Origin of the sequence: Chromobacterium haemolyticum DSM 19808 (genome assembly GCF_000711885.1) — a bacterium.
In the GTDB taxonomy this organism is placed as follows: domain Bacteria; phylum Pseudomonadota; class Gammaproteobacteria; order Burkholderiales; family Chromobacteriaceae; genus Chromobacterium; species Chromobacterium haemolyticum.
The window spans coordinates 1-55877 of sequence record NZ_JONK01000011.1; the positions used below are offsets into that span (position 1 = coordinate 1).

53 protein-coding genes are annotated in these 55877 nt (G+C 63.9%); 32 read left to right on the forward strand and 21 right to left on the reverse strand.

The window, feature by feature from the left end; all coding sequences use genetic code 11:
* Positions 1-87: 87 nt before the first annotated feature.
* From BR71_RS08015 to BR71_RS08030, 4 genes are all read right to left on the reverse strand, one after another.
* The gene (locus tag BR71_RS08015) at positions 88-399 is read right to left on the reverse strand and encodes an AzlD domain-containing protein (protein WP_043635445.1); all 312 of its coding nucleotides are present in this window, start codon (positions 397-399) and stop codon (positions 88-90) included.
* Positions 396-1100 (reverse strand): AzlC family ABC transporter permease, encoded by a 705-nt coding sequence (locus tag BR71_RS08020; protein ID WP_019103919.1) that lies wholly within the window; start codon positions 1098-1100, stop codon positions 396-398. Before BR71_RS08020 ends, BR71_RS08015 begins: the two co-directional genes overlap by 4 nt.
* A 156-nt stretch (positions 1101-1256) precedes the next feature.
* Positions 1257-2090: an AraC family transcriptional regulator gene (locus BR71_RS08025; protein WP_043635448.1), complete on the reverse strand. Its 834-nt coding sequence runs from the start codon at positions 2088-2090 to the stop codon at positions 1257-1259.
* Positions 2091-2111: 21 nt separating this feature from the next.
* Positions 2112-2756, reverse strand: coding sequence for a MarC family NAAT transporter (locus BR71_RS08030; RefSeq protein ID WP_043592391.1), 645 nt, complete (start codon positions 2754-2756; stop codon positions 2112-2114).
* Positions 2757-2944: 188 nt separating this feature from the next.
* Here BR71_RS08030 and BR71_RS08035 point away from each other — a divergent pair, with 188 nt between their 5' ends.
* From BR71_RS08035 to dinB, 3 genes are all read left to right on the forward strand, one after another.
* Entirely contained in the window at positions 2945-3418 is a 474-nt protein-coding gene (locus BR71_RS08035) for a copper chaperone PCu(A)C (protein WP_043592390.1), read from the forward strand.
* A gap of 325 nt (positions 3419-3743) precedes the next feature.
* Complete coding sequence (locus BR71_RS08040; protein WP_043635691.1) at positions 3744-4049, forward strand: Rdx family protein; 306 nt, start codon at positions 3744-3746, stop codon at positions 4047-4049.
* Between the two features lie 13 nt (positions 4050-4062).
* Complete coding sequence (dinB, locus tag BR71_RS08045; RefSeq protein WP_081862601.1) at positions 4063-5220, forward strand: DNA polymerase IV; 1158 nt, start codon at positions 4063-4065, stop codon at positions 5218-5220.
* Between the two features lie 22 nt (positions 5221-5242).
* On the opposite strand, the gene BR71_RS08050 is transcribed toward dinB, so the two are convergent.
* From BR71_RS08050 to BR71_RS08075, 6 genes are all read right to left on the reverse strand, one after another.
* Positions 5243-7978, reverse strand: a complete 2736-nt coding sequence (locus BR71_RS08050; RefSeq protein ID WP_043635451.1) for a M16 family metallopeptidase — start codon at positions 7976-7978, stop codon at positions 5243-5245.
* Positions 7979-8167: 189 nt separating this feature from the next.
* The gene (rodA, locus tag BR71_RS08055) at positions 8168-9262 is read right to left on the reverse strand and encodes a rod shape-determining protein RodA (RefSeq protein ID WP_043635455.1); all 1095 of its coding nucleotides are present in this window, start codon (positions 9260-9262) and stop codon (positions 8168-8170) included.
* Positions 9243-11183 carry a penicillin-binding protein 2 gene (gene mrdA, locus BR71_RS08060; protein ID WP_043635458.1) on the reverse strand — a complete coding sequence of 647 codons (1941 nt, stop codon included), beginning with the start codon at positions 11181-11183 and terminating at the stop codon, positions 9243-9245. Before mrdA ends, rodA begins: the two co-directional genes overlap by 20 nt.
* A gap of 15 nt (positions 11184-11198) precedes the next feature.
* The gene (gene mreD, locus BR71_RS08065; RefSeq protein ID WP_019101651.1) at positions 11199-11702 is read right to left on the reverse strand and encodes a rod shape-determining protein MreD; all 504 of its coding nucleotides are present in this window, start codon (positions 11700-11702) and stop codon (positions 11199-11201) included.
* Between the two features lie 6 nt (positions 11703-11708).
* Positions 11709-12614, reverse strand: a complete 906-nt coding sequence (gene mreC / locus BR71_RS08070) for a rod shape-determining protein MreC (RefSeq protein WP_043635462.1) — start codon at positions 12612-12614, stop codon at positions 11709-11711.
* 139 nt (positions 12615-12753) lie between these two features.
* Positions 12754-13797, reverse strand: a complete 1044-nt coding sequence (locus tag BR71_RS08075) for a rod shape-determining protein (RefSeq protein WP_043592385.1) — start codon at positions 13795-13797, stop codon at positions 12754-12756.
* A 366-nt stretch (positions 13798-14163) separates the two neighbouring features.
* Here BR71_RS08075 and gatC point away from each other — a divergent pair, with 366 nt between their 5' ends.
* The 21 genes from gatC (at position 14164) to moaC (ending at position 36715) form a co-directional block, all read left to right on the forward strand.
* Entirely contained in the window at positions 14164-14451 is a 288-nt protein-coding gene (gatC, locus tag BR71_RS08080; RefSeq protein WP_043592439.1) for an Asp-tRNA(Asn)/Glu-tRNA(Gln) amidotransferase subunit GatC, read from the forward strand.
* Positions 14452-14563: 112 nt separating this feature from the next.
* The gene (gatA, locus tag BR71_RS08085; RefSeq protein ID WP_043635466.1) at positions 14564-16015 is read left to right on the forward strand and encodes an Asp-tRNA(Asn)/Glu-tRNA(Gln) amidotransferase subunit GatA; all 1452 of its coding nucleotides are present in this window, start codon (positions 14564-14566) and stop codon (positions 16013-16015) included.
* Positions 16016-16181: 166 nt separating this feature from the next.
* On the forward strand, positions 16182-17609 hold the full coding sequence (gene gatB / locus BR71_RS08090; RefSeq protein WP_043635469.1) for an Asp-tRNA(Asn)/Glu-tRNA(Gln) amidotransferase subunit GatB: 1428 nt from the start codon (positions 16182-16184) through the stop codon (positions 17607-17609).
* A gap of 375 nt (positions 17610-17984) precedes the next feature.
* Positions 17985-18431: a division/cell wall cluster transcriptional repressor MraZ gene (mraZ, locus tag BR71_RS08095; RefSeq protein WP_043635472.1), complete on the forward strand. Its 447-nt coding sequence runs from the start codon at positions 17985-17987 to the stop codon at positions 18429-18431.
* A complete protein-coding gene (rsmH, locus tag BR71_RS08100) occupies positions 18428-19390 on the forward strand; it encodes a 16S rRNA (cytosine(1402)-N(4))-methyltransferase RsmH (protein WP_043635475.1) in 963 nt (320 codons plus the stop codon). The genes mraZ and rsmH overlap by 4 nt, the downstream gene beginning before the upstream one ends.
* Positions 19387-19659 carry a cell division protein FtsL gene (gene ftsL / locus BR71_RS08105; protein WP_019102080.1) on the forward strand — a complete coding sequence of 91 codons (273 nt, stop codon included), beginning with the start codon at positions 19387-19389 and terminating at the stop codon, positions 19657-19659. The genes rsmH and ftsL overlap by 4 nt, the downstream gene beginning before the upstream one ends.
* On the forward strand, positions 19659-21407 hold the full coding sequence (locus BR71_RS08110) for a peptidoglycan D,D-transpeptidase FtsI family protein (protein WP_043635478.1): 1749 nt from the start codon (positions 19659-19661) through the stop codon (positions 21405-21407). Before ftsL ends, BR71_RS08110 begins: the two co-directional genes overlap by 1 nt.
* 7 nt (positions 21408-21414) lie before the next feature.
* Entirely contained in the window at positions 21415-22896 is a 1482-nt protein-coding gene (locus BR71_RS08115) for a UDP-N-acetylmuramoyl-L-alanyl-D-glutamate--2,6-diaminopimelate ligase (protein WP_043635481.1), read from the forward strand.
* Complete coding sequence (locus BR71_RS08120; protein WP_043635485.1) at positions 22893-24254, forward strand: UDP-N-acetylmuramoyl-tripeptide--D-alanyl-D-alanine ligase; 1362 nt, start codon at positions 22893-22895, stop codon at positions 24252-24254. Before BR71_RS08115 ends, BR71_RS08120 begins: the two co-directional genes overlap by 4 nt.
* A 1-nt stretch (position 24255) precedes the next feature.
* Positions 24256-25341 (forward strand): phospho-N-acetylmuramoyl-pentapeptide-transferase, encoded by a 1086-nt coding sequence (gene mraY, locus BR71_RS08125; RefSeq protein ID WP_043635488.1) that lies wholly within the window; start codon positions 24256-24258, stop codon positions 25339-25341.
* Positions 25342-25349: 8 nt separating this feature from the next.
* Positions 25350-26729 (forward strand): UDP-N-acetylmuramoyl-L-alanine--D-glutamate ligase, encoded by a 1380-nt coding sequence (gene murD / locus BR71_RS08130; RefSeq protein WP_043635490.1) that lies wholly within the window; start codon positions 25350-25352, stop codon positions 26727-26729.
* Positions 26726-27883, forward strand: coding sequence for a putative lipid II flippase FtsW (ftsW, locus tag BR71_RS08135; protein ID WP_052370435.1), 1158 nt, complete (start codon positions 26726-26728; stop codon positions 27881-27883). Before murD ends, ftsW begins: the two co-directional genes overlap by 4 nt.
* Before the next feature lie 134 nt (positions 27884-28017).
* Positions 28018-29100, forward strand: a complete 1083-nt coding sequence (gene murG, locus BR71_RS08140; protein ID WP_043635493.1) for an undecaprenyldiphospho-muramoylpentapeptide beta-N-acetylglucosaminyltransferase — start codon at positions 28018-28020, stop codon at positions 29098-29100.
* Positions 29101-29137: 37 nt separating this feature from the next.
* Complete coding sequence (gene murC, locus BR71_RS08145; RefSeq protein ID WP_043635495.1) at positions 29138-30529, forward strand: UDP-N-acetylmuramate--L-alanine ligase; 1392 nt, start codon at positions 29138-29140, stop codon at positions 30527-30529.
* Between the two features lie 23 nt (positions 30530-30552).
* Complete coding sequence (locus tag BR71_RS08150; RefSeq protein ID WP_043592438.1) at positions 30553-31464, forward strand: D-alanine--D-alanine ligase; 912 nt, start codon at positions 30553-30555, stop codon at positions 31462-31464.
* On the forward strand, positions 31454-32179 hold the full coding sequence (locus BR71_RS08155) for a cell division protein FtsQ/DivIB (protein WP_019102324.1): 726 nt from the start codon (positions 31454-31456) through the stop codon (positions 32177-32179). Before BR71_RS08150 ends, BR71_RS08155 begins: the two co-directional genes overlap by 11 nt.
* A gap of 19 nt (positions 32180-32198) precedes the next feature.
* Complete coding sequence (gene ftsA, locus BR71_RS08160; RefSeq protein WP_043592377.1) at positions 32199-33437, forward strand: cell division protein FtsA; 1239 nt, start codon at positions 32199-32201, stop codon at positions 33435-33437.
* Positions 33438-33669: 232 nt separating this feature from the next.
* Positions 33670-34860 carry a cell division protein FtsZ gene (ftsZ, locus tag BR71_RS08170; RefSeq protein WP_039755403.1) on the forward strand — a complete coding sequence of 397 codons (1191 nt, stop codon included), beginning with the start codon at positions 33670-33672 and terminating at the stop codon, positions 34858-34860.
* A gap of 111 nt (positions 34861-34971) precedes the next feature.
* Positions 34972-35883, forward strand: coding sequence for a UDP-3-O-acyl-N-acetylglucosamine deacetylase (gene lpxC / locus BR71_RS08175; RefSeq protein WP_043635701.1), 912 nt, complete (start codon positions 34972-34974; stop codon positions 35881-35883).
* Positions 35884-35885: 2 nt separating this feature from the next.
* Positions 35886-36068, forward strand: a complete 183-nt coding sequence (locus BR71_RS08180; protein ID WP_019102328.1) for a hypothetical protein — start codon at positions 35886-35888, stop codon at positions 36066-36068.
* A 167-nt stretch (positions 36069-36235) separates the two neighbouring features.
* On the forward strand, positions 36236-36715 hold the full coding sequence (moaC, locus tag BR71_RS08185) for a cyclic pyranopterin monophosphate synthase MoaC (RefSeq protein WP_043635503.1): 480 nt from the start codon (positions 36236-36238) through the stop codon (positions 36713-36715).
* A gap of 34 nt (positions 36716-36749) precedes the next feature.
* Here the strand turns inward: moaC and panS are convergent, their stop codons facing one another.
* Positions 36750-37691, reverse strand: a complete 942-nt coding sequence (panS, locus tag BR71_RS08190; protein WP_043635507.1) for a ketopantoate/pantoate/pantothenate transporter PanS — start codon at positions 37689-37691, stop codon at positions 36750-36752.
* A 171-nt stretch (positions 37692-37862) separates the two neighbouring features.
* On the opposite strand from panS, the gene dsdA reads away from it, so the two are divergent.
* The 4 genes from dsdA (at position 37863) to BR71_RS08210 (ending at position 43038) form a co-directional block, all read left to right on the forward strand.
* Complete coding sequence (dsdA, locus tag BR71_RS08195) at positions 37863-39221, forward strand: D-serine ammonia-lyase (protein ID WP_043635704.1); 1359 nt, start codon at positions 37863-37865, stop codon at positions 39219-39221.
* Positions 39222-39235: 14 nt separating this feature from the next.
* Positions 39236-40162 carry a DNA-binding transcriptional regulator DsdC gene (gene dsdC / locus BR71_RS08200; RefSeq protein WP_043635707.1) on the forward strand — a complete coding sequence of 309 codons (927 nt, stop codon included), beginning with the start codon at positions 39236-39238 and terminating at the stop codon, positions 40160-40162.
* 101 nt (positions 40163-40263) lie between these two features.
* The gene (locus BR71_RS08205) at positions 40264-40962 is read left to right on the forward strand and encodes a glutathione S-transferase family protein (RefSeq protein WP_043635511.1); all 699 of its coding nucleotides are present in this window, start codon (positions 40264-40266) and stop codon (positions 40960-40962) included.
* A gap of 51 nt (positions 40963-41013) precedes the next feature.
* The gene (locus BR71_RS08210; RefSeq protein ID WP_043635514.1) at positions 41014-43038 is read left to right on the forward strand and encodes a M13 family metallopeptidase; all 2025 of its coding nucleotides are present in this window, start codon (positions 41014-41016) and stop codon (positions 43036-43038) included.
* Positions 43039-43188: 150 nt separating this feature from the next.
* Here BR71_RS08210 and BR71_RS08215 read toward each other — a convergent pair whose 3' ends face one another.
* Positions 43189-43965 carry an AraC family transcriptional regulator gene (locus BR71_RS08215; RefSeq protein ID WP_043635517.1) on the reverse strand — a complete coding sequence of 259 codons (777 nt, stop codon included), beginning with the start codon at positions 43963-43965 and terminating at the stop codon, positions 43189-43191.
* A 94-nt stretch (positions 43966-44059) separates the two neighbouring features.
* Here BR71_RS08215 and BR71_RS08220 point away from each other — a divergent pair, with 94 nt between their 5' ends.
* Entirely contained in the window at positions 44060-45232 is a 1173-nt protein-coding gene (locus BR71_RS08220; RefSeq protein WP_043635520.1) for an MFS transporter, read from the forward strand.
* A 68-nt stretch (positions 45233-45300) separates the two neighbouring features.
* A complete protein-coding gene (locus BR71_RS08225) occupies positions 45301-45681 on the forward strand; it encodes a cupin domain-containing protein (protein ID WP_043635710.1) in 381 nt (126 codons plus the stop codon).
* A 68-nt stretch (positions 45682-45749) separates the two neighbouring features.
* Here the strand turns inward: BR71_RS08225 and BR71_RS08230 are convergent, their stop codons facing one another.
* The gene (locus tag BR71_RS08230; RefSeq protein WP_043635523.1) at positions 45750-46286 is read right to left on the reverse strand and encodes a YfaZ family outer membrane protein; all 537 of its coding nucleotides are present in this window, start codon (positions 46284-46286) and stop codon (positions 45750-45752) included.
* A gap of 92 nt (positions 46287-46378) precedes the next feature.
* A complete protein-coding gene (locus BR71_RS08235; protein ID WP_043635526.1) occupies positions 46379-47020 on the reverse strand; it encodes a YceH family protein in 642 nt (213 codons plus the stop codon).
* Between the two features lie 172 nt (positions 47021-47192).
* On the opposite strand from BR71_RS08235, the gene BR71_RS08240 reads away from it, so the two are divergent.
* The gene (locus tag BR71_RS08240) at positions 47193-47939 is read left to right on the forward strand and encodes a TlyA family RNA methyltransferase (protein WP_043635529.1); all 747 of its coding nucleotides are present in this window, start codon (positions 47193-47195) and stop codon (positions 47937-47939) included.
* A 59-nt stretch (positions 47940-47998) separates the two neighbouring features.
* Here the strand turns inward: BR71_RS08240 and BR71_RS08245 are convergent, their stop codons facing one another.
* A complete protein-coding gene (locus BR71_RS08245; RefSeq protein WP_043635530.1) occupies positions 47999-48475 on the reverse strand; it encodes a universal stress protein in 477 nt (158 codons plus the stop codon).
* A gap of 168 nt (positions 48476-48643) precedes the next feature.
* On the opposite strand from BR71_RS08245, the gene BR71_RS08250 reads away from it, so the two are divergent.
* Positions 48644-48964 carry a hypothetical protein gene (locus BR71_RS08250; RefSeq protein ID WP_043635531.1) on the forward strand — a complete coding sequence of 107 codons (321 nt, stop codon included), beginning with the start codon at positions 48644-48646 and terminating at the stop codon, positions 48962-48964.
* 68 nt (positions 48965-49032) lie between these two features.
* Here the strand turns inward: BR71_RS08250 and BR71_RS08255 are convergent, their stop codons facing one another.
* From BR71_RS08255 to BR71_RS08280, 6 genes are all read right to left on the reverse strand, one after another.
* Entirely contained in the window at positions 49033-50382 is a 1350-nt protein-coding gene (locus tag BR71_RS08255) for a glutamine synthetase family protein (protein WP_043635533.1), read from the reverse strand.
* 394 nt (positions 50383-50776) lie between these two features.
* On the reverse strand, positions 50777-52384 hold the full coding sequence (locus BR71_RS08260; RefSeq protein WP_043635538.1) for a methyl-accepting chemotaxis protein: 1608 nt from the start codon (positions 52382-52384) through the stop codon (positions 50777-50779).
* Between the two features lie 186 nt (positions 52385-52570).
* On the reverse strand, positions 52571-53962 hold the full coding sequence (locus BR71_RS08265; protein ID WP_043635542.1) for a DUF2252 domain-containing protein: 1392 nt from the start codon (positions 53960-53962) through the stop codon (positions 52571-52573).
* Positions 53963-54254: 292 nt separating this feature from the next.
* On the reverse strand, positions 54255-54638 hold the full coding sequence (locus BR71_RS08270) for a hypothetical protein (RefSeq protein WP_043635546.1): 384 nt from the start codon (positions 54636-54638) through the stop codon (positions 54255-54257).
* Between the two features lie 149 nt (positions 54639-54787).
* Positions 54788-55210, reverse strand: coding sequence for a DUF2214 family protein (locus BR71_RS22840; protein ID WP_052370437.1), 423 nt, complete (start codon positions 55208-55210; stop codon positions 54788-54790).
* Between the two features lie 95 nt (positions 55211-55305).
* Positions 55306-55782, reverse strand: coding sequence for a WbuC family cupin fold metalloprotein (locus BR71_RS08280; protein ID WP_043635549.1), 477 nt, complete (start codon positions 55780-55782; stop codon positions 55306-55308).
* Positions 55783-55877 lie beyond the last annotated feature (95 nt).

The following is a 55877-nucleotide window of genomic DNA, read 5'->3' on the forward strand; positions in this document are numbered from 1 at the left end:
GGCAAACTTTTCTCGACTAATGTCGCTTGGGTAGGATTTTCTCTTCACCAGCCCATTATCGCTCACAAAAAGATCGTAAACAGGTTCTTAGAGCCAGCGCAGCAAGCCATAGACTATGAAGCTGACCACAATGGCGAGCAGAGTCTTGCCGTTTTTCCACGCCACCGCGACGGCAACCAAGGTGCCGATCAGGTAGGCGTTGCCCAGCGACAGGTCGATGCGTCCGGCGGGAGCCAGGGCCATCGGCACCACCAGCGCCGACAGCACCGCCGCCGGGACATAGTGCAGCGCGCGGTTCAGCCAGTCCGGGAAAGCCAGCCGCTGACCGAACACCAGGAAGCTGGCGCGGATCATCAAGGTGGCCGCCAGCATGCCGAGTATCATCCACCAATGATTCATGCCGCCTCCTTGCGCTTGCCTTCCAGCAAGAATCCGGCGCCGACGCCCAGCAGCGCCGCCAGCATCAGATCCAGTTTGTAGGGGAGGCCGCGCGCCAACAGCGCGGTCAGGCCGGCTACCGTCGCGGCCGCCAGCGTGGGCCGTTTTTTCAATTGCGGCGCGACGATGGCGGCGAAGGTCGCCACCATGGCGAAGTCCAGCCCCAGTTGCGCCAACCCCGGCACTGAACGTCCCAGCAGCACGCCGGCCAGCGTCCATGCCTGCCAGTTGCCGTACATCGCCAGCGAAGAGCCCAGCCAATACCACTGGCCGCCGGCCGCGCCCTGGGTGCGGAAGCGGTGCTCGACCACGGCGAAGGTTTCGTCTGTGAGCCAGAACGCCAGCGGCCAGCGCCAGGCCAGCGGCCATTGCCGCGCGTAAGGCAGCAGGGTGGCGCTGTACAGCGCGTGGCGAAGATTGACCACGAAAGTGGTCAGCCACAGTACCGGCAGCGCGGCGCCGGCCGCCACCAGGCTGACGGCGATGAATTGCGAGGAGCCGGCGAAAACCAGCAGGGACATGGCTTGGGTCGTCAGCGGGCTGAGGCCGGCGGCGATGGCCAGGGTGCCGAAGATCACGCCGAAGGGCGCGGCGCCTATCAGCATGGGTAGGCTGTCGCGCGCGCCTTGCAATGCCCAGGCGACGGGGGTGGAGCTCGTCATCGGAACGGGTCCTTGCGGAAACGAAGTCTATTCATCATGCCGCCGAAACCAGTCGTCGTCTTGAACGATTTTGCAGGATGGGTTTGCGCTGTGGCCTGGCGCTTGCGCACTAGCGCGAGATGGGGCGCTGCGGTGGAGAAAAGCGTGGACAGACGTTCAGCGGCGCAGACCCAGCGCGCGTTGATAAGCCGCCGGCGCCAGCCCCACGGTGTGGCGGAAGGAGCGGGTGAGATGAGCCTGGTCGGCGAAGCCCAGGCTGAGCGCCACCGCGCCGGGCGTCTGGCCCTGAGCCAATAGCTGGCGCGCGCGGTTGACGCGCAACTGATTGCGCCAGGCCACCGGCGGCAGGCCGAAGTGCTCGCGGAACTGGCGGCATAGTTGCCAAGGCGAGAGCTGGGCCGCTTCCGCCAGCGCTTGCAGAGACAGGTTCTCGTTGATGGCGTCGGCCAGCATTTGCCGCGCCAGCTCCACCGCGCGCGGAGCGGCCGCGTGCATCTGGCCGCGCACCTGCATATGGCGTTGCAGCACCGCGCCGAATACCCGCTGCAAGGCGGATTCGCGCAACAGCCGGTCTTGGCTGCCGCGCAGTAGCCGGTGCAACTGGTCCAGGCCGACGGCCAGCGTAGCGTCCAGCACCACGGTGTCGCGAAAATAAGGCCGGGCGTGGGCGTCGCCGCTGATGTCGGCGGCCAGCCGCTGGAGGAAGTCCGCTGATGGATAGAAGCCGCGGTAGGCCCAGCCGCGCGCATCGGCGGTTTCACCGGTATGCACTTCGCCGGGATTGATCAGCACCAGCGCGCCGACGCCGGCGCGGTGGGTGCCGCCGCGGTGGCGGTAAGACTGTGCGCCCAGGGTTAATGCGTTGACTACGTATTCTTCATGGAAATGGGGCGGAAACACGCGCTGGGCGTAGCTGGCGTCCAGGCATTCCAACTGGCCGATATCGTCGGCGCGGAAGAAGTCGGAACGGTCGGACGCCTGATAAGACATGGCAGGGCGTCGCGGCCGGCCTCAGGAACCGGCCATGAAGGTGCGGATGCCGGAGCCGACGAATTGCACGCCAATGCAGATCAGCAAGAAACCCATCAGCCGCGTCATCACCTCGCGGCCGCCCCGGCCTAGGCGCTGGGCGATCAACTGCGAGGATTGCAGCGTCAACCACATGCCGAAGCAAGTGCCGCCGATGGCGGCGAAGGTCATCGCGAAGGCCAGCGCCTTGGCTGGCAGAGTCGTCAGTTCGGCAATCTCCGTGGAAATGCCGATGACCACGGCAATGGTGCCGGGCCCGCTGATGCCGGGCATGGCCAGCGGGAAGAAAGCGTAGTCCTCGCGCTCGCCGGTCTTGGGCGCGTTGCCCGGATCCTGCGACAGGAACAGCATGCGGTAGCCAAGCACGGCGACGACGAAGCCGCCGGAAATGCGCAGCGCGCCGTAGGAAATGCCGAAAGCGGACATGATCACGTTGCCGGCCAGCAGGCTGACCACCATGATGGCCGCCGCGAACACGCAGGCGCGGCGCGCCTGGTTGTCGCGCGCAGAGTCCGTCATTTCGCGGGTCAGGGTGATGAACAGCGGAATTTTGGATAGCGGGTTAGTGATGGTGATCAGGCTGAGTAGCCCGCCGAACAGGAATTGGAGCGACAACGTCTTGAGCATGGCACTACGCTGATGAAGCGAACATTACAATGGATGGACGCAGTCTGCCTGAGGCCGCGGGCCGGTGACAAGGGAAATTCTGCTAGGAGCCCCGCGGCGGGCGCGCGGCATGACATTGGCTGTGGCATTATGCCGCACGGCTGCTGTGGGCGGCTGTGCTAGAGTGCGGAAAACCCAAGGAGTTGATTATGCGAAAGACATTGAGCGCCCTGCTGGGCCTGTGCCTGCTGAGCGCCGGAGCGATGGCGCACGAATTCAAGCTGGGCGATATCAAGATCGGCCATCCGTGGAGCCGGGCAATGCCGGAAAGCAGCCCCACCGGCGGTGTTTATCTGTCGTTGAACAATCAGGGCAAGACCGCCGACAAGCTGCTGTCGGCCAGCACGCCGCGCGCGGCCAAGGCCGAATTGCACACCCATCTCAACGACAAGGGCGTGATGCGCATGCGCGAAGTGGCCGGCGGCGTGGCTGTGGCCGCGGGCCAGGAAGTCAAATTCGCGCCCGGCAGCTATCACGTGATGTTGATGGGGCTGAAGCAGCCGCTGCGCGTGGGCGACCGTTTCCCGCTGACCTTACGGTTCGAGAAGGCGGGCAGCGTAACCGTTGAAGTGGTGGTGGAAGACGGCGTCGCGGCGGCCGCCCCGGCAGAACACGCGCATTGATTCGCTAGGCGCGATCGTTTGCTACCGGTAACGTTGCGCCGAAGTTACATCGTGCAGCGCAGCAATCGGCGCGGGCTGGAGTAAATGCTTTACCCCGAGCCGGCGACTGGGCAGACTTGGCCTCGGGAATGTGTTGCGAACAAGACGTCATTGCCACTGCCGGCGCCCTGAACAAGGTCAAAACGCCAAGTCTGCACAAAGAGAGAAACGATGGAGGAGCGGGCGCTTGCGCCCGCACACAACAAAATCCAGGGACGCCGGCAGTTCCTTTCCCCTTCCATGATGTATGCTGTCAGCCATCTTGTTGCCGACTGCTTTTTCCCGCATGACTTCCTCTATTTCCCCCGCCAAAACTCCGCGCCTGAGCATTGAGTACTGCACCGGATGCCGCTGGCTGCTGCGCGCCGCCTGGATGGCGCAGGAGCTGCTGACCACCTTCGAGAAGGAATTGGCTGAAGTGGCCTTGCGGCCCGGCAGCGGCGGCGTGTTCCGCGTGGAGCTGGACGGAGAGCTGTTGTGGGACCGCAAGGCCGACGGTGGCTTCCCCGACATCAAGCTGCTGAAGCAGCGGGTGCGCGACCGGGTGGCGCCGCAGCGTTCGCTGGGTCATAGCGACGGCGCCGTTTCCTGATTCGGCTATCGCCATGAGCGAGCCGCTGCGCAAGATCATCCACGTCGATTGCGATTGTTTCTACGCCGCGATCGAGATGCGCGACGATCCCGCCTTGCGTCCCTTGCCGCTGGCGGTGGGCGGCCGGCCGGAAAGCCGCGGCGTCATCGCCACCTGCAATTACATCGCGCGACGCTACGGCGTGCGCTCGGCGATGTCGTCCGCGCGCGCGCTGCGCTTGTGTCCCGATTTGTTGATCTTGCCGCCTGACATGGCGCGCTATCGCGAGGCCAGCCAGAAGATCATGCGCATCTACGAGCGTTACACGCCCTTGATCGAGCCCTTGTCGCTGGACGAGGCCTATCTGGATGTGACTGGACAGCCGCACGAGCAGGGCAGCGCCACGCGAATGGCGGAGGCGATCCGCCGTCAGATTCGCGAGGAGGTGGGCATCACCGCCTCGGCCGGCATCGCGCCTAATAAATTCCTGGCCAAGGTGGCCAGTGATTGGAACAAGCCGGACGGGCAATTCCTGATCCGGCCTCAAGATGTGGCCGGCTTCGTCGCCGCCTTGCCGGTGGAGAAGATACACGGCGTGGGCCGGGTCACCGCGCAGCGGCTGAACGAATTGGGCATCCGGCGTTGCGGCGACATGCTGGCCTGGGAGCTGGCCGATCTGCTGCGCCACTTCGGCCGTTTCGGCGAGCGCCTCTACGAGCTGGCGCGTGGAGTGGATCCGCGGCCGGTGTCCACTGACCGCAGCCGCAAATCGATCAGTGTTGAGGAGACCTACGCGGTGGACCTGCCCGACGCCGCCGCCTGTCTGTCCAAGCTGCCGGAACTGATAGACCGGCTGAGCGCGCGCATCGCGCGCAGCGGCAACCCCGCGTTCAAAGGCTTGTCGGTCAAGCTCAAGTTCGACGATTTCAGCCAGACCACGGTGGAGCACGCCGGCGGACAGTTGTCGCCGGCGCGTTTTGGAGAATTGTTGCGGGTGGGGTTCGAGCGGGGCCGGCGGCCGGTGCGCTTGGTGGGCGTCGGCGTCAAGCTGGCGGACGAGCACGACCTGCCGCGTCAGTTGCGCCTGTTCGGCCGCGACGGCCGTCCGCTGCCGGACCAGCCGGCGGACGCTGTCGCGGGCGAGGCGGAGCCGCCTATGATAGACGCCGACCAGCCCCCGCAGAACAGATGAGGCCAGCCGGCGCAAGGCTGGATCAGGGGCGCTTGAAGTCGCCGGCGTAGACCTGGAGCAGTTGGGCCGGGTTGATGTGTTTGCGCAGCGCGGCGTTGACCTGCTCCACCGTCAGCGCGGCGATGGCGGTATCCACCTTGGCGTTGAACTCCATGCCGCGGCCGATTTGCAACTGGCCGTCCAGCGCGCCGCTCAGTGCGCCGTCCTGAGCGCGGGCGATTTCCCTTTCCTGTTGCAGCGCCTTCTTGGCGTCGGCCAGCTCGGTGGCGTTGACGCCGTCGCGGATGAAGCGCGTCAACTCCTCCGTCACCCCCTGTTTCAATTTTTCCAGATTCTGCGGCGCGTAAATGGCCACCAGGCTCAGGCTGGCCACCGGTTCGAAGCTGCCTGCCTTGAACTGGCTGCCGGCGTAGTAGCTGATGCCGTCCTTTTGGCGCAGGCGATCCAGCAGCCGTGATTTGACGCCGCCGCCCAGGATCTTGTTGGCGACCAGCATTGCCGGGTAGTCGGCGTCGCTGTCCCGCATCGCCAACGGCGCGGTGGCCAGGTAGAAGGCGTTGGCTTTGTCCTTGGCCTGCAGTTGTTGTTGGCCCGGCTTGGCCGGCGGCAGCAAGCTGGGCGCGCGGCTGTACGTCACGGGGCTATTCCAGCCGCCGAACAGCTTTTGCAGCTGGCTTTGCGCGGCTTTGGCGTCGAAGTCGCCGACGAGGGCGAAGCGGGCGTGGTTGGCGCCGTAGAACTGGCGGTGGAAGCGCTTGAGATCGTCCAGCTTGGCGGTTTTCAATTCGGCTGCGGCCTCGTCCAGCGTCGGACGGTAGCGCAGATCGCCCTTGCGATAGATGTTGAGCGCCTGGCCAACAGCCTGGGTGGCCATGGCCTGCGGCTCGTTGCGTTGGGCGTCGATGGCGGTCAGCCCCTCCTTGCGCAGCAGTTCGAATTCCCGTTCCGGGAAACTGGGCTGTTTTAGCAGGTCGGCGATCAGGTCCAGCAAGGCCGGCAGATACGTGCGGGTGGTTTCAAAGTCCACGTTCACCTCCTGACCGGAGCCGGAGATGCTGAGCTTGGCTTTCAATTGGTCCAGGCGATTGCTGATTTCTGCGCGGCTGAGCTTGCCGCTGCCGCGTTCCAGCATGTCGGCTGCGAGGCTGGGCACGGCGCCGAGTCCGAACAGGCTTTTCTCGTCGCCGAAGGCGAGGCTGAAGCTGCCGTTAACGGTTTCTCCGCGGGTTTTCTTGGCCAGCAAGGCCAGTTTGGCGCCGTTGGCGAGCGTCGTTTTCACGGTGCGGGCGTCGATGTTGGCTGGGCTGGGATCGAAGGCCTCGCCCTGGCTGATTGCTGCGCGGCCCTTGTAGCCGTCCACCAGCTTGGCCACGTCCGGCGTGGCCGGGATCACGCTGCGGTCCGGTTTGGCGGTGGGCACGAACTGGCCGTAGGTGCGGTTGGACGGCTTGAAGTAGTTCTCCGCGGCCCGTTCCACGTCTTTGGCGCTTAGCGCCTCGATGCGGTCGCGGGTCAGGAAGAATAGCCGCCAATCTCCCTTGGCGATAGCCTCGGACATTTCCACCGCCAGCTGCTGCGGGTCGTTAAGGGTCTTGTCGATATCGTTGAGCAGGCTGGCCTTGGCGCGCTTGAGTTCGGCTTCGGTCACCGGCTTGTTCTTGAAGCCCTCGATGGCGGCGAGCATGGCCTGGCGCGTATCGGCCAGTTTCTGGCCCTTGTTCAACTCTGCCCAAAAAATGATGTAGCCGGGTTCTGCCAGCGCGAACGGCCAGGCCTCGACGCCGACGGCTTTCTTGCCGCCCACCAGCGCCTGGTACAGCCGGCCGTTGGGGGTGCTGGCCAGGATGTCGGCCAGGACGAGGATGGCCGCCGCGTCCGGGTGGCTGCCGGCGGAGATCGGGTACAGCACCGCGGCCAGTTGGGTGTCGCCGACGCGCTCCACCGTCAGCTCACGCGCGCCGTCGCGCTGCGGTTCCTCGGTCCAGGTTGGCGTCAGTTGGCGCTGCGGCTTGGCGATCTTGCCGAATGTCTGCCGGACGACGTCCAGCGTCGCCGCCGGGTCGAACTTGCCGCTGATCATCAGTACCGCATTGTCCGGCTGATAGTACTTGCGGTAGAAGGCCTGCAGATTGTCGATGCGGACTTTCTCCACGTCCGAGCGCGCGCCTATGGTGTTGTGGCCGTAGTTGTGCCAGTCGTAGCTGACCGCGGTCATCTGCTTCCACAGCACGCGGCGGGGATTATTCTCCCCCATCTCCATTTCATTGCGCACCACCGAGAACTCGGTGTCCAGATCGCTTCTGGCGATCTTGCTGTTGACCATGCGGTCTGCTTCCATCTCCAGCGCCCAGCGAAGGTTGTCGTCGTTGGCTGGGAAGGTTTCGTAGTAGTTGGTGCGATCCAGGAAGGTGGTGCCGTTGAACTGCATGCCGCGCTTGCCCAGTTCCTGCATCAGGTTGCCGCTGGTGGGCGTGCCCTTGAACAGCATGTGCTCCAGCAAATGGGCCATGCCGGTTTCGCCGTAGCTTTCGTGGCGGCTGCCCACCAGATAGGTGATGTTGACGGTGGTGGTGGGCTTGGAGGCGTCCGGGGCCAGCAGGACCCGCAGGCCGTTGGGCAACCGGTATTCGGTGATGCCTTCCACGCTGGTGTAGGCTTGCAGCTGGCTTTGGCTGGCGGAGACGGGTTCGGCGGCGATGGCCGGCAGGGCGTGGCCCAGGGACAGGGCGAGCAGCAGGCTCAGGGTCTTGATGCGCATGCGTTGGCGTTTCCTCTGCGTAGATGAGGGCGGCGGCGCGCGGCGGCGCCGGAATTCTATAGGCTTGCGATTTTGCTTGCTTTCGTCAAGCCGGAAGCATTTCTGGCATGACGTCAGTCGCGTGCAGACAGAATAGGCCGGCGCGGCGGGGAATTGGTTCCCGCCGCGGGGTTTGGAAAGAGAAGGTTCTCAGCGTTTCAGATTGCTGATGCTCATCAGCATGCCCATGCCGACGAACAGGGTGACGGTGGCGGTGCCGCCGTAGGACATGAAGGGCAGCGGCACGCCCACCACGGGCAGGATGCCGGACACCATGCCCATGTTGACGAAGGCATAGACGAAGAAGGACATCGTGATGGAGCCGGCCATCAGCCGGCCGTACAGCGTTTGCGCGCTGGCGGTGATCATCATCGCGCGGCTGAGCACCAGCAGATAGAGCACCAGCAGAAGCACATTGCCGGCCAGGCCGAACTCCTCCGAGTACACGGCGAAGATGAAGTCCGTGGTCCGCTCCGGGATGTAATCGAGGTGGGTCTGAGTGCCGTTGAGCCAGCCCTTGCCCCAGGGGCCGCCGGAGCCGATGGCGATCATGGACTGGATGATGTGGTAGCCGTCGCCCAAGGGGTCGGTGGTGGGGTCTATCATAGTCAGCACCCGGCGTCGCTGGTAGTCGTGCAGTAGGTTCCAGACGATGGGCAGGCTGGCGGCGCCCAGGCCGATGCCGGCGAAGATCACTTTCCACGGCAGGCCGGCGAAGAACAGCACGAACAGGCCGGCGGCGGCGATCAGCAGCGTGGTGCCCAGATCCGGCTGCTTCAGCACCAGTGCGCTGGGCACGGCCATCAGCAAGGCGGCCACTAGGTAGTGCCACCAGCGCATTGATAGTTCGTATTTCTGGAAGAACCAGGCCAGCATCATCGGCAACGCGATCTTCATGATTTCGGACGGCTGGATGCGGGTAATGCCCAGTTCCAGCCAGCGGGTGGAGCCGTTGACGGTGACGCCCTTGAAGTGGACGGCCAGCAGCAGCAGCACGCCCAGCCCGTAGATGGGCGGCGCGAAGTTCATGATGCTTTGCGGCCGCATGCGGGCGATGATCCACATGATGATCAGCGACAGGCTGGTGTAGATCAGTTTGTTGTCTATCTTGTCGAAGGACTGGTTGTTGGCCGAGTACAGCAGCACCATGCTGACCACGAAGATCATGCCCAGGAACAGCATCAGCCAGCCGTCCAGCGGTTCTTGGATCTGTTGCCAGACGCGTTTAATTAGAGAGGTCTGCATTGTCGTTGGCGGTGTCGGTGGGCATGGTCTTCAGCGTGCCTTCGATGTCTTTCGGCACCTTGCCCAGCAAGTAGTAATCGAACAGCGCGCGCACGATGGGCGCGGCGGCGGCGGCGCCGAAGCCGGCGTTCTCCACGATCACCGCCACGGCGATGCGGGGCTTGTCCACCGGGGCGAAGGCGATGAACCAACTGTGGTCGCGGTATTGCTCGGCCAGGGCGGAGGCGTTGTACTTGGCGCCCTGCTTGATTTGCACGACTTGGGCGGTGCCGGTCTTGCCCGCCATCGAGTACTGCAGGCCCACGCCCAGCCGCGCGCCGGTGCCGCGCGTCATCACGCCTTCCATGCCGCGCTTCACGTATTCGAAGTTTTCCGGTTTGAACGGAACCTGGCGGGTGGGCATCGGTTCAATGATGCGCGCTTTGCCGCTGCGGGTATCCACCACCTGCTGCACCAAGTGCGGTTTGAACACTTGGCCGTCGTTGGCCATGATGGCGGTGGCGTTGGCCATTTGCAGCGGAGTGTAGGCGTTGAAACCCTGTCCAATGCCGATGCTGACCACATCGGCCGGATACCAGCGGCGGAATTCTTCCTTGTAGCGGGCAAAGCGGCGCGCTTTCCATTCCTTGGACGGCAGCACGCCGATGGACTCGCCGTCCAGGTCGATGCCGCTCTTGCTGCCCAGGCCGAACTGCGCCAGTGCCGGGTGGATCTTGTCTATGCCCATGTCCCAGGCCAGCTTGTAAAAGAAGGTGTCGCTGGAGACTTCGATCGCGCGCTGCAGATTGATCATGCCGTTGCCGGCTTTCTTGCTGTCGCGGAACTGGTGGCTGGAGCCGGGCAGGGTGAAATAGCCCGGCGCGGGACGGATGTCGCGCATGCCGATGGCGTGGTTTTCCAGCGCGGCCATCGCCATGAAGGGCTTGAAGGTGGAACCGGGCGGGTAGGTGCCGCGCAGCGCGCGGTTGATCATCGGTTTCTGCCAGTCGTTGTTCAGGTTGGTCCAAGTCTGGGTGTCGATGCCGTCGATGAATAGATTGGGATCGAAGCCCGGCTTGGACAGGAAGGCGAGCACGCCGCCGGTGGACGGCTCTATCGCCACCAGCGCGCCGCGGCGGTTGCCGAAGAGCTTGTCCGCCATCTCCTGCAGCCGAATATCCAGCGCTAGTTTCAGGGTGTTGCCGTTGACCGGCGGCGTGCGCCGCAGCGAACGCACCGCGCGTCCTCCGGAATCGGTTTCCACTTCCTCGAAGCCGACCTTGCCGTGCAGATCGTCCTCGTACACCGCCTCCAGGCCCGTCTTGCCAATGTAATTGGAGCCTTTGTAATTGGCGGTTTTTTCTTCTTCTTCCAACCTTTCCTTGTCGCGCTGGTTGATGCGGCCGATATAACCGAGCACATGGCTGGTCATTTCTTTGAACGGATAGTCGCGGAACAGCCGCGCCTTGACTTCCACGCCAGGGAAGCGCCAGGCCTGGGCGGCGACCCGAGCGGCTTCTTCTTCGCTGAGTTTGGTTTTCAGCGGGATGGATTCGAAGTTTTTGCTTTCAATCAGCAGGCGTTTGAACTGGCGCTCGTCACGCGGGGTGATCTCCACCAGCTTGCGCAGCTCGGCCTCGGTGGCGGCCAGGTCCGGGATCTTGCTGGGCGTCAGCTCCAGCGTGTAGGCGGAGTAGTTCTGCGCCAGCACCACGCCGTTGCGGTCCAGAATCAGGCCGCGGTTGGGCAGGATGGGCACCAGCGAAATGCGGTTGTTCTGAGCCAGCGTGGAAAAGTGTTCGTGCTGCAGCACTTGCAGCCAGATGAAACGCGTGAGCAATACCAGAAACATCAGCACGATCAACGCGTAAGCGACGATCAAGCGCAGCTGGAACTGGCTGTCTTCGGCCTGCGGGTTCTTGAAACGGGTGGGTTGAGGCATGGACGGTCCGCGGCGCTACACCGCGTTGTGGCGGTAGGGCATCAGCATCAGCTTGGTCAGCAACGGCCATAGCAGGGCGCCGATCAAGGGCGGCAGGAAGTAACCCCAGCCGACGAAGGCGGAGCCGGTGAGCATGCGCACCACCACCATGATGATCTGGTTGGTCAGCAACAGGCCCAGCACCACCAGCGTTTGCTGGCCCAGGTTGAACATCACCACCTGGCGCTGGCGCGCGAGCGCCAGGTAAGCGGTGATTGAATAGGCCAGCGCGTGTTGGCCGAACAGGCCGGCGGTGGAAATGTCGGCCACCAGGCCCAGCAAGAATGCGGTGCCGATATTGACCCGGCGCGGCTGGTTGATCACCCAGTACAGGATCAGCATGCCGATGAAGTCCGGCAGCCAGCGCGTGCTGCCGTGCGGCAGCGGGATCAGTTCGATCAGGACGGCGAAGATGAAGGTGAACAGGATGAAGCGGCGCTTCACCGGTTTGAGCAGTTCCTTGGGGCGCTCGAACGTCATCGGGGCTTACTCCTCGGCGGCGGCTTTCTTGCCGCCCCTGCTCTTTTTGACGATGGGGGCCGGTTCCGGCGGGCGCGGGGGCGCCTGCTTTTCGCCCAGCACCAGCATGTAGCGGGTTTGCTGCACGCCGGCCAGGGGCGAGGTGGCGATGCGTGCGAAGGTGGCGCCTTGGTTTCGCTCCACCCGGGTCACGCGGGCCACCGGGATGCCGGCGGGATAAACGCCGTCCACGCCGGAGGTGACGATGTGATCGCCGTCCTTGATGTCGGCGCTTTGCGGCAGATAGCGGATTTCCACGCCGCCGCCGTAGCCGTACAGGATGGCGCGCTGGCCGGTGCGGGCCACCATGACCGGTACCATCTGGTTCTTGTCTATGACCAGAGTGACTTCCGCGGTCAGCGGCTGCACCCGGGTGACTTGGCCTAGCAGGCCGGTGGCGTCCACGACCGGCTGGCCGGCCTTCAGGTTGGCGTCGCTGCCTTTGTCGATGATGATTTTGTAGGAAAACGGATCGCGGCCGGTATACAGCGTTTCGGCCATCTGCGCCTGTTGGTGATAGCTGGACTTGATGCCGTTGAGCTTGCGCACTTCGTCCAGTTCCCGTTGCAGGGTTTGCAGCCGCGACAGTTGCGCCGACATTTCCAGCTGGCGCACGCGCAAGGCGGTGTTTTCCTGTTTCAGTTCAGTTTGGGAGCTGAGAAAGTCGCTGACGTGGCGCATCGCCTGCGCGGGCATGTTCACCGCGCGCTGTACGGGGTAGAGCGCCAGCGAAGTGGCTTCGCGCGCCTGTTCCATCAGGCCGAAATAGCTGTCGCCGACCAGGAGCGCCACCGAGGCGGCCACGGCCATGGCCAAGCGCGCGCCGGGCGGCGGCCCGGAGCGAAAAAAGCTGGGGGTGTTGGCAAAGTCCATCGGCTCAGACCTCGCCCCTTGACACGGGGCGCTGTGCTTCAAAAACGGGCGCGCTTGCCGCGCGCCCGCCATCATCGCTTGCGTTACGAGCGACCGCCGCCGCAGGAGCCGGGCTCAGGCGGGCGTCGGCCGTTCCGGTTTAAGGGACGTTGGTGAAAATAGTGCCAATCTTGTCCATTTTCTCCAGCGCCTTGCCGGAGCCGCGCACCACGCAGGTCAGCGGTTCTTCGGCCACGAACACCGGCAGGCCGGTTTCTTCGGCCAGCAGGCGGTCGATGTCTTTCAGCAGCGCGCCGCCGCCGGTCAGCACCATGCCCTTGTCGGCGATGTCGGCGCCCAGTTCCGGCGGAGTTTGTTCCAGCGCGATCTTCACCGCGGACACGATCTGATTCAGCGGCTCGGTCAGCGCTTCCAGGATTTCGTTGGACGACACGGTGAAGGCGCGCGGAATGCCTTCGGCCAGGTTGCGGCCCTTGACTTCCATTTCGCGGACTTCGGCGCCTGGGAAGGCGGAGCCGATGGTCTTCTTGATTTCCTCGGCGGTGGTTTCGCCGATCAGCATGCCGTAGTTGCGGCGGATGTAGTTGATGATGGCTTCGTCGAACTTGTCGCCGCCCACGCGGACGGAGTTGGAATACACCACGCCGCCCAGCGAGATCACGCCGACCTCGGTGGTGCCGCCGCCGATGTCCACCACCATGGAGCCGGTGGGTTCCTCAACCGGCAGGCCGGCGCCGATGGCGGCCGCCATCGGCTCTTCGATCAGTTCCACGCGGCGCGCGCCGGCGGCCAGCGCCGAGTCGCGGATCGCCTTGCGCTCCACCTGGGTGGAGCCGCAGGGCACGCAGATCACGATGCGGGGGCTGGCGGCGAAGAAGCGGTTGGGGTTCACCTTCTTGATGAACTGCTTGAGCATCTGTTCGGTGACGGTGAAGTCGGCGATCACGCCGTCCTTCATCGGGCGGATCGCCTGGATGCTGCCCGGGGTGCGGCCCAGCATGCGCTTGGCTTCCAGGCCCACGGCCAGGATGGATTTCTTGTTGGTGGGCGCGTCGCTGTGAATGGCGACAACAGAGGGCTCGTCCAGCACGATGCCTTTGGCGCGCATGTAGATGAGGGTGTTGGCTGTGCCAAGGTCAATGGCGAGGTCGTTGGAGAAGTATCCGGTCAGCGAACGAAACATTGGGCGATCCTGGTCAGTTTTCGTCATGTGGCGGACGCGCCGTCGCGTCCGCGTTTAATCTGTTGTTTGTTGTCTACTCGTACGACCCGAGTCTACCCGCCGCGTGGCAAAACGACGCTTGGCGCCCACTGGGCGACACCGGCTAAGCGGCTTCGCCCGGCTGGCCTTGCGCATCGTTTTCCGACGCTGTGTCGGGTTGATGAGGCCTGCACGATCCGGCCCCGGCGCGGCGGCTTGCCGCCTGTCGGCCGCGCGGTGAAAGCGCTGCCGAAATAACGCCGTGGCGTGATGTCGATCTTGGGAGAATCAAGCGGGCTATGATACCCTATAACGCTTGAAATATTAAAGGTTTTGAACGAGGACACCATGTCGCTGACGCATCAGGATGTCGCACGAATTGCCAAGCTTGCCCGCATCAATGTCAATGAAGCGGAAATTGCCGCGACAAGCAAGCAACTCAATAATATTTTTGGCCTGATCGAACAGATGCAAGCGGTGAACACCGACGGCATCGAGCCGATGGCCCATCCGCAGGATGTCTCTTTGCGTTTGCGCGAAGATATCGTTACCGAAACCAATCAGCGCGAAGCTTTCCAGGCCGTGGCCCCGCAAGTGGAAAAGGGCTTGTTCCTGGTTCCCAAGGTCATCGAGTGATGCTCTGATTGCCTGCGCCGGTTTAGGTTCCCTCCCGCGCGGGAGGCCGGCGCCGGTCGCTGTCTGAAAGGACGGCGGCGCCATTCCCGGATAGCTAAAGATTCCATTTGAAATGACACAGTCTACTTTAAAGCAACTGTCGCGGCAGCTGGCGGCCAAGGAAGTCTCCAGCGTTGAGCTGGCCACCCAATATCTGGATCGGATCGAGGTGCTGAACCCGGCGCTCAACGCGCTGGTCACCGTCGACCGGGCCAAGACCCTGGCCGAGGCCGCGGCCGCCGACGCGCGCATCGCCGCCGGCGACGCCCATGCGCTGACCGGCGTGCCCATCATCCACAAAGATCTGTTCTGTCAGCAGGGCTGGAGAACCAGCTGCGGCTCCAAGATGCTGGACAACTTCGTGTCGCCGTACAGCGCTCACGTGGTTGAGCAATGTCAGGCCGCCGGCCTGGTGACGCTGGGGCGCGCCAATATGGACGAGTTCGCGATGGGTTCGTCCAACGAGAACTCCTTCTACGGCGCCGTGAAAAATCCCTGGGACCAGAAGGCGGTGCCGGGCGGCAGTTCCGGCGGTTCCGCCGCCGCCGTGGCCGCACGGCTGACGCCGGTGGCCACCGCCACCGACACCGGCGGCTCCATCCGCCAGCCGGCTTCCCATTGCGGCGTTACCGGCATCAAGCCGACTTACGGCGTGGTGTCCCGATACGGCATGGTGGCCTACGCCTCCTCGCTGGACCAGGGCGGCCCGATCGCGCAGACCGCCGAGGACTGCGCGTTGATGTTGAATGTGATGGCCGGCTTCGACCAACGCGACTCCACCAGCCTGGAGCGCGCCCGCGAAGACTACGCCCGCGATCTGAATCAGCCGCTGGCCGGCCTCAAAGTGGGCCTGCCGCGCGAATACTTCGCCGCCGGCCTTAGCGCCGACGTGGCGCGCGCCGTGGACGAGGTGGTGGCGGTGTTGAAGAAGCAGGGCGCGCAGGTGGTGGAAATCAGCCTGCCCAATACCGAGCTGTCCATTCCGGCCTACTACGTGATCGCGCCGGCCGAGGCGTCCACCAATTTGTCGCGCTACGACGGCGTGCGCTACGGCCATCGCGCCGCAGAGTACAAGGACCTGGTGGACATGTACGAGAAGACCCGCGCCGAAGGGTTCGGCAGCGAGGTCAAGCGCCGCATCCTGGTGGGCAGCTATGTGCTGTCGCACGGCTATTACGACGCCTATTACCTCAAGGCCCAGAAGATCCGCCGTCTGATCGCCAACGATTTCAAGGCCGCCTTCGAGCAGTGCGACGTGATCCTGGGGCCGGTGGCGCCGACCGTGGCCTTCGACATCGGCGCGATGAACGACGATCCGGTGCAGATGTATCTGTCCGACATCTACACGCTGTCGGTGAACCTGGCCGGTCTGCCGGGCATGAGCGTGCCAGCCGGCTTCAGCGCCAATGGCCGTCCTATCGGCTTGCAGATCATCGGCAATTACTTCGGCGAAGCCAAGATGTTGAATGTCGCGCATCAGTTCCAGTTGGCCACCGATTGGCATAGCCGCGCGCCGGTGCTGTGAAGCCGGCCGCTGCGCAATGCGAATTCGACATTGGGCGCGCTTGCCGTACTTAAATGCACTGCCTGCGCGCGCCTTGTCTTCAAGCGCCGCTCGCAGGCCGGCTAAGTTTACGTTTACGAGGGCGGCGTTTTAGCTCCGTCCTGGCATCAAAAAGGATTTTCCGACCATGAAATGGGAAGTCGTCATCGGTATCGAGGTGCATGTGCAGCTCAATACCGTCTCCAAGATTTTCTCCGGCTCCAGCACCGCCTTCGGCGCCGAGCCGAACACTCAGGCCTCCGCGGTGGAACTGGCCTTCCCCGGCGTGTTGCCGGTGCTGAACAAGGCCGCGGTGGACAAGGCCATACGCCTGGGCTTGGCGCTGAACGCCAAGATCAACCAGAAAAACGTGTTCGCGCGCAAGAACTACTTCTATCCGGACCTCCCCAAGGGCTACCAGATCAGCCAGATGGACCTGCCTATTGTCGAGCACGGCCAGCTGAAAATCCTGGTGGGCGAGCAAGAGAAGGTGATAGGCGTGACTCGCGCCCATATGGAAGAGGACGCTGGCAAGAGCCTGCACGAAGACTTCCATGGCCTGTCCGGCATCGACCTCAACCGCGCCGGCACGCCGCTGCTGGAAGTGGTGTCCGAACCGGACATGCGCTCGGTGGACGAGGCGTTGGCCTATGTCAAGGCGCTGTACGCGCTGGTGACCTGGCTGGGCATCTGCGACGGCAATATGCAGGAAGGCAGCTTCCGCATGGACGTCAACGTGTCGGTGCGCCCGGAGGGGCAGAAGGAATTCGGCACCCGCCGCGAGATCAAGAACCTCAACTCCTTCCGCTTCCTGGAGCAGGCCGCCAAGTACGAGATCCAGTGGCAGATTGACACCCTGGAAGACGGCGGCAAGGTGCAGCAGGCCACCGTGCTATTCGATCCGGACACCGGCGAAACCCGGATGATGCGCAGCAAGGAAGACGCGCACGATTACCGCTACTTCCCGGACCCGGACCTGCTGCCGGTGCGCATTTCCGACGAGCAGATCGCCCGCATCCGCGGCGAGATGCCGGAGCTGCCGGCGGCGATGCAAGTCCGTCTGGCCGAGGCTTACGGCGTGTCCGCCTACGACGCGGCGCTGCTGACTTCCAGCCTGGCCCTGGCTCAGTACTTCGAAGCCGCGGCCAAGGCCTCCGGTCAGGGCAAGCTGGCCGCCAACTGGATCAATGGCGAGATCGCCGCGCGGCTGAACCGCGACGGCAAGGAGATCGCCGATTGCCCGATTTCGGCCGAGCGTCTGTCCGGCCTGATCGCGCGCATCGCCGACAACACCTTGTCCAGCAAGCTGGCCAAGCAGGTGTTCGATGCCTTGTGGGACAGCGAACTCTCCGCCGACGACATCATCGAGCGCGACGGCCTGAAGCAGGTGTCCGACGTCGGCGCCATCGAGAAGATGGTGGAAGAAGCGATCGCCGCCAATCCCAAGGCGGTGGAAGAATTCCGCGCCGGCAAGGAAAAGGCGCTCAACGCCTTGGCCGGTCAGGTGATGAAGGCTTCCAAGGGCAAGGCCAATCCGGCCCAGGTGCAGGATATTCTGCGACAGAAGCTGGCCTAATCCGGCGGAACTCCGGGACGGCGGCGCCGAATGTGGCGCCGCCGTCCTGTTTTTGTGTTGCGGCGCGGAAAGTGGTCTTGCATTGGACTGTCCTTGGAAATATTCCCAGGCTCGAGGTGTGGTGTTTCGGGAATAGTTCGAGTGTTAACAGCTCACTTTGACTGATGTTTTTAAGCCTCTGATTTGACAAGGAATCCGCTTTTTGCGCTGTCCGCTAAGTCATTGTCTCAAAAGGTGAATTAGAACTTCTCGATGTTGACCGTGGGGAAGTTCTTTCTTATAGTGGCGGAAAGTGGGGCGAAGTGGGTGAAAGTGGGGCATTTGTCCCAGGGGGCGACGGCCCCTTAGGTTTATTCGGTCAGCGGGCTCGAAATCATGATTGGTGGCGTCAGCATCTTGTCTCTCGATAGCAAGGGGCGTTTGGCTATTCCGGCTAAACACCGCGAGACACTGCTGTCCGCTTTCGGGCACAAACTGATCGTCACCCTTGAATCCCAAGACCACTTGCTGATCTACCCCGAACCCAACTGGCGTCCGGTCGAAGCCCGCCTGTTAGCCCTTCCCACCGGCAATCCCACTCTGAAACGTTACCAGCGCCTCGTGCTCGGCCACGCGGAAACCCTGGAAATGGACAGTGCCGGACGCATTCTGTTGCCCGCGCGCTTGCGCGATCTCACCGGACTCGACAAAGACGTCGCGCTGGTGGGCATGGGCAACCGCTTCGAGCTGTGGAATGCCGAGGAATGGGACAGTCAGACCGCTGACGCCCTGGCCATCGATCAAACCGATCTGGCCCAACACCTTGGAGACTTTACGCTGTGAGCACCACCCCTTTCGTGCACCTGACGGTGCTCTTGACCGAAGCGGTCGACGCGCTTGCCATCCGGCCGGATGGCACCTACGTCGATTGCACTTTCGGTCGAGGTGGCCACAGCCGCTTGATCCTGTCGCGACTGGGGCCGCAAGGCCGCCTGATCGCCTTCGACAAGGATCCCGAAGCCATCGCCGTGGCCACGCGGCTGGCGGAGGAAGACCCGCGCTTTCAGATCGTGCACAACGGTTTTGAAACGCTGGGGCAGGAACTGGACCGCCTGGGCGTGCCCCAGGTGGATGGCGTGTTGATGGATCTGGGCGTGTCCTCGCCGCAGATCGACGACGGGCGGCGCGGTTTCAGTTTCCGTTTCGACGCGCCCCTGGACATGCGTATGGATACCACCCGCGGCATCACCGCGGCCGAATGGTTGGCGACGGCAGACGAGGCCGATATCAGAGAGGTCATCAAGACTTATGGTGAAGAGCGGTTTGCTCGCAAGATCGCAGCAGCCATTGTTGCGCAAAGGGCTGACGCCCCCCTCCAGACCACGCGTGAGCTCGCCGTGCTCGTTGGGCAAAACGTCCGTACTCGGGAACCGGGTCAGGACCCCGCAACGCGTACCTTCCAAGCGATCCGGATCTTTGTGAACCGCGAGCTGGACGAACTCAAGGCGGTGCTGCCGCAGGCGGCGCGCCGTCTGGCGGAAAACGGCCGTCTGGCGGTGATCAGCTTCCATTCGCTGGAAGACCGCATCGTCAAGCAATACCTGCGCGACGCCAGCAGCGAGGAAAAGCTGCCGGCTTGGGCGATGGTGCGCGCTTCCGACATGGCGCAGCCGCCGATGTCCACCGTGGGCAAGCCGGTGCGCGCGGGCGATGAAGAGGTGCGCGCCAATGCGCGCTCCCGCAGCGCCATCATGCGCGTGGCCGAACGCACCGCAGCGCCGTGGCGGGAGATCGACGCATGAACAAGCTCAACGCGATACTGCTGGTCATCGTGGTGTTGTCCGCCTGGTCGGTGGTCACCTCGACCCATGTGTCGCGCAAGCTCTACAGCGATTTGCAGAAAGAACGCAAATCCGCCCAGCAGCTGGAGATCGAGTTCGGACAGCTGCAGCTGGAGCAGAGCACCTGGGGCGCGCACGCGGTGATTGAGAAAGCCGCGTCCAGCCGCCTCGACATGCATACCCCGGATCCGCGTCAGATCCAGGTGGTTTCACCTGGAAAGGGGATGTGATGCGCACTTACTCACCGCGCCACCAGCAACGCATCCCGGACGCCAGCCCCGCGCTGCGCATGAAGCCGGGCCGCGTGCGTTTCGTGCTGCTGATGCTGGCGCTGCTGTTCCTGGCGCTGATCGGCCGCGCGGTTTACCTGCAAGTGATGCAGCAGGATTTTCTGCAAAACCAGGGCGAGGCTCGCTTCCGCCGCGCAATGACGCTGGAAGCCAACCGAGGCGTGATCACCGATCGCAACGGCGAGCCGTTGGCGATCAGCTCGCCGGTGCAGACGATTTGGGCCAGCCCCGCGGACATGGAGCCGGTGCCGCCGGCCAAGCTGCGCGAACTGGCCGCGATGCTGGATCTGTCGCCGGAAGAGTTGTCGGCCAAACTGTCCGACCGCAAGAAAGAATTTGTTTACATCAAGCGCCAGATCAGCCCGGAGCTGGCCGACAAAGTGATGGCGCTGGGCGTGCCCGGCATCGCCAAGCAGCAGGAATTCCGCCGTTTCTACCCGGCCGGCGAGATTGTGTCCCACATCATCGGCTTCACCGGCGTGGACGGCAAAGGCCAGGAAGGCGTGGAACTGGCGCGCGAGAAGATGCTGGCCGGCAAGGATGGCCGCCGCGTGGTGCTGAAGGATCGCCGCGGCCACATCATTGAAGACGTCGCCGCCATCGAGCCGCCGCGAGACGGCCAGAAGCTGGCGTTGGCGGTGGATCACCGCATCCAGTATTTGGCTTACCGCGAGCTGAAGGCGGCTGTGGAGCTTAACAAGGCCAAGGCGGGCAGCGTGGTGGTGCTGGACGCTCATACCGGCGAGTTGTTGGCGCTGGCGAATTATCCGTCGTTCAACCCCAATAACCGCAGCGGCGTAACGCCGGAAATGATGCGCAACCGCGGCGTGATCGATTTGTTCGAACCGGGTTCGACGATGAAGCCGCTGTCGATCTCGCTGGCGCTGGAAAACGGCAAGGCCGGCCTCAACACGGTATTGGACACTCACACTTACATGATAGGCCCGGCCACCATTCGCGACGTGGCGCCGCGCCCCAGCCTGGACATCCTGGGCATCATTCAGAAATCGTCCAACGTCGGTACCAGCAAGCTGGCGCTGATGAGCTCGCCGGAACAATCGTGGAAGCATTACGACGCGCTGGGCTTTGGCCGCGCGCCGGAAACCGGCTTTCCCGGCGAAGCCGGCGGCCGGCTGCGCGACTGGCACAACTGGCGGCCCATCGAGCAGGCGACGATGTCCTTCGGCTACGGCATCTCGGTCAGCCTGATCCAGATGGCGCGCGCCTACACCGTGTTCGCCAACGACGGCGTGATGTTGCCTATCTCGCTGTACAAGACCAATACGCCGATGCCGGGCAAGCGCGTGCTGGCGGAAAAGACCGCGCATGAAATGCGCGACCTGCTGGTCGCCAACAGCCAGCCGGGCGGCGGCGCCGTAGGCGGCCGCATCATCGGTTACAGCATCGGCGGCAAAAGCGGCACCGCGCGCAAGCTGGAGGGCCGCACTTACGTGGCCAACAAGCACCGCGCGCTGTTCATGGGCTTCGCGCCGGGCAAATCGCCGCGCGTGATTGTGTCGGTCATGATAGACGAGCCCTCCGCGGGCAAATATTACGGCGGCGCGGTGGCTGCGCCGGTGTTCTCGCAGATCGCCGGCGGCGCGCTGCGAGTGCTGAACGTGCAGCCGGACGAGCCCTCCAACAACACTTTATTGCCGGAATCCACCCCGGTGCCGGTGGATTTTTGATCAAATCATGAAAAGCCGTTTGACCCCCATGCCGGATTGGAATCCGGCCGACATCAAGCAGTTGGGACTGCCCGTCAAGCGGGTGGAGACCGACAGCCGCCGCGTGCTGCCCGGCGACGTGTTCCTGGCGTGCCCCGGCCTGCATTCCGACGGCCGTGACTACATCCAGGCCGCGTTGGCGAAAGGCGCGGCCGCGGTGTTGTGGGACGATGCCGGCGGCTTCGCCTGGAACCCGCTGTGGCAAGCCCCCAATCTGCCGGTGCCGCATCTGCGCGACCGCATCGGCATGCTGGCGGCCGAGGTCTACGGTTACCCCAGCCGCGCGCTGCGCGTAATCGGCATCACCGGCACCAACGGCAAGACTTCTATTTCCCATTGGCTGGCGCAGGCTTTTTCGCTGCTGGGCCAGAAGGCGGCGCTGATCGGCACCGTCGGCAATGGTTTTTACGGCGAATTGACCGAAACCACCCACACCACGCCGGACCCGGTGACCATTCAGCAGAAACTGGCTGAATACCGCCGTCAGGGCGCGCATGTGGTGACGATGGAGGTATCCAGCCACAGCCTGGATCAAAGCCGCGTCAACGGCGTGGACTTCGCCACGGCGGTGCTGACTAATCTGACTCGCGATCATCTGGACTATCACGGTTCGATGGAAGCCTACGGCGAATCCAAGAAGAAGCTGTTTTTCTGGGAGGGCCTGAAACACGCGGTGATCAACGCCGACGATGAATTCGGCAGGCAATTGGCCGCCGAAATCGATCCGGCCCAGACCCAAGTGGTGACTTACGGCCTGGAGCAGGGCGATGTGCGTCCGCTGGCGCTGGCCGCGACGCTGGACGGCCTGCAACTGACAGTGACCACCCCCTGGGGCATCGCCGATGTGCGCACCGGCTTGGTGGGACGCTTCAACGCCGCTAATCTGCTGGCCTGTCTGGCCACCTTGTGTGTCAACGGCGTCAGCCTGCGCGACGCCGCCGCGGTGATGGCGCGCATCCAGCCGGCGAGAGGCCGCATGCAGAGCGTGGGCGGCGCGCACGAGCCGCTAGTGGTGATCGACTACGCCCACACCCCGGACGCGCTGGAAAAAGCCTTGTCCACCTTGGCCGAGATTCGCCCGGAAGGCGGCCGCCTGTTCTGCGTGTTCGGCTGCGGCGGCGACCGCGATCCGGGCAAGCGCCCGATGATGGGCGCCATCGCCGAGAAAATCGCCGACGTGGCGGTGCTGACCAGCGACAACCCGCGCACTGAAGACCCGCAAGCCATTCTGCGCGACGTGTTGGCCGGCATGGACGCCGCGCGCACCCACGTTGAGGTAGACCGCGAAGCGGCCATCCACTGGGCGGTGGGCCAGGCGCGCGCCGGCGACGTGGTGCTGGTGGCCGGCAAGGGCCATGAGGAATACCAGGACATCGCCGGCGTCAAACGGCCGTTCTCCGACTTCCGCGTGGCGGAAGAGGCGCTGACCGCTTGGGGGGAACGCGCATGATGACGCTGCTGCAGGCCGCCGAACTGGCCCAGGGCGCATTGAGCGGCCCGGACGGCGACATCCTGCGCGTAGTGACCGATAGCCGCGAGGCCGGTCCCGGCGATCTGTTCGTCGCCTTGAAGGGCGAACGCTTCGACGCCCACGACTTCGTCGCCGAGGTTGTCGCCAAGGGCGCGGCCGCGCTAGTGCGCGCGGATTTTGACTTGCCCGGCGCCAGCCTGATCCCGGTAGAGGACACTCACCTGGCCCTGGGCCGGCTGGCCTCCGGCTGGGCGCTCCGCCTGCCGGCGCTGCGCATTGGCGTCACCGGCTCCAACGGCAAGACCACGGTCAAGGAAATGCTGGCGGCGATTCTGCGTCGCCACGCCGGGGCCGACGCGGTGCTGGCCACCGCCGGCAATTTCAACAACGATATCGGCCTGCCGCTGACCCTGCTGCAACTGACGCCGGCGCATCGCTACGCGGTGCTGGAAATGGGCATGAACCATCATGGCGAGCTGCGCTACCTGACCGGCCTGGCCCGGCCGCGCATCGCGCTGGTCAATAACGCGATGCGCGCTCACTTCGGTTATTTCGGCTCCACCGAGGAGGTGGCGCGCGCCAAGGCGGAAATCTTCGAAGGTCTGGACGCCGACGGCGTGGCGGTACTGAATGTCGACGATGCCAATCTGGCGCTGTTCCGCCGCGCGGCGGACGGCCATCGTCAGATCGTCTTCGGTCTGAACGCCGAGGCTGATGTTCACGCCGCCGACATCGAGCTGGGCGCGCTCAGCAGCCGTTTCACCCTGCGCTGCGCCGACGGCGAGCGGCGGATAGAACTGCCGGCGCCGGGCGAACACAATGTGCGCAACGCGCTGGCCGCCGCCAGCCTGGCCCTGGCCGCCGGCGTGCCGTTGGATGGCATCGCCGCCGGTCTGGCGGCCTTCGGCGGGGCCAAGGGCCGTTTGCAGCTCAAGCAAAGTCCGCGCGGCTTGAGCGTGATCGACGACAGTTACAACGCCAACCCGGACTCGATGAAGGCCGGAATCGACGTGCTGAGGCGCTTGCCCGCGCCGCGCTGCTTCGTGATGGGCGACATCGGCGAATTGGGCGAAGCCGCCGATGCGCTGCACGCGGAAGTGGGCGAGTACGCCCAGGCGCGCGGCATTGATCTGCTGCTGACCTTGGGCGAAGCCTCGCGTCACGCCGCCGTCGCCTGCGGCGCGGGCGGCAAACATTTTGATTCGATTGACGAGTTGTACGAGTTTCTCGACCGGCAGTTGCCGTCGGGTGCCTCCGTTCTGGTCAAGGGGTCGCGCTTCATGCGCATGGAACGGGTGGTGGAACACCTGATGCAACAATTAAGAGAGGAACAATAACGTGCTGCTCTGGCTGGCTGAACTGCTGGGCTCCCACATCCGGGCCTTCAACGTCTTCAACTACATCACGCTGCGCGCGGTGATGGCGGCGCTGACCGCGCTGGCGATCTCGCTGCTGCTGGGACCGTGGGTGATCCGCAAGTTGACCGAACTCAAAGTGGGCCAGGCGGTACGCAACGACGGCCCGCAGACCCATCTGATCAAGGCGGGGACTCCGACCATGGGCGGTTCGCTGATCCTGCTGGCCATCGGTCTGACCACGCTCTTGTGGGCCGACCTGTCGAACAAATACGTATGGCTGCTGTTGGCTGTCATGTTCGGCACCGGCGCGCTGGGTTTTTACGACGACTGGCGCAAGGTGGTGTACAAGGACCCGAAAGGCGTGTCCGCCAAGTTCAAGATGGCTTGGCAGTCAGCCATCGCCATCGGCGCCGGCGTGTTTCTGATCGCCACCGCCAAGCTGCCGGCGTCCACCGAGCTGATCGTGCCCTTCGTCAAGACCGTCGCCTACCCGTTGGGCGCCATCGGTTTTTGCGTGCTCACCTACTTCGTCATCGTCGGCACCTCCAACGCGGTGAATCTGACCGATGGCCTGGATGGTCTGGCGGCCTTGCCCACCGTGCTGGTGGCGGCCGGGCTGTCCATCTTCGCCTACGTTGCCGGCCACGCGGTGTTTTCCAAATATCTGGGCCTGCCCTTCATTCCCGGCGCGCACGAGGTGGTGGTGTTCTGCGCCGCGATGTGCGGCGCCTGTTTGGGTTTTTTATGGTTCAACGCCTATCCGGCCCAAGTGTTCATGGGTGATGTGGGCGCGCTGGCCCTGGGCGCGGCGCTAGGCACCGTGGCCGTGATTGTGCGCCAGGAGATTGTATTGCTGATCATGGGCGGCCTGTTCGTGGTGGAAGCGCTGTCCGTGATGATTCAAGTGGCTTCGTTCAAGCTCACCGGCAAACGGGTGTTCCGCATGGCGCCGCTGCATCACCACTATGAATTGAAAGGCTGGAAGGAAACGCAAGTGGTGGTGCGTTTCTGGATCATCACCATGATGCTGGTGTTGGCCGGCTTGTCCACCATCAAGCTGCGTTGAGGAAGAACATGGATTACGCGAATCGTCACGTCGTGGTAGTGGGCTTGGGGGGCTCGGGCTTGGCGGCCGCGCGCTACCTGGCCGCGCACGGCGCGCGCGTGAGCGTGGCCGACGCAAAACCGTCGGCCGAGCGCGTGGCCGAACTGCGCGCCTTCCTGCCGCAGGCGGAAGTGCGCGGCGGCGACTTCAACGAACAGACCTTCGCCGACGCCGACTTGCTGGTGCTGAGTCCGGGCGTGCCGCTGAAGAACCCGGCCGTTGCCGCCTTCCGCCAAGCCGGCGGCGAGGTGATAGGCGATATCGAAGTGCTGGCGCGGGCGATTCGCGGCGACGGCAGCAAGGTGATCGCCATCACGGGTTCCAACGGCAAGAGCACCGTCACCAGCCTGGCGGGCCATTTGTGCGCCGCCGCCGGCCTGGACGCGGTAGTGGCCGGCAATATCGGCCTGGCGGTGCTGGAAGCGCAACTGGAACGCGAACAAAGCGGCAAGCGCCCGGACGTGTGGGTGCTGGAGCTATCCAGTTTTCAACTGGAGTCCACTCTTACGCTGGAGGCCGATGCCGCCACGGTGCTGAATATTTCCGAAGACCACCTGGACCGCTACGACGATCTGCTGGACTACGCCCATACCAAGACCCGGGTGTTCCGCGGCGGCGGCGTTCAAGTGCTGAACCGAGACGATGCGCTGGTGCGCGCCATGGCGCGGCCCGGCCGCGTGGTCAAATGGTTTTCGCTGACAGAGAATGCCGCATTCGCGTTGCAGCAGGATGACGGCCGCTACTGGCTGAGCCTGGACGGAGAGCGGGCCTTCGATTGCGCCGAAATGCGTCTGCAAGGCCTGCACAACGCCGCCAACGCGCTGGCCGCGCTGGCTTTGTGCGAAGCCGTGGGCGCGCCGCGCGCGGCGCTGCTGCAAGGGCTGAAAACCTTTCAGGGTCTGGAACATCGCGTCGAGTTGGTGGACGAAGTCGGTTCGGTTGCGTTTATCGATGATTCCAAGGGCACCAATGTCGGCGCCACCGAGGCGGCCCTGAACGGCATGACCCGTCCGGTGGTGTTGATCGCCGGCGGTGACGGCAAGGGACAGGATTTCGCGCCGCTGGCGCCGGCCTGCCGCCGCATCGCCCGCGCCGTGCTGTTGATTGGCCGCGACGCCGGCAAGATTCGCGCCGCGCTGGCGGACTCCGGTCTTCCGCTGCACGACTGCGCGACGCTGGAAGAAGCCACCCGCCGCGCGGCTGAGCTGGCGCGGCCCGGCGATGTGGTGCTGCTGTCGCCGGCTTGCGCCAGCCTGGACATGTTCCGCAACTACGCGCATCGCGCCCAGGTGTTCATCGACACCGTGCGCGAACTGAAGGCGCGGCAAACCGAGGCGACGCGGCCATGATCGTGCACGGAGCCCGGCGCTACGCCGCCATCAAGCCGTTCGACGAAGCGCTGTCTTGGGCGCTGGCCCTGCTGTTGTCGATCAGCCTGGTGATGGTGTACTCGGCGTCCATCGCCTACGCCGAGGCCGACGCGGCCACGCACAACCGTTACTTCTACCTGATCCGCCACATGATCTTCATGACGATAGGGCTGAGCGCGGCCTATATCGCCTTCCAGATTCCGACGGCGTTCTGGCAGAAGTACTCCGGCAAGATTTTCCTGATTGGGCTGGTGTTGCTGGTGCTGGTGCTGATTCCCGGCATCGGCAAGATGGTCAACGGCTCGCGGCGCTGGATCAACTTGTTTGTGTTGAACCTGCAGCCGTCAGAAGTGATGAAGTTCGCCACCGTGCTGTACGCGGCGGATTACACCGTGCGCAAGAGCCATCTGCTGCACAGCCTGAAAGAAGGCTTCGCGCCGATGTTCGCCGCCATGGTGGTGGTGGCCTTCCTGCTGCTGCGCGAGCCGGACTTCGGCGCGTTGATGGTGGTGATGAGCATCGCGATGGGCCTGCTTTTCCTTGGCGGCATCAATATGCGCATCTTCAGCGGGCTGGCGGTGATGGCGGTGGGCGCCATCGTGGTGCTGATCATCTCCTCGCCGTATCGCTTGAAGCGGGTGCTGGGTTTCATGGACCCGTGGGACGACCCGTACGGCAAGGGCTATCAGTTGTCGCACTCCTTGATCGCCATCGGTCGCGGCGAGTGGTTCGGCGTCGGCCTGGGCGGCAGCATAGAGAAGCTGTTTTACCTGCCGGAGGCGCATACCGACTTCATCATGGCGGTGATTTCGGAAGAGTTCGGTTTTGCCGGCATTTGCGTGGTGGTGGGTCTGTACGCCTGGATTGTGCGGCGCGCCTTCCACATCGGCGTGGAGTCGAAAAAGCTGGAGCGCTATTACCAGTCGCTGGTGGCGCAGGGTCTGGGCATCTGGCTCGGCATCCAGGTGTTTTTCAACATCGGGGTGAATATGGGCCTGCTGCCGACCAAGGGTTTGACCTTGCCGCTGATGTCCTTCGGCGGCTCGGCGATGTTGATGAATTTGATCGCGGTGGCGGTGCTGCTGCGGGTTGATTATGAAAACCGAAGGATTATGCGGGGCTATAAGGTTTAGCCCCGCATTCAGGAAAGGCGGTAAGCCTTTCCAGGCGCCTTGGCGCCGTCTCCTTCGGTTTCTGCAAGCCCGAAGGGCGAAGCGAAAACCGGCGCACGATGCGCGGCAACGAGAGTTAACGGAACGGATTAGAGATGGCGAATCGCACGGTCATGGTGATGGCGGCTGGTACGGGTGGACACATCGTCCCCGGCCTTGCCGTGGCCAAGGAATTGCAAAGCCGGGGCTGGAATGTGGTGTGGCTGGGCACCCGGCGCGGCATGGAGAACAAGTTGGTGCCGCCCACCGGCATTCCGCTGGAACGGCTGAATTTCCACGGCGTGCGCGGCAAGGGCCTGTTGGGCTCGGCCAAGGGCGCTTTGCAGCTGCTTGGCGCTTTCTTCAGCAGCGCGGCGCAGATTTTCCGCCATCGCCCGGACGTGGTGCTGGGCATGGGCGGCTATGTCTGCCTGCCCGGCGGCGTGATGGCTGGCCTGCTGTGGAAGCCGCTGGTCTTGGTCAACGCCGACGCCGGCCTGTTGTTGAGCAATAAAGCCTTGCTGCCGTTCGCCAAGAAACTGGTCTGCGGTTTCGATGGGGACGCGGCGCGCAACGGCAAGGCGCTGGTCACCGGTAATCCGGTGCGAGGCGAGATCGAGAGCATTGCCGCGCCGGCTGAGCGTTTTGCCGGCCGCGGCGGCCCGCTGAAGGTGTTGGTGGTGGGGGGCAGCCTGGGCGCCAAGGTTTTGAATGACACCTTGCCGCAGGCGATGGCCAAGTTACCGGCGGACAAGCGGCCGCAATTGACGCATCAGACCGGCGAGGCGAATTTCGCCGCGGTCGAAGCGGCTTATCAGGCTGCTGGCTTGCGGGATCAGGTGGAATTGTTGCCCTTCGTCGACGACATGCCAAAGCGCCTGGCCGAATGCGATTTGGTGATTTGCCGCGCTGGCGCGATCACGGTCAGCGAATTGTGCGCGGCCGGCGTGCCCAGCGTGCTGGTGCCGCTGGTGGTGTCCACCACCGGCCATCAGCGCGACAACGCCGAGTGGATGGCGAAGGCCGGCGCGGCCTGGCATCTGCCGCAGAAAGAATTGAACGCCGATGGGCTTGCGGGCTTGTTGGCGGGTTTGGATAGAGACCAGTTGCTGGACAAGGCCGAACGCGCGCGCGCGCTGGCCCATTCCGGCGCGGCCGGTCGGGTGGCCGACCTGTGCCAGCAGCTGGCCAGGGAATGACAGGGCGTCATATGAGCGCTCAAGCAGAGACACAGACATGAAACACAGGGTCAAACACATACATTTCGTCGGCATCGGCGGCGTGGGCATGTGCGGCATCGCGGAGGTGCTGCACGGCCTGGGCTTTACCGTGTCCGGCTCCGACATGGCGGAAAGCGCCACCAGCAAGCGGTTGATCGATCAGGGCATACGCGTGTTCTACGGCCACGACGCCACTTATATGCATGGCGCCGACGTGGTGGTGACCTCCACTGCGGTCAAGTCCGACAATCCTGAAGTGCTGGAAGCGCGCGCCAACAAAATTCCGGTGATCCCGCGCGCGCTGATGTTGGCTGAGTTGATGCGCTTCAAGCAGGGCATCGCCATCGCCGGCACCCACGGCAAGACCACCACCACCAGCCTGACCGCCTCGGTGCTGGGCGCGGCTGGTTTGGATCCCACTTTCGTCATCGGCGGCAAGCTGACCGCGGCCGGCACCAACGCGCGCCTGGGGTCCGGCGAATTCCTGGTGGCCGAGGCCGACGAATCGGACGCCTCCTTCTTGCACCTGACTCCGGTGATGGCGGTGGTGACCAATATCGACGCCGATCACATGGACACCTACGACCACAGCTTCGACAAGCTCAAGCAGGCTTTCGTGGACTTTCTGCAGCGCTTGCCGTTCTACGGCCGCGCGGTGCTGTGCGTGGACGATCCCAATGTGCGCGAGATCCGCGGCCGCATCACCAAGCCGGTGACCACTTATGGCCTGGACGATTCCGCCGACATCTACGCGGAGAACATCCGCGCCGCGGCCGGCCAGATGCATTTCGACGTGGTGGTGAAGAACGGCAAGGAAGTGCGCTTTCCTGTTGTGCTGAACATGCCGGGCCGCCACAACGTGCTCAACGCGCTGTCCGCCATCGCCATCGGCCTGGAGTGCGGAGCCAGCGTGGAAGCGATCCAGCAAGGCCTGGCCGAGTTCGCCGGCGTCGGCCGCCGTTTCCAGCGCTATGGCGAAGTGCCGGCCAAGGACGGCGGCAGCTTCACCCTGGTGGACGACTACGGCCATCACCCGGTGGAAATGGCCGCCACGCTGGCCGCGGTGCGCGGCGCCTTCCCGGACAAGCGTCTGGTGCTGGCCTTCCAGCCGCACCGCTACACCCGCACCCGGGATCTGTTTGAAGACTTCGTCAAGGTGCTGTCCAGCGTGGACGCCTTGTTGCTGTCCGAAGTCTACGCCGCCGGCGAAGCGCCCATTGTGGCCGCCGACGGTCGCGCCTTGGCGCGCGCGGTGCGGGTTTTGGGCAAGGTGGAGCCGGTGTTCGTCGAGGACATCGTCGAGATGCAGCAGACCATTTTCGATCAGGCTCGCGACGGCGACGTGGTGGTGACCATGGGCGCGGGCTCCATCGGCGCGGTGCCGGCCAAAGTGGCGGCGGGCGCGTGATGATGAATGACAAGGACAAGGCAATGACGCAGTACGGCAAGGTGGCGGTGATGATGGGCGGGAGCTCCTCCGAGCGCGAAGTGTCGCTGATGAGCGGCGCCGGCGTGCTCAAGGCCCTGCAGTCCCGCGGCGTGAACGCTCACAAGTTCGATCCGTCGGAACAACCGCTGAGCGCGTTGAAGGAAGAAGGCTTCGACCGCGTGTTCAACATCCTGCACGGCCCTTTCGGAGAAGACGGCACCTTGCAAGGCGTGCTGGAAAGCATGGGGCTGCCGTATACCGGCTGCGGGGTGATGGCGTCGGCGATCTGCATGGACAAATGGCGCACCAAGCTGTTGTGGCAAGGCGCCGGCCTGCCGATCCCGGAATTCGAGCTGCTGGACGAGAACAGCGACTTCGCCGCGGTGGAGGCCAAGCTTGGTCTGCCCATCTTCGTCAAGCCGGCCACTGAGGGCTCCAGCATCGGCGTGACCAAGGTCAAGCAGCCGGGCGAACTGAAAGCCGCGTTCGAAGAGGCGCGCAAATACGACAGCATCGTGATTGCCGAGCGATTCATCGGCGGCGGCGAGTACACCTGTGCGGTGATAGGCGACACGGCCTATCCGACGATCAAGATCGAGCCGGCGACCGAGTTCTACGACTACGACGCCAAGTATTTCCGCGACGACACCGTCTACCGTTGCCCGTCCGGCCTGAGCGAAGCGCTGGAACAGCGCGCGCGCGAACTGTCGCTGGCGGCGTTCCGCGTATTGGGCGGCCGCGGCTGGGGCCGGGTGGATTTCCTGATGGACGAGGCCGGAGGCATTTACTTGCTGGAAGCCAACACCAATCCGGGCATGACCAGCCACAGCCTGGTGCCGATGGCGGCGCGGGCGATGGGCATCAGTTACGAGGATTTGTGCCTCAAGGTGCTGGATATGGTGCATGTGGGATAACCATCGGTTGCTAAGAGGCCTGGCCAATTTGATGCTGGCCGCCGCAGCGCTGATGTTGCTGTATGCAGGAGGGTTCTGGTTGACGCACGCTCCGGTGTTTCCGGTGAAGAAGATCCAGATTCGCGGCGACATGAAACGCGTGACGCCGGAACAGCTGAAGTTCATTGCCGAGCATGAACTGTCCGGCACCTTCTTCACGCTGGACATCGACAAGACGCGGGCGGCCTTCGGCAAATTGCCGTGGGTGCGGGATGCCCAGGTGCGACGGCGCTGGCCGGACGCGCTGGACATTTCGGTGGAAGAGCATGTGGCGCTTGCGCGCTGGGGAGAGAACGGCCTGGTCAATACCCGAGGAGAGCGGTTCGACGCCGCCAGCGATCAGGACCTGCCGGTGTTTTACGGGCCGGCGGGGGCAGAGAAGGACATGAGCGAAATGCTGGGCGGGCTGCGCCAGGATCTGGCTCCGGCGGGCGTCAAGCCCGCGGCGCTGTGGCTGTCCAGCCGCCGCGCCTGGAAAGTGGGGCTGGACAACCAGGTGCAGCTGGAGTTGGGACGCAACGACGTAAGTCCGCGCGCCCGCCGCTTCGCCCAGTACTGGAAGAGCAAATTGGCGGCGTTGCCGTATCACGTGGAATACGTGGATATGCGCTACCCGAATGGATTCGCCGTGCGGATGCCCGATTACAAGGCGCCGCCGGCCAAGGGAAACAAGTAATTAGCAGTTGGAGCGACAGGTGAGCAAACCAAAGGAAAGCAAGAACATGCTGGTTGGCCTCGACATCGGCACATCCAAGATCGTGGCGATCGTCGCAGAAGTCCTGGAGGACGGCCAACTCAATATCGTCGGCATGGGCCACACCCCGTCGCGCGGTTTGAAGCGCGGCATGGTGGTGAACATCGAATCCACGGTGCAGGCCATCCAGCGCGCGCTGGAAGAGGCCGAGCTGATGGCCGATTGCAAGATTCACGAAGTGTTCGCCGGCATTGCCGGCAGCCACATCAAGAGCGTGAACTCGCACGGCATGGTGGCGATCAAGGATCGCGAAGTCACCAAGATGGACATCGACCGCGTGATTGAAACCGCGCGCGCGGTGACCATCCCGCCGGACCATCAGGTGCTGCACATCCTGACTCAGGAATACAGCATCGACGGTCAGGAAGGCGTGCGCGAACCGCTGGGCATGAGCGGAGTGCGGCTGGAAGCCAAGGTGCACATCGTCACCGGCGCGGTGTCCGCCGCCCAGAACGTGACCAAGTGCGTGCGCCGCTGCGGCCTGGAAGTGTCCGACCTGGTATTGCAGCCGATGGCTTCCGCCATCGCGGTGCTGTCGGAGGACGAAAAAGACCTGGGCGTGTGCCTGATCGACATCGGCGGCGGCACCACCGACATCGCGGTGTACGCCAACGGCGCGATCCGCCACACCGCGGTGATACCGATCGCCGGCGATCAGATCACCAACGACATCGCCATGGCCTTGCGCACGCCCACCAAGGAGGCCGAGGACATCAAGATCCAGCACGCGGTGGCGCTGGTGGCGATGGCCGACCCCAGCCAGATGATAGAAGTGCCGGGCGTGGGCGAGCGCGGGCCGCGTCAGATGTCGCGCGCCACGCTGGCTGAAGTGGTTGAGCCGCGGGTGGAAGAGCTGTTCCAACTGGTGCAGCAGGAACTGCGCCGCAGCGGTTTTGAGGATTTGCTGTCCTCCGGCATCGTGCTGACCGGCGGCGCCAGCCTGATGCCGGGCATGGTGGAGTTGGCGGAGGAAGTGTTCCACATGCCGGTGCGCGTTGGCGTGCCCAAGTATGTGGGCGGCCTGGCGGAAGTGGTGAAGACCCCGCGCTTCTCCACCGGCGTCGGCCTGCTGTTGTACGGCAAGGATCAGATTCAAACGCATACCGGCCCCAAGGTGGAGTCGGCGGGCGTGGGCCAGATGTTCTCGCGCATGAAGGCGTGGTTCGCTGGCAATTTCTAGGAGTTTGTTTACGATCCGCTGCGCGTCGGCGATACGGCGTTGAAAACGGCTTCAGAATGCTCATGTACCGTATGTACATTCCGCTTCTTCAGCTGTTTTCGCCTGGTCTCGCTTTAGCTTGCAGGATCGTGAACATTTTACTAAGCGCTACGCGGCCGGCGCACACGCTGGCCACGATAGCGATCGGGCAGATGTATCGGGTAGGTAGCTCATCTTTATTGAGGAGAGGAAAATGAGCGGAATGGTCTTTGAAGTTATGCAAGAAACCGCCAATGTGGCGATCATCAAAGTCATCGGCGTTGGCGGCGGCGGTTGCAACGCCATCGACAACATGATCGACGGCAATGTGCACGGCGTGGAATTCATCTGCGCCAATACCGACGCTCAGTCGCTGCTGCGCAACAAGTCGCCGCAAAAACTGCAGTTGGGCAACAACCTGACCCGCGGCCTGGGCGCGGGCGCCAATCCGGAAGTGGGCCGCAGCGCGGCGCTGGAAGACCGCGAGCGCATCGCCGAGATGCTGCGCGGCTCCAATATGGTGTTCGTCACCGCCGGCATGGGCGGCGGCACCGGCACCGGCGCGGCGCCGGTAGTGGCGGAAGTGGCCAAGGAAATGGGTATCCTGACCGTGGGCGTGGTCACTCGTCCGTTCGAGCACGAAGGCAAGCGCATGAAAGTGGCGCAGAACGGCATCGAAGACCTGAAAAAGCACGTCGATTCGCTGATCGTGATCCCCAATGAAAAACTGATGGAAGTGCTGGGCGACGACGTGACCATGCGCGAAGCCTTCCGCGCCGCCGACGATGTGCTCAAGGGCGCGGTGGCCGGCATTGCCGAAGTCATCACTTGCCCGGGCCTGATCAACGTCGACTTTGCCGACGTGCGCACTGTGATGAGCGAAATGGGCCTGGCGATGATGGGTTCCGCCTACGCTTCCGGCATCGACCGCGCCCGCGTGGCCGCCGAGCAGGCCGTGGCCAGCCCGCTGCTGGACAACATCACTCTGGAAGGCGCGCGCGGCGTGCTGGTTAACATCTCCACCGCGCCGGGTTGCCTGAAGATGAGCGAGTATCGCGAAATCATGGGCATCGTGCGCCAGTACGCGGACGAAGACGCGCAGATCAAGTTCGGCACCGCCGAAGTGGAAGACATGCCGGAAGACACCATCCGCGTGACCTTGATCGCTACTGGTCTGGGCCAGAAGAAGACCGCGCGCAACACCGAGGAGCGTCCGGAGTACATCAAGATCGTGAAGACCGGCACCGACGACCGCGCGGTGGAAGTGGTCAGCTACGACGACTTCGACACCCCGGCCATCATGCGCCAGGGCCGTCGCCGCGCCGCGCCGTCCATGGACTTCTCCAATCCGGAAGTGAGCGAAAGCTACGATATCCCGGCCTTCCTGCGCAAGCAGGCGGACTGAGGCGGAGTCGCTATAGAAGAAAGCTATTTAATACTGCAAATCAATCAATAAAGTGCGGTTTTTGACTGTGCTAGAATCGGGCGTTCCCATCCGTTTGAGAAGTCCGACATGATATTGCAGCGCACGCTGAAACAAGCGATAAGCGCCACGGGTGTGGGTTTGCACTCCGGCGAGCGGGTGAAACTCACCCTGCTGCCGGCCGCGCCCGACACCGGGATCGTCTTTCGCCGCACCGACTTGCCCGAGCCGGTGGAGGTGAAAGTGGATCCATCGCTCGTCAACGACACGCGACTCTCCTCCACGCTGGTGACTGACACCGGCGTGCGTGTCGGCACGATCGAGCATTTGATGTCGGCCCTGGCGGGCTTTGGCATCGACAACCTCGTGATTGAGGTCACGGCGGCGGAAATCCCCATCATGGACGGATCCGCCGCCCCTTTCATTTACCTGCTGCAGACCGCGGGCGTGGCCGAGCAGAATGCCAAGAAGCGCTTCATCCGCGTCACCCGGACGGTGGAGGTGGAAGAGCGCGGCGTGTGGGTCAAGCTGGAGCCGCATGACGGCTTCAAGGTCACCTTGTCCATAGACTTCAACCATCCGGCCTTCAATCTGGCGCCGCAGACCGTAGCGGTGGATTTCGCGCGCCACTCCTATACCGACGAGATCAGCCGCGCGCGCACCTTCGGCTTCATGCACGAGGTGGAATACATGCGCAACCACGGGCTGGGCCGTGGCGGCAGCCTGGACAACGCCATCGTCATCGACGACGAATACGTGCTGAACCCGGAAGGCCTGCGCTTTCCGGATGAATTCGTCCGCCATAAAATCCTGGACGCCATCGGCGACCTCTACATCATCGGCCACCCGTTGATCGCCGCCTTCTCCGGCCACAAATCCGGCCACGCGATGAACAACAAGCTGTTGCGCAAGCTGCTGGAAACGCCGGAAGCCTGGGAATACGTCAGCTACGACGATCCGCTGGACGCGCCGTCCAGCTTCCACCGGCTGCCGGAGGTGGCCTAGCGGTGTTCGGCTTCTGGCGCTTGTGGCTGCTCGTCACCATCCTGTTGTTGGGCTGGGCAGGCGTCTGTTATCTATTGACCCGCAATCCGCTCTACCTGCGCTACCTTGGCCGCATCGCCCGCTGGAGCGGCGGCCTGGTGGTACTGGTCAGCGCCTTCTGGCTGATTTACCGGCTACTGTCCTAAGAGCCTGTTTACGATCTCGCGAGCAAGAGCGAGACAAGGCGAAAACTAGCGAAAAAGCGGAATGTACTCGTGGTACATGAGCATTTTGAGGGAGTTTTCAACGCTGTATCGCCGAAGCGCAGCAGATCGTAAACAGGTTCTAAGCGGGCCGGAGGAGTGATGAACCCATGTCCAAATTGACACATTTCGATGCCGGCGGCCAGGCCCATATGGTCGACGTCGGCGCCAAGGCGCACACCCGCCGCCGCGCGGTGGCCGAAGGCCATATCCGCATGCTGCCCGCCACCTTCGCGCTGGTGAAGGGCGGCGGCCATAAAAAAGGCGACGTGCTCGGCATCGCTCGGATCGCCGCCATCATGGCGTCCAAGAAAGCCGCGGACCTGATCCCGCTCTGCCACCCGATCGCGCTGACCCGCGTGGCGGTGGACTTCGAACTGCTGGAGGCCGACAACGCCGTGCGCATCGAAGTCACCGCGGAATGCAGCGGCCAGACCGGGGTGGAAATGGAGGCGCTGACCGCCGCCAACGTCGGCCTGTTGACCATTTACGATATGTGCAAGGCGGTGGACCGCGGCATGGTCATCGACGGCGTGCGGCTGCTGGAGAAAGAGGGCGGCAAGAGCGGGCATTGGCGGGTGGAGAGCTGATCCGGTGCAATGTCGCGCGCAGTCTCATGTGTCGTTACCCGTGTTGTTCCGCACTGGCCAGCGTCCGCTCGGCGGGCTTGTCCCGCCAATAGCCGGCCAGCAGCGAGCCGGAAATATTGTGCCAGACCGAAAACAGCGCCCCCGGCAGAGCCGCCAGCGGGCTGAAGTAGGCCTTGCCCAACTGGGCGGCCAGGCCGGAGTTCTGCATGCCCACCTCAATCGCCAGCGTGCGGCATACCGATTCGTCGAAGCCCAGCAAGCGTCCTCCCCAATACCCGCCCAAGAGCCCGATGGCGTTGTGCAGCATCACCGCCAGAATGGTCAGCCCGCCCACCGCGGCGATGTGGTTCTTGCTGCCGGCGACGATGGCGGCGATCAGCGCGACGATGGCCAGCATCGACAACAGCGGCAGCAGCGGCTCCAACCGGCGGACCTGAGGCGCGAAGAAACGGTGGGCCAGCAGGCCCAGCCCTATCGGCAGGATGACGATTTGGAGAATGCTCAGCAGTATCGCCGCCACTTCCACCTTGATCGCCGCGTCCACGTACAGCCGGGTCAGCAAGGGCGTGGCCACCACGCCCACCAGCGTGGACAGCGAAGAGATGGTGACCGATAGCGCCACATCGCCGCGCGATAGATAGATGATCACATTGGACGCGGTGCCGCTGGCGACGCTGCCCACCAGAATCATGCCGATGGCCAGTTGCGGCGGCATCTGGAACAGCCGCGCCAGCGCCCAGGCCGCCAGCGGCATCACCAGATAGTGCAGACCGAGTCCGGCCAATACCGGCGCCGGCCGGCTCAGCACCCGTTTGAAATCGTCCAGCGTCAGCGTTAGTCCCATGGCGAACATGATCACCGCCAGCAGCAGGCCGGTATGTGGCAGCAAGGGGGTGAACGTCGCCGGCCGCTGGTAAGCGATGGCGGATAGCAGCAAGGCCCATAGCGGAAACAGGCGGGTGATCTTGGCGAGCACGGCGACTCCTGACGGCGGATAATCCGCACATCATAGGCGATGGACCCCGGCGCGTGGCAAGTCCCCGAGTCCGCATGGCTGATCCAGCGTCAGCCGTCGCTTGCGCAATCGTCTTTTGCCAGCGGCGGCGCGGCGCGGTTTAATCGGGTCTTCGATTCCATGGAGCGCGCGATGCAAGCGACGATTGCCGGCAAGACCGTGGCCGACTGGCAGGCCAGCCATCCCTTATTGACGCCCTTGATGGCCTTGCAGCCTTTGAGCTGGTTCAATCCCGCACGGGCGCCGGCGGCGGAAGCATTGGCCGACGTGGGCTTGAGCCGGGCCGACGTCGAGGACGCCGACGCGCGGCTGCGCCGCTTCGCGCCCTATCTGGCGCGGGTGTTCCCGGACGCTGCCGCCAGCGGCGGCATCATAGAGTCGCCGCTGTTGCCGATTCCGGCGATGCGCGCGGCGCTATGGGCCGAGGCCGGCTTGGAGGCGGGCGGCAGCCTGTGGCTGAAGGCGGACAATTTGCTGCCGATTTCCGGCTCCATCAAGGCGCGCGGCGGCATCTACGAGGTGCTGAAACACGCGGAAGCCTTGGCGCTCAGCCACGGCCTGCTGCGGGAGGGCGACGACTATGCCGGATTGGACAGCGATGAGGCGCGAGCCTTCTTCAGCGGCTATCGGGTGGCGGTGGGCTCCACTGGCAATTTGGGCTTGTCCATCGGCATCATCAGCGCCAAGCTGGGTTTCCAGGCCAGCGTGCATATGTCGGCGGACGCGCGGCAGTGGAAGAAGGACTTGCTGCGCAGCCACGGCGTCAATGTGGTTGAGTATCCGTCCGATTACAGCGTGGCGGTGGCCGAAGGCCGCAAGCAGGCGGCGTCCGATCCGCGCTGCCATTTTGTCGACGACGAGAATTCGAAGAATCTGTTTCTAGGCTACGCGGTGGCGGCTGAGCGCCTGCGCGGCCAATTGGCGGAGCAGGGCGTCCGGGTGGACGCGGAACACCCGCTGCTGGTGTATCTGCCTTGCGGCGTGGGCGGCGGGCCGGGCGGGGTGGCCTTCGGCCTCAAACTGGCTTTCGGCGACGCCGTGCATTGCCTGTTCGCCGAACCCACTCACGCGCCCTGCATGCTGTTGGGCGTCTACACCGGGCTGCATGAGGCGGTGGCGGTGCAGGATTTCGGCATCGACAATCTGACCGCAGCCGATGGCTTGGCCGTGGGGCGTCCATCCGGTTTTGTCGGCCGGGCGATGCAACGCTTGATAGACGGCTATTACACGGTGGACGATGGCGAGCTGTACCGTTTACTGGCCTTATTGGAGCGGGAGCAGGGGTTGAAGCTGGAGCCGTCGGCGCTGGCCGGCATGCCGGGCCCGCTGAGGGTGCTAGGCGAGTCCCAGGGCTACCGCCAGCGGATGGGCTTGAACGCGGAGAAGCTGGCGCGCGCGGCGCATCTGGTATGGGGCACCGGCGGCGGCATGGTGCCGCCGGCGGAAATGGACGCCTATCTGGCGGAAGGCCGGCGGCGGCTGCCTGCGTGAACGATAATGGCGGCATGCTGAACCTTCCCCCACGCGCCGGCGTTCGGCTGGACGGCGCACAATGGTCCAATCTGCACACCTTCGCGGCGGCGGCGAGGCATTTGAGCTTCGCCCGCGCCGCCGATGAGTTGTGCCTGAGCGCCAGCGCGGTCAGTCATCGCATCGCCAGGCTGGAGCGGGCGCTCGGCACCCGCTTGTTCCTGCGGCTGACCCGTAGTCTGCGCTTGAGCGAGGACGGCGAACGCATCTACCAGGCTTGGCTGGGCGGCCAGGCGCAACTGGAGGCGGCTTTGAACCCGCGGGACGAGACCGAACCGGCTGGCGCGGTGGCCTTGTACGCACGGCCCTCGCTGGCGCAATGCTGGCTGGCTCCGAGGCTGGCGGATTTCGCCGAGCGCCACCCGCGCATCGCGCTGGATATCCGCAGCGGCAACGAGATGGTGGATTTTCGCACCTGGAACATCGACCTGGCGCTGTATTACTCCGCCGGCGAGTTTCCCAGCCTGGATGCGCAGCGCCTGATGGACGAGCAAGTGGCGCCGGTGTGCAGCCCGGAGTACGCGGACCGGCATGGCCTGCGCGGCAATCCGGCGGCCCTGGCCGATTGTTTGCTGCTGCACGACGCCCAGGCTTGGGAGCGGGCGGCTCACGATGCTGAATGGCGCGAGTGGGCGCGCCGCCGCGGCGTGGCGCTGCCGTCGCGCGGCATGAGTTTTGACCGTTCCGATTTGTGCGCGCAGGCGGCCGCGCATCACGCTGGAGTGGCGCTGGGCCGGCGGCGTCTGGTTCAAGAACGGGTGGAGCGCGGCGAACTGATGCTGCCGCTAGGGCCGTTCGAGCCGCTGGGACCACAGGCGTATTATCTGGTGCGCGCGCCGCAAGCGCCGTCCCCTCGGGTGCGGGCGGTCATGGACTGGCTGCGTCGTTGCGCGGCGGATTAACTCCCTTCTTTCCCCCTTTTCACGCAGCCCTCTCGCGCGGGCTCCCGACGGCGTGCTAGTCTGCCTCAGTTCAATGTCATGTTGGCCGCGGGAGGCGCTTGATGATCACCCTGTACCAGTTTGGCCCGGCCATGGGCCTGATGGATCCCAGCCCCTTTGTGGTGAAGGCGGATCTGCTGCTTAAGCTGTCCGGCCTCCCGTACCGTCGCGTGCGCGGCGATATGCGCAAGGCCCCCAAGGGCAAACTGCCCTGCATCGACGACGACGGCCAGATGGTGCCGGACTCCACGCTGATCCGCCTGCACTTGGCGGACAAGCATGGCATCACGCTGGACGCCGGCCTGAGCGCCGAGCAGAAAGCGCTGGCCTGGAGCGTGGACTGTATGCTGGGAGAGCATTTCTACTGGGGCATCGTGCATGAGCGTTGGATGGTGGACGCGCATTTCGAGCGCGGCCCCGGCGTATTCTTCAAGGGCGTGCCGTCGTTGCTGCGCGGATTGGTGGTGGCGCTGGTGCGGCGTAAAGTGCGCGCCAATCTGTGGGGGCAGGGCATGGGACGTTTCAGCGAGGCGGAGCGCTTGCGGCTGCTGGAAGCGGATGTGGAGGCGCTGTCAGCCTTGTTGGGCGAGCGGCGTTATTTCATGGGCGACGCCGCCACATGGATTGACGCCAGCGTCTACGCCTTCGTCAGCGGCGCGCTGACCGACGCCATGGGAGAAACGCCGTCGCGGGCGCTGGTGTCGGCGCGCCCCAATCTGGTGGCGTATGCGGAGAGGCTGCGGGCCGAGTTTTACCCTTGATAAGTTAGAGGGTCCGCCGCGAGGCAACACGATAAAAGCAAAGGGGAAAACATGAAGATGAACAGACTGCTGCCTTTGGCGGCCTGGTTGTGCGCGGCCGGCGCATGGGCGGATAGCGGATTGGACTACGGCCGCTACGGCATCGATTTGAACGGCATCGATCCGGCGGTGCGGGTGCAGGATAATCTGTCGCTGCATGCTAACGGGGGCTGGCTCAAGCACGCGGAGATTCCGGCCGAGCGTTCCTCTATCGGCGTGGCGGAAGTGTTGGCGGAGCGTAATCTGGAACGGCTGCGACAGTTGATAGAGCAGGCCGGTCAGGGCGCGGACGTCGGCAAGGAGGCGAGTCAGATAGCCGCCTTGTACCGCAGCTTTATGGACGAGGACACCATTGTCCGTCGCGGGCTGGAGCCGCTGCGCGAATCGCTGCGGGCGGTGGCCGGCCTGAATTCGACGGAGGAGGCGGTGCGTTATATGGGCCGGTTGCAGGATCAGCCGGTGGATACGCCGTTTCGCTTCTATGTCAGCCAGGACCCCAAGGACTCCGCCGTCTATCTGGCCGGAGTTGGCCAGTCAGGCCTGGCGATGGACCAGGATTACTACCTGGGCAAATCCGCGGATTTCGCCGCCGCGCGTCAGGCTTACTTGAAGTATCTGGAGCGTTTGTTCGCGCTGGCGGAACTGGACCCGCCGCAAAGCCGCGCTCGCGATGTGCTGGCTTTCGAAACGCGCTTGGCGAAAATCCAATGGACCAATGTCGAGAACCGCGACATCCAGAAAACCTACAACAAGCTGAGCCTGGCCGAGCTGGCTCGCCGGCAGCCGGGCTATGATTGGTCGGCTTTGTTGAGCGACGCCGGCCTGGGCGCGGCCAAGCAATTGAACTTGGATCAGCCCGGCTATCTGAGCAAGCTGGCGCCGCTGCTGCGGACCACATCGGCGGCCACATTGCGCAATTATCTGCTGGCGCGCACGCTGGACGCCTACGCGCCCAGCCTGACGCCGGCCTTCGTCGATGCCCACTTCGATTTCTACGGCAAGACGCTGGAAGGCCGCAAGCAAAACCGGCCGCGCTGGAAACGCGGTGTGAGCGTGGTGGAAAGCGGGCTGGGAGAGGCGCTGGGCAAACTTTACGTGGCGCGCTATTTCACGCCGGAAGCCAAGCGCCAGGCCGACGAACTGGTGCGCAATCTGCTGAAAGCCTATGACCAGTCCATCGACACTCTGGACTGGATGAGCGAGGCCACCAAGCGGCAGGCTCATGTCAAGTTGTCCAAATACGCCTTGAAGATAGGCTATCCGGACAAGTGGAGGAGTTACGAGGGCCTGGAACTGTCCCCGGACGATTTGGCCGGCAATGCGCGGCGCATCGCAAGCTTCAACTACCGGTATATGATCGGCAAGCTAGGCCAGCCGGTGGACCGCAAGGAATGGAGCATGACGCCGCAGACGGTCAACGCCTATTACAACCCGGCCAATAACGAGATTGTGTTTCCAGCCGCCATCCTGCAAGCGCCGTATTTCGATCCCGGCTTCGACCCGGCGGTCAACTACGGCAGCATTGGGGCCACCATCGGCCACGAAATCAGCCACGGTTTCGACGACCAAGGCAGCCAATTCGACGGCGACGGCAATATGCGCAACTGGTGGACCGCCACGGACAATGCGCGCTTCAAGGCCGCCACGCGCAAGCTGGTCAAGCAATACGGCCGTTACCAGCCGGTGCCCGGCCATTACGTCAACGGCGAGCTGACGCTGGGCGAGAACATCGCCGACAACGCCGGCCTGGAAGTGGCGTACAAAGCCTACCATTTGGCGTTGGGCGGCAAGGAGGCTCCAGTGCAGGACGGCATGAGCGGCGACCAGCGCTTCTTTATCGCCTTCGCCCAATCCTGGCGGAGCAAAACCCGCGACGAGGCCACGCTCAAGCAACTAGTGTCGGACCCGCACACGCCGGACTTGTGGCGCCCCATCGGCACCGCCAGCAATATGGAGCCGTTTTACCAGGCTTTCGACGTCAAGCCGGGCGACAAGATGTATTTGCCGCCTAAGCAACGTTTCCATTTGTGGTGGTAAGAACCTGTTCATAATCTGCTGCGCTGCGGCGATACTGCGTTAAAAACCGCTTCGAAATGCTCATGTACCACTTGTACATTCCGCTTTCTCAGCCGTTTTCGCCTTGTCTCGCTCTTGCTCGCTAGATTTTGAACAGGCTCTAAGACATTCTCAGAGTAAACGTTTGAGTTGGCCGGGCGTGAGCCCGGCATGGCGGCGGAACATGGCGATGAAGGCGCTGTCCTGCGCATAGCCCAGTTCCGTCGCCACCCTGCTTACGCTTTCCCCCTCGGCCAGCAGTCGGCTGGCTTCCATTATTTTCAGTTGCCGCCTCCAGGCGCTGAAGCCAAGACCGGTCTGTTGCTGGAACAACCTGTTGACGGTGCGGCTGCTGGCGCCGGCCTGAGCCGCCAGTTGTTCCAAAGTGGCTTCGCCGCCGGGCTGCTGCAAGAGCTGCTCGGCAATGCGCAGCAGCCGTCGGTCCTGCGGCAGCGGCAAACTCAGCGCCTGCTCCGGCGCGCGGCCGGCTTCGTCCAGCAATACCGCCACCAGCCGTTCTTGCTCAGGCTCCAACGGCGACAACGGCCACTCCGCCACCCGCACGATCAGCTCCCGCAGCAATGGACTGACGGCGATGATCTGCGGCCGACGCGGCAGAGAGGGATAGACCGCAGGGTCGAAATACAGGCTGCGGTAGGCGAAGGGCTTGCCGGTTTCGGCCTGGTGCCATAGTCCCGAGGGAATCCAGGCGGCCATTGTGGGGGGCAGCACGCAGCGGGTATGGCCGATGCGGATTTGCAGCACGCCGCTGACCGCGTACATCAGTTGCGCGCGGCAATGGCGATGCAGGCCGGAATCGTGCGGCGCCGGCGCGTCTATGGCCATGCCCACGATGGGGTCGGCCAGCTGGTCCGGGTCCGGGGCCGTGGCGGGCTGGTAGCGCGGCATATTGTCCGATTTTCAATGTTTCATGGCTATCCATCGATAATAGTCAGGTCTTCATCCTCCTACAATCCGTGCTCAATGTTTGAAGGAGGACAAAATGAGATCCGCGATCCGGGCGGCGCCGCTAGCGCTGCTGATTGTATTGCTGGGTTTTCCGCAATTGAGCGAAACCATTTACGCGCCGGCCTTGACCGAGATCGCCCAGGCTTACCGCGTCAGCCCAGGCCAGGCGCAACTGACGATGAGCGTCTACTTCCTGGCTTTCGCCTTCGGCGTGGTGTGCTGGGGACGCTGCGCCGACGTGTACGGCAGACGGCCGGCTTTGCTGTCCGCTCTGGGGTGCTACGGCGCGGGCGCGGTCCTGGCCGTATTGAGCCGCGATTTCGCCGTGCTGTTGCTGGCGCGACTATTGCTGGCTTTCGGCGCCAGCGCTGGTTCGGTGGTGGTGCAGACCATGTTGCGAGATCGCTATCAGGGCCCGGCCTTGCTGGCGGTGTTCGCCACCGTCAGCGCCGCCTTGTCGCTGTCCCCGGCCTTGGGCCCGCCGCTGGGGACGCTGTTGGTGGCCGGTTTCGGTCATCTTGGCGTGTTCGCGGCCTTGTGCGGCTTGGCGGCATGGTTGCTGCTGCTGTCCTGGAGGCTGGCCGGCGAGACCCGGCCGGCGGATTTGCCGCCTCCGGCGGCGCTATGCGCGGTGGCGGTCAGAATGGCGCGCGATCCGCGGGTATTGGCCACAGTGTGGCTGGTGGCGGGTTTCAATCTGTTGTTGTTCGGCTTTTACACCCTGGCGCCGTTCACGCTGCGGTTGCTGGGCATGCCGGCCTGGCTGTTCGGCCTCAGCGGTTTGCTGGTGGCCGCCGGCGGCTTGTTCGGAGCCTTCGTCAACCGCCGCTTGGCGGCCCGCGGCGGCGGCGCACGCTTGCCTCGCGCGGCGCTGGCTGCGGCCGGGGCGGCTGCGCTGGTTCAACTGTCCAGCGCTTGGCCGGGATGGTCTCCGCCTGTGGCCGTCGGCGTATTGCTGGCCAGTCAACTGGTGATCGCAGCGGCCTTCGGCTGCGCGATTCCGCCTTTGCTGGCTGAAGCGTTGAGGGACTACCGCCCGGTGCAAGGCACGGCCGGCGCCTTGCTGGGCCTGATGTATTACCTGCTGATCGCCGGCGGGTTAGCCTTGATCAGTGTGGCCTACCAGCCTTATGTTGGTTACCAGCCTTTGGCGATGGTGCTGCTTTGCATGGCGATGTGGCCGGCGACGCGGCGATTGGAGCGCTAGGAGTTGAATATTTCGTGTGATCCATGGCATTGTGTTAAATATTTCAAACACAAATGGAGAGCAGCGCGATGAAGCAGGCCAGCGATATCATTGTGTTCCAGCGCCACGAGGTGTCGCTGGAATCGTTTGTGGCGGCCGAAGATCGCCGCATCGCCGGCGAGTGCCGGCAAAGCGTGGCCAACCATTATTCCGATCCCAGCGGCCAGTTTCACGCCGGCATTTGGAGCGGTGGTCTGGGCTGCTGGAAAGTGCGCTACAGCGAACATGAGTTCTGCACCTTGCTGCAAGGCCGGGTGCGGGTCAGCGACGAGGCCGGGCACAGTGTGGAGCTGGCGCAGGGCGACCACTTCGTGATCCCCGCCGGCTTTGTAGGCACCTGGCAAGTGCTCGAGCCGGCTTGCAAGACGTATGCGGTGTTCGAGCCGCGGCAGCCGCGGGACCGGGAATAGGGCGGTTGCCCGGAAAGGCGAAACAGCCCCGCGTTGCGGGGCTGTTTTTCGTGGGGGAAACGCTGAGTTTAAAAAGTGAAGCCGGCGCCGATGTACATGCCGTCGGCCAGCCGGCGGTTGCGGTTGTTGTCTTTGCGTTCAATATCGAAGTATCGGTAGCCGGCTTCGACGGTGAACGGGCCGATCGGATTCCAGCGCACGCCGGCGGCGAGATCGCTCACGTTCTTGACGCTGCCGCTGGCCATGCTGTCGCCAGCGTAATAGGCCTGGCCGTAGAGGCTGACCTTGGGCGCCAGCTGGATGTTGGCGCGGCCGCCCAGCAAGGCGGCGGTGCCGGAACCGCTATCCGGGTTCAGGCCCATCAGCTTGCCGCCGCCGGCCAGAGTGACGGGGCCTAGCGGAATGGCGAACTCCAAGCCGGCGCCGCCGGCGTTACCTTTGTGGTCGCTGTTCAGGTAGTCGATGGAAAGGCCCAGGCCCAGGCCTTGCGGGGTGCGGCTGAATTGCTGGAAATCCTTGCCGGCGATGAAGCTGTAGTCGGCGGCGTGGGCGGCGGCGGCCAGGGAGAGCAGAGCGGCGGCGGCGCCCAGTTGCAGAGTTTTCATGGGGTCACTTCTCTTGGGTGAGTTAGACAACAAGGGAAGTGACCGCTTTTTAAGTAACAAGTTCGACGCGCCGCCAAATATTCACGCGCGAATCATTCGCTGGCGAGCAGGTTTTCCAGCTCCAGCAGTCGGGTCTTGAGGGCGGCCACTTCCGCTTCCAGCGCGGCGACGCGGCCGGCCATGCCCACTTCGATCACGCCGCAGCCGTTGTCGCCGGCGGCCGGCAAAGACGGCGGTTCGCCGCTGAGCAAGTGGGCCCAACGCGCTTCGCGCTCGCCGGGTTGACGTTCAAGCTTCAGCACCAGCGGCGGGTATTTGTCGGCCAGCGCGTTGAGCGCGGTTTCCACTTCCTCCACGCCGCTGAAGCCGTAGATGCGGCCTGAGCGGGTGCGGATCTCCGCCGCTGTCTGCGGCCCGCGCAACATCAGTAGCGCCAGCGCGGCCAGCCGCGCGCCTTCGATATTCCATTCGTAATTGAGCCTGTGTTCGTACTTGGCCACCCGGCTGCCGGCGGGCAGCCGCTCGTTCACCAGTTTCTTGGCGATCAGGCTGTCCAGCGCCGCGCTGATGTCGGCCTCGGACAGTTGCATCACCGGCTCGCGGCTGGTGAGCTGATTACAGGCCGACGCCAGGCCGTTCAAGGTCATAGGGTAGGCGTCCGGGGTCAGCGCCTGCTTTTCCACCAGGGCGCCCAGCACGCGCACTTCACGCGCTTCCAGTTGATGTGTATCCATCCATGTCTCCGCTTGAGGCTGCCGACGCCGGGGGCGGCGGCGGGCCGGATTGGCATGTAGCGATTCTAGCGCGGTTGGAGGGGCCTCCGCACGGTGAGATCGTGACCTTGGCTTGACAGCGGCCGGCGCGCTTGCCACGCTGTGCGGTTTTGTCGATGGTTGGGAGAGCGCGATGACGCGAGTGGACGTGTTGCTGGTGGAACTTGGCTTGGCGGCTTCGCGCACGGCGGCGCAAAACTTGATCGCCGCCGGGCGGGTCAGTTGCGATGGCGCGCTGGTGAGCAAGCCCAGCCAGAAATGCGCGCCGGGCAGCCGTTTCGATATCGCCGCCGATCCGTCCGATCGTTTCGTCTCGCGCGGCGGGCTGAAAATGCTGGGCGCTTTGGAGTCGTCCGGCCTGGACCCGCGCGACGCGCTGGCTTTGGATGTGGGCCAGTCCACTGGCGGTTTTAGCGATTGCCTGCTGCAACAAGGCGCGCGGAGGGTGGTGGGGGTGGACGTGGGCCACGATCAATTGCATCCGCGGCTGCGAACGGACGCGCGCGTTCGTTATTTCGAAGGCGTAAACGCCAGGGCGTTGGACCACGCCGCCTTGTTGGCGGCCAATGACGGGCTGCCCTTCGACCTGATGGTATGCGATGTGTCCTTTATTTCCCTGACCCTGGTGTTGCCGTCGGCGCTGCCCTTGATCCGTCCCGGCGGGCATCTGCTCAGCCTGGTGAAGCCGCAGTTCGAGGTGGGACGCGAAGGTTTGGCCAGAGGGGGCATCGTACGCGACGAGAGTCTGTATCCGCGAGTGAGGGAAAAAATCAGCGAAGCCGTGCGGGAGCAGGGGTTCGAGCTGTTGAAGTGGTTCGACAGCCCGATCACAGGCGGCGACGGTAACCGCGAGTTTTTCATCTACGCGCGCAAACGCTGAGCGGCGCGAGGCGAAGCTTTTTATGATGAAGGCATCGCCACGGCCGCGCGTCGCGGTTATTATTCCGCTTGGCCGAATTCGCTTTGTTCGCTGCGCAACACCATGACCGGACAGTTGGCCCGACGCAGCAGGTTTTGGGCGAAGCTGCCCAATAGCAGGTGGGCGATGCCGCTGCGGCCATGCGTGCCCAGCACGACCAGGTTGGCGTTGTGGCTGTCCGCATAGCGCACCAGCAGCTCCGCCATGTCGGCGCCGCCGTCCCAGCTTTCCGCCATGTGGATCTGCACTTGTTCCACGCCGGCTTCCACTGCCTGTTTGCGCGCCTGTTCCAGCACGCGGTTGCCGTCGCGGAAAGCTTGATCGTGCAGTTCGTGGGTGCCGAGCAGGCCGACGCCTTCCACCGCCAGGTCGCGCAGGCTGGCGATGTGGAACAGCGTCAGGCTGGCTTTGCAGAACTTGGCGATGCGAATGGCCTCCAGCAGCGCCTTGTCCGAATTACTGCTGCCGTCCAGCGCGGCGATGATGTGTTGGTACATGTTCGATGTCCTTTATGGCTGGTGAGACGGAGGGCTATCGTGACAGCATATCGCGGAGGGCTGCACAGGCCAAGTCGGCATAGGCCGGGCTTGACCTAGCGCAAAGCATTGGCGAAGGGGCTGGGCGGTGTTTTACAATTCAATCTTCAGTTAAAGGTTTGATTTGAAATGCTTGTTTTTCTATTGATCATCGGCGCGTGCTTGCTGGCTTTGCTGGGGTGGATTTTGTACTCGCGCCGCGCGCCGCACCAGGTCAAAAGGACGCGGGCCGAGGACAAGGTGTACGCTTTGAATACTCAGATCCGCGCGGTGGAGCCGCCGGAGCATTCCACGGGGATGGCTTTTGGCGTGCTGCTCAAGGCTGCGCGCGGGGATCGAGCCGCGGTGGAAAAGTGGATTGTGGCCGAGCAATATCGCGGCAACGTGCCGGTCAGCCGCGATGAGGCGATCGAGCTGCTGGCGAGACGGCTGTTATTGAGCCGCAACTGAGGTTTTCAGCGCGAGAGAATAAAAACAGGCCCGCATAAACGGGCCTGTTTTCATTGACCAACGGGTTCTCAGGCCAGCAGGCCCAGGTATTGACGCTCCCACGGCGTAATCTGGCTATGGTAGTGGCTCAGTTCCACCTCCTTCACCGCCAGGTAGGCGGCGCTGAACTCCGCGCCGAACAGCCGCTTGGCGGCGTCGCCGCCGGCCATGGCCTCGCAGGCTGCGTCCAGGGTGTTGGGCAGGCTGGCGCGTTCGCTCTTGAATACATTGCCGGTGGCGGGCTCGCTGGGCCGCAAGTGTTCTTCAATGCCCAGCAGGCCGGCGCCCAGGCTGGCGGCCAGCGACAAATAGGGGTTGGCGTCGCAGCCGGGCAGCCGGTTTTCCACGCGGCGGCCTTCGGGGCCGGACACCGGCACCCGCAGTCCCACCGAGCGATTGTCCAGGCCCCAGCTCAAATTGACTGGCGCGGCCATGCCCTTGACGAAGCGGCGATAGGAGTTGGGACTGGGGCAGAACAAGGGCATCAGTTCCGGCAGATAGCGCTGCAGCCCGGCGATGAAGCCGTGGAAAGTGTCCGAGGCTTCGCCGTCGGCGCGGCTGAACACATTGTCGCCGCGCTGGTCCACCACGCTTTGGTGCAGGTGCATCGAACTGCCCGGCTGGCCCGGCAGCGGCTTGGCCATGCACACCACGCTGAGGCCATGGAGGTTGCCTATCTCCTTAAGCGCGGTCTTGAACAGGAAGGTTTGGTCGGCCAGCGCCAACGCGTCGCCGTGTTTGAGATTGATTTCAAACTGGCTGGGGCCCATCTCGTGGACGAAGGTGTCGGTGGCGATGCCCAGCATCTCGCAGGCGCGGTACAGATCGTCGAAATAAGCTTCCAGATCGTTGAGCGAGGAGAAGCTGAAGGAGTCGAAGCCGGCTTCGCGGCGGCCGCTGCGCAGCGTTGGAGGTTGAAACGGCTGTTGCGGGTCGCCGTGGGCGGCGAAGATGTAGAACTCCAGCTCCGGCGCCACCACCGGCGTCCAGCCTAGCGCCGCGTAGCGCGCCAGCACCGCTTTCAGCGCCGAGCGCGGCGCCAGCGGCGCGAGGCTGCCGTCGTGATCGACGCAGTCGCAGATCACGCTGGCGCGCGGGGTCTTGGCCCATGGCACCTGGCGTAGAGTGGCGAAGTCCGGCGCCAGCGTGACGTCGGGATCGTGCTCGCCGTAGAAGCGGTAGTCCGGAAACTCTCCTATGCAGCTTTGAATGGGCACCGCTCGCGCAATGCGCAGCGGTTGCCCCTTGATGAAGGCTTTGGCCGGCAGGGTTTTGCCGCGGGCAAAACCGTGCACGTCGGCGAAAGCCAGTTCTACGTCACGAACATTCTGTTGAATCAGCCATTCGGCCAAGTCCGCCGGGATGGTGGCCTGGGACATGAGTCTCTCCCGATGCGCTTGCGCGTTATTGTTTGCATGTTTGGGTCTGTCTGTCCGTGGCGTGGTTTTATTTTTGGAGCGTTTGCTCTGCGGCCATTATGCCATCAGGCAGGGGCGGGAGGGCAAGCTCGGAATGAAGGCGGCAAAAAGCCCCGGCGGACCGGGGCTTGGGGGAGGGGAAGGCTTGGAACGTGTTTTCAACGCCCTTTTCTATCGATCTCGCTGACGCGCAGCAGACCGCAAACAGGCTTTTAGAGCCTGTTCACGACTTCGCGAGCAAGAGCGAGACAAGGCGAAAACGAGCGAAAAAGCGGAATGTACAAGGGGTACATGAGCATTTTGAGCTTGTTTTTAACGCCGTATCGCCGCAGCGCAGCAGATCGTGAACAGGTTCTTAGAGGCGGAAGCGGCCCACGGTCTGCTGCAGGGTATCCGCCTGCTGATCGATGGCGCGCACCGCTTGCACTGCGTTGCTGACCGAGTTCTGAGTTTCCTCCACCACGCCGGCCACCTGTTCGACATTGCCGGCGATATTGGTGCCGGCCTGGCTTTGTTCGCCCATCGCCACGACGACATTGTGCACGTTCTCCAGCGCCTGGCTGGCTTGCTTGCTGATGGCGTCCAGGGTCTGGGCCGCCTGTTGCACCTGTTCCACGCCGCCCTCCACCGCCGGACGGATGTCGTCCATCTGGTTGGACACGCTGCCGGTTTCGCTCACCACCGCTTGCACGATGGTGGAGATTTCATCGGTGGCGGTGGCGGTGCGTTCGGCCAGCTTGCGCACTTCGTCGGCCACCACCGCGAAGCCTCGGCCGGTTTCGCCTGCGCGGGCGGCTTCGATCGCGGCGTTCAGCGCCAGCAGATTAGTCTGGTTGGCGATATCGCGTATGGTCTCGGCGATGCCGCTGATGTTGCGGGTGCGCTCTGCCAGTTTGCCCACCATATCGCTGGCCGCATGCACTTGGCCGGCGATATTGCGGATGCCGTCGGCGGCTTGGGCGGCCAGCGCTTCGCCTTGGCGCGCCAGTTCCACGGTGCCGCGCGAGCCGGACTCGGTATCGCGAGCGCTGGCGGTGACGTGGTCGATGCTGACCGACAGCTGCTCAATGGCGGCGGCGGCGGAACTGGTGGAGGAGCTGGCCACGCCGGACACTTCGTGCACCTTGTCCATGTCGCTGGACAGCTGGCGGCTGGCCTGGTTGATATGGGTGGCCGCCAGGCGGATCTCTTCTATCATCTGGCGCAGTTTCAGCTGCATTTCGCGCATCGCCGCCAGAAGGCTGTGCGGCGGGCCCTGTACCGCGATGTCGGTGCCCAGGTCGCCGTCGGCGATGGCCTTGACCACCTGCGCGGCATAGTTGGGATCTCCGCCCAGAGATTGCATGATGCTGCGCGATACCAGCAGGATCAGCCCGGCAAGCGTGATCATGCCGATGGCGGCGATGATCAGCAGCGTGCGCGCCTGACTCCAGAACAGTTGGTCGATGTCGTCGATGAAAATGCCGGTGCCCACCATCCAGCCCCAAGGCTCGAAGCGCACCACGCCGTTGAGTTTGGGAAATTCTTCCTTGCTGCCCTTGCGCGAGGTCTGGATGGTCACCAGGCCGTAGTGGTCCTTCTGCAGCGCCTCTTCATAGACCGCCACCGTGGTGCGGCCGTCCGGCAGGGTGCTGCCCATGTCCACTTTGCCCACCCGGTCCTTGTTGGGGTGAAACATCACTACGTTTTGCGGGTTGCGGCCGAAGAAGTAGATATCATCCACCTTGAGCGCGTTGAGCGCGGCGATGGCTTGTTTTTGGGCGTCGGCGCGCGGCAGGCCTTTTTCTTCCAGCTTCTGGAAGTGGCTCATCGTGCCTTCGGCCATGCGCAGCAGGTGGGTGATTTGCTCGCGCTTTTCCTGGACCAGCGTGGCGCGGGTGGAGAGCAGCGCCACGGCCGCGATGCTTAGCAGAGCCAGCAGGCTGGCCGCCATGATGATGAACAGTCTGGTATTGACCCGCATGATGTTCGCTTTTCGAAGGTGGATGTCTGATTTTGGGCGGTAGGTCCTGTCTTTGCCGGCGGCAAGAGCAGGACCGGGATTATCGCCTGTTGTAGTATGGTTTTATGACATTACAAGCAGCAAGATCAAGGGTTTGGTATTAATACGGTAGGTTTGGCGCCGCCGGCGGCGGCGCCGTTGCGCTTTTTAGTCGTGGACTTGCAGCCGGCCGCTGGCGATGGCGGCCTTGAACACTTGGTAATCGGCCTCTACCTGATCCGCGTAGGCCAGCGCGTAGTCGGCGATGGCCTGGTCCAGTTTGTCGCTGTCGCCCACATAGCCCGCCAGCTGGGCGGCTTGGCCGCCGGATTTGGAATGCGCCCGCGCCAACGCCCAGGCGCAGGCCTGGCCGTAGGCGGTTAGCGCCTCCGGCGTGGCGAAGGCTTCCAGCGACGGAGCGGCCTTCATGTCGCGCAGCTGGCGCACGTAGAAGTGGCGGCCGGCGGGGCCGGTGGTCCAACCCAGGAACAGGTCGCTGGCGGCTTGCATCAGGCGTTGGCCAAACACGACTCGCTTGCCCTGATGGCCATGCACGCAGGCCTGGGTGTAGGGCTCCAGCACCGAAGAGCGCGCCTCCTTCAATTGCAGGAACAGCGGTTGGTCGAAATTGTCCTGCAACAGCATCACCAGACAGCGGGTGCCCACGCTGCCCACGCCCACTACCTTGAACGCGCAATCCACTAGCCGGAAACGCTCCAGCAACTCGCGGCGGTCTTCCTTCAGAGTGGCGATGTAGTTGTCCAGCATCGGCTTGACCAAGGCCTCGGCGTCGGCGGCGGACAGCCAGCTGTCGTCGTTGTCCAGCAGGGTGTTCTTGTCGTGCAGGTGGAAGATGACCGGCGGGTTGTCGCGCAGCCGCAGCGTGCCGTCCTCCAGTTCCGTCATCTTGGGCAGCAGCTTTTCCTGGGTCTGGTGTCTGGCCTTGTCGGAGAGCTTGAGCATTTGCTGGCGGATGGCGTCGGTGGGCGCGCGCTCCAGCAATTGCTCGAAGCCCACCTTGGTGTACCACAGCTCCAACTGGCCCATGCGGGCGTACTCGTTGACGCGGCGGCGGTAGACCTCGCTGGCGCGGCTCACCATCTCCCGCGCCTGGCTTTCGCTGAAGCCCTGGCCGCGCGCGGCCAGCACCAGGCTGACCGCCAGCCGTTTCAAGTCCCACTCCCATGGGCCGTGGTGGGTTTCGTCGAAGTCGTTGATGTCGAAGATCAGTTGCCGCTCGGGGGAGGCGAAGAAGCCGTAGTTCATCAGGTGGGCGTCGCCGCAGATCTGCAGCTTCAAGCCGCTGGAAGGGTTGGCGGCCAAGTCGGCGGCCTGGATCATGGCGAAGCCGCGGAAAAAGGTGAACGGAGATACCTGCATTCGGCTGTAGCGCAGAGGAATCAGGCTTTGCACCCGCCCCTGAGAGGTTTGCTCCACCATGGCCACCACATCGCGCGGCGCGCTGAGCCGGTTTTCCGCTTGCAGGGTGCGGGAGCAGGATTGACGCAGCGCCTTGCCGGCGGCGTAGTGCAGTTCGTACTTGGCGTGGTAATTGGACATGCGGGCTCCTGGACAAAGATCTCCTGTCCAGTTTAACCGCTAGAGAATTTTTGTCAGGTGGAAGCGGCGGCTAATCTTATCCACAAAGTTGTCCCCGTTTCATCCACATTACACACAGCGTGGCGGGCGTTACTAAAGTTGTGCACAAGATGAGCAGGCAAGCAGACGCAGTCAAACCGAGGGTCTGCCGGCGTGTCTGTATATGTTATCCACAGTTTTGTGCACAGTTTGCGCACACTTTCCACAGCGGCGGGGCTGCGGACAGCACTGTCCACAGGCCCGCAGGAGAGACTCAGCCGCGTTGCGCGCAGTCATTGACCAGTTTGCGCCATGCCTTGCTGTAGCTAAGGCCGTGGGTGTTCACCGTTAGCTTGCTGGCGTCGCCGTCCTGGCGGATGAGGATTTCCAGTCCGTCTTTATTAGTGGCGGGATTGGTCAGACGCACGGTTTCGCCGTGGTCTTTGCCGCGTTCGCGTTCGATGTATTCGCTGGGAATGCGCAGCTTGCGCATGCGTTCGTCCAGGCAGGTGGCGACGATGGGCGGAGGCGCTTTGGCTTTCAGCGTGGCGACCGGGTCGTTCAGGTTGGCGAGCGCCGGCACCACCGCGCAGCTCAGGGCGACGCCGAGCGCGGTTTGCAGCAACAGGGATTTGCAGTGTTCGATCAGATTGGGCATGGCTTTAACTTGCGTGAAGTGACGACGTACCAGGATTGGAAACGCCGCGGCGCGCGCAAGTTCGAGTGAGGCCAGTTGCAGGTGTTAAGGAGTTTGAGGCCCGAGGAGCGTCCAGAGCCGGCTCAAAGTCTACGAGCGTGAACGGTGCTTCACCCGTGCAGCGCGACGGATTCGCCGACGACGGCGAGCAGCAGCCAGATTTGCCAATAGCTGCTGCGCGCGAGCGAATCGGCGCCGCGCAGTTCCAGGCTGCGCTGGATGCGCAGCTGGCTTTGCCATCGCATCAGACCGCGGGAGGCGCGGACTTCCAGCAGCAGCAGCGGGGTCAGGGTCAACAGTTTGAGAATGAAAAGCGGATGTTGCAGACGGGAGGGGTCCAGCGAGAGCAGCCCCAGGCCGCTGATGGTCCACAGCGTCAGCGCCAGCAGCCACCAGCGATGGCTGCGGAATAGCTGAGAGGTCTGGCTGGGGAATTGCTGCTGGCGCAGCAGGCCGGCGCGGCTCCATAGCGCGGCCAGGCCGGCGCCCAAAGCCAGTAGATGCAAGCTTGCCAGCAGCCAGTGCCACAACATGGTTTGCCTCCCGTCCCCAAGAGATGCCCTACACGGTAAACAGGGGCGCGGCGGCTGGCAAGCTTATTTGCTTAGCAGTTTGACCGGGGGACGGCTTAGCTGTCGAAGCGCTGGCCCGCTTGGGCGCGGCGCAGGAAATCCAGCATCGCCGGCACGCGCTCGGAGCCCTCGGCCGGGGACCAGGCGGCCAGATTTTGGTCCTGCAGCGGCAGGTAAGGACCGTGTTTGACTTCAAACACCACGCTGCCCGGCAGCAGCGACACGACCGAATGCCAGGTGTTGGCCGGCATTTCGAATACCCGCGCGCCGTCTTCGCCCAAGCGATGGCGGCCTTGCACCACGCCGGCCTCGTCGAACACGATCACCTCGAAGGCGCCGCTGAGCGCGATCAACATTTCCCAGCTGTGGTCGTGGCGGTGCGGGCGCACGTAGGTGTCCGGCTCCATGGCGATGGCCAGGCGCTGGATGGGGTCTTCCAGTTGAGCGTGGAAATTCTGGTTGGCGCGCAGGCGCGGCGCACAGGCGGCTTTGGCCGACAGCGCGGCCAGGTCTTGTTGGTTCAGGGTCTGCATGGAATCGCCCGGTAGGGAAGCAAAGCAGCGATTATCAATGAAAACGCTGCCGGCAGCGAGGCCGGCGGCGTGTGTCCCGCCAGAGCGAGAAGCCT

What these genes read in the sequence shown, in the direction of transcription:
- BR71_RS08280 (WP_043635549.1), bottom strand. Translation starts at nt 55,782, where the DNA reads ATGCAGACCCTGAACCAACAAGACCTGGCCGCGCTGTCGGCCAAAGCC.
- moaC (WP_043635503.1), top strand. Translation starts at nt 36,236, where the DNA reads ATGTCCAAATTGACACATTTCGATGCCGGCGGCCAGGCCCATATGGTC.
- BR71_RS08120 (WP_043635485.1), top strand. Translation starts at nt 22,893, where the DNA reads ATGATGACGCTGCTGCAGGCCGCCGAACTGGCCCAGGGCGCATTGAGC.
- BR71_RS08230 (WP_043635523.1), bottom strand. Translation starts at nt 46,286, where the DNA reads ATGAAAACTCTGCAACTGGGCGCCGCCGCCGCTCTGCTCTCCCTGGCC.
- BR71_RS08210 (WP_043635514.1), top strand. Translation starts at nt 41,014, where the DNA reads ATGAAGATGAACAGACTGCTGCCTTTGGCGGCCTGGTTGTGCGCGGCC.
- gatC (WP_043592439.1), top strand. Translation starts at nt 14,164, where the DNA reads ATGTCGCTGACGCATCAGGATGTCGCACGAATTGCCAAGCTTGCCCGC.
- ftsL (WP_019102080.1), top strand. Translation starts at nt 19,387, where the DNA reads ATGAACAAGCTCAACGCGATACTGCTGGTCATCGTGGTGTTGTCCGCC.
- BR71_RS08075 (WP_043592385.1), bottom strand. Translation starts at nt 13,797, where the DNA reads ATGTTTCGTTCGCTGACCGGATACTTCTCCAACGACCTCGCCATTGAC.
- BR71_RS08260 (WP_043635538.1), bottom strand. Translation starts at nt 52,384, where the DNA reads ATGCGGGTCAATACCAGACTGTTCATCATCATGGCGGCCAGCCTGCTG.
- BR71_RS08240 (WP_043635529.1), top strand. Translation starts at nt 47,193, where the DNA reads ATGACGCGAGTGGACGTGTTGCTGGTGGAACTTGGCTTGGCGGCTTCG.
- mraZ (WP_043635472.1), top strand. Translation starts at nt 17,985, where the DNA reads ATGATTGGTGGCGTCAGCATCTTGTCTCTCGATAGCAAGGGGCGTTTG.
- gatB (WP_043635469.1), top strand. Translation starts at nt 16,182, where the DNA reads ATGAAATGGGAAGTCGTCATCGGTATCGAGGTGCATGTGCAGCTCAAT.
- gatA (WP_043635466.1), top strand. Translation starts at nt 14,564, where the DNA reads ATGACACAGTCTACTTTAAAGCAACTGTCGCGGCAGCTGGCGGCCAAG.
- rodA (WP_043635455.1), bottom strand. Translation starts at nt 9,262, where the DNA reads ATGCAGACCTCTCTAATTAAACGCGTCTGGCAACAGATCCAAGAACCG.
- BR71_RS08250 (WP_043635531.1), top strand. Translation starts at nt 48,644, where the DNA reads ATGCTTGTTTTTCTATTGATCATCGGCGCGTGCTTGCTGGCTTTGCTG.
- BR71_RS08115 (WP_043635481.1), top strand. Translation starts at nt 21,415, where the DNA reads ATGAAAAGCCGTTTGACCCCCATGCCGGATTGGAATCCGGCCGACATC.
- BR71_RS08150 (WP_043592438.1), top strand. Translation starts at nt 30,553, where the DNA reads ATGACGCAGTACGGCAAGGTGGCGGTGATGATGGGCGGGAGCTCCTCC.
- BR71_RS08025 (WP_043635448.1), bottom strand. Translation starts at nt 2,090, where the DNA reads ATGTCTTATCAGGCGTCCGACCGTTCCGACTTCTTCCGCGCCGACGAT.
- BR71_RS08255 (WP_043635533.1), bottom strand. Translation starts at nt 50,382, where the DNA reads ATGTCCCAGGCCACCATCCCGGCGGACTTGGCCGAATGGCTGATTCAA.
- murC (WP_043635495.1), top strand. Translation starts at nt 29,138, where the DNA reads ATGAAACACAGGGTCAAACACATACATTTCGTCGGCATCGGCGGCGTG.
- murG (WP_043635493.1), top strand. Translation starts at nt 28,018, where the DNA reads ATGGCGAATCGCACGGTCATGGTGATGGCGGCTGGTACGGGTGGACAC.
- BR71_RS08235 (WP_043635526.1), bottom strand. Translation starts at nt 47,020, where the DNA reads ATGGATACACATCAACTGGAAGCGCGTGAAGTGCGCGTGCTGGGCGCC.
- BR71_RS08050 (WP_043635451.1), bottom strand. Translation starts at nt 7,978, where the DNA reads ATGCGCATCAAGACCCTGAGCCTGCTGCTCGCCCTGTCCCTGGGCCAC.
- BR71_RS08225 (WP_043635710.1), top strand. Translation starts at nt 45,301, where the DNA reads ATGAAGCAGGCCAGCGATATCATTGTGTTCCAGCGCCACGAGGTGTCG.
- BR71_RS08155 (WP_019102324.1), top strand. Translation starts at nt 31,454, where the DNA reads ATGTGGGATAACCATCGGTTGCTAAGAGGCCTGGCCAATTTGATGCTG.
- ftsZ (WP_039755403.1), top strand. Translation starts at nt 33,670, where the DNA reads ATGAGCGGAATGGTCTTTGAAGTTATGCAAGAAACCGCCAATGTGGCG.
- BR71_RS08030 (WP_043592391.1), bottom strand. Translation starts at nt 2,756, where the DNA reads ATGCTCAAGACGTTGTCGCTCCAATTCCTGTTCGGCGGGCTACTCAGC.
- mreD (WP_019101651.1), bottom strand. Translation starts at nt 11,702, where the DNA reads ATGACGTTCGAGCGCCCCAAGGAACTGCTCAAACCGGTGAAGCGCCGC.
- dsdC (WP_043635707.1), top strand. Translation starts at nt 39,236, where the DNA reads ATGCTGAACCTTCCCCCACGCGCCGGCGTTCGGCTGGACGGCGCACAA.
- BR71_RS08035 (WP_043592390.1), top strand. Translation starts at nt 2,945, where the DNA reads ATGCGAAAGACATTGAGCGCCCTGCTGGGCCTGTGCCTGCTGAGCGCC.
- dinB (WP_081862601.1), top strand. Translation starts at nt 4,063, where the DNA reads ATGAGCGAGCCGCTGCGCAAGATCATCCACGTCGATTGCGATTGTTTC.
- mreC (WP_043635462.1), bottom strand. Translation starts at nt 12,614, where the DNA reads ATGGACTTTGCCAACACCCCCAGCTTTTTTCGCTCCGGGCCGCCGCCC.
- BR71_RS08020 (WP_019103919.1), bottom strand. Translation starts at nt 1,100, where the DNA reads ATGACGAGCTCCACCCCCGTCGCCTGGGCATTGCAAGGCGCGCGCGAC.
- BR71_RS08270 (WP_043635546.1), bottom strand. Translation starts at nt 54,638, where the DNA reads ATGCCCAATCTGATCGAACACTGCAAATCCCTGTTGCTGCAAACCGCG.
- BR71_RS08015 (WP_043635445.1), bottom strand. Translation starts at nt 399, where the DNA reads ATGAATCATTGGTGGATGATACTCGGCATGCTGGCGGCCACCTTGATG.
- dsdA (WP_043635704.1), top strand. Translation starts at nt 37,863, where the DNA reads ATGCAAGCGACGATTGCCGGCAAGACCGTGGCCGACTGGCAGGCCAGC.
- BR71_RS08245 (WP_043635530.1), bottom strand. Translation starts at nt 48,475, where the DNA reads ATGTACCAACACATCATCGCCGCGCTGGACGGCAGCAGTAATTCGGAC.
- BR71_RS08220 (WP_043635520.1), top strand. Translation starts at nt 44,060, where the DNA reads ATGAGATCCGCGATCCGGGCGGCGCCGCTAGCGCTGCTGATTGTATTG.
- murD (WP_043635490.1), top strand. Translation starts at nt 25,350, where the DNA reads ATGGATTACGCGAATCGTCACGTCGTGGTAGTGGGCTTGGGGGGCTCG.
- BR71_RS08040 (WP_043635691.1), top strand. Translation starts at nt 3,744, where the DNA reads ATGACTTCCTCTATTTCCCCCGCCAAAACTCCGCGCCTGAGCATTGAG.
- BR71_RS08215 (WP_043635517.1), bottom strand. Translation starts at nt 43,965, where the DNA reads ATGCCGCGCTACCAGCCCGCCACGGCCCCGGACCCGGACCAGCTGGCC.
- BR71_RS08205 (WP_043635511.1), top strand. Translation starts at nt 40,264, where the DNA reads ATGATCACCCTGTACCAGTTTGGCCCGGCCATGGGCCTGATGGATCCC.
- BR71_RS22840 (WP_052370437.1), bottom strand. Translation starts at nt 55,210, where the DNA reads ATGTTGTGGCACTGGCTGCTGGCAAGCTTGCATCTACTGGCTTTGGGC.
- mrdA (WP_043635458.1), bottom strand. Translation starts at nt 11,183, where the DNA reads ATGCCTCAACCCACCCGTTTCAAGAACCCGCAGGCCGAAGACAGCCAG.
- ftsW (WP_052370435.1), top strand. Translation starts at nt 26,726, where the DNA reads ATGATCGTGCACGGAGCCCGGCGCTACGCCGCCATCAAGCCGTTCGAC.
- BR71_RS08265 (WP_043635542.1), bottom strand. Translation starts at nt 53,962, where the DNA reads ATGTCCAATTACCACGCCAAGTACGAACTGCACTACGCCGCCGGCAAG.
- BR71_RS08110 (WP_043635478.1), top strand. Translation starts at nt 19,659, where the DNA reads ATGCGCACTTACTCACCGCGCCACCAGCAACGCATCCCGGACGCCAGC.